Here is a 55,070-nt window from a genome sequence, read left to right as displayed (position 1 = left end):
TCGGCGGTGTCCGCGCGGCGCACGGAGACACGGCGGCCCTCGGGCAGCGTCAGCACGTCACGGCCGCGCGGCATCCGCGGACCGAGCCGGGCGTCCAGCTCCACCAGCGCCCGGGCGCGGGCGAACTCCGTGGGCGTGAACGGCAGATACGGCCGCTCCACCGTGATGACACCGCCCTCCGGGTCGGGCAGCCGGATGACGGTGTCGTCCAGCACGCCCGCCGGCGGCACGGCGTCCGCCCCGCCGCCGATCACCGCGGCGGGGTGGGAGCGGATCGTGCAGCGCCCCAGCAACTGGCGGAGCACCAGCGGTAGTTCGGCCGCGTCCGTCGCGGCGCGGGCGGCCAGCCCCAGCATCCGGGTCGGGCCGTCCACCAGATCGTGGGCGTCGGCCCGCTCGGCCCAGGTGTCCGTGCCCCCGCCGGCCGCCACCGCCGCGGCGAGGTCCGTACCCGCCGGCACGCGCAGCAGGAACTCGTCGACGGTGTGCGCGCCCAGCGGATGCGTCTGGAGGGTCAGGATGTCGACCCGCCGCTCGGCCAGCGCCGTGCACAGGGCGGCCAGCGCGCCCGGCTCGTCCCGCACCGTCGTCCGCATCCGCCACAGCACGCTCTCGGCCGCCGCCGGTGCGTGCGCCGCCGGCTCGGGCGGCGGCGGAGCGCCGCCGGTATCGTGCGCCGGCGGCGCGTGGCCGTGGCGGCGTGCCCGCCATGCGTGGAGCGCCTCCCCGCAGCGCGCGGCAGGGGCCAGTGGGTTCCAGCGGCGGGGCGTGCGCCCTGCGTCACGGTCGTTCGTCACGTCAGACATGTCTCGACTCATACAGTCACTGTGAAGGAATCGTGTTTCGTGATCACGAACGTACTGTGACTGACGAGTAAAGCCCGCTTCTGTCCTGATTTCTGTCCTGAATGCTGCGTCACTGACCGACAAGGCCCGGCCGGAGTGTCTTCGTGAACAGCACCGTGCCGTCCATCTCCCGCAGCCGCACGGTCAGTTCGCCGCTGCCGCCGTCGATGTCCACCTCGCCGAAGAACTGGTACCCGCCGGCGGGGGAGACGTTGGAGGCGGTGGGCGCCTTCACCCACACCCGCTCCGGACCGAACGTCGCGTCCAGCTCCGAGGCCGGGAAGGCGCCCGCGTTGAGCGGCCCGGAGACGAACTCCCAGAACGGCTCGAAATCGCCGAACGCGGCCCGCGAGGGCTGGTAGTGCTGCGCCGACGTGTGATGCACGTCGGCCGTCAGCCACACCGTCCCGGTGATCCTCCGGTGCTTGACGAACCGCAGCAGCTCGGCGATCTGAAGCTCGCGTCCCAGCGGAGCCCCCGGATCGCCCTGCGCCACCGCCTCGACGTGCGGCCGGCCTTCGGTGGTGTCCGGCACGATCAGCCCGATCGGCATGTCGGCGGCGATCACCTTCCACACCGCACGCGACCGCGCCAGCTCCCGCTTCAGCCAGTCCAGTTGCTCCCGTCCCAGAATGCCCTGCGGGTCGACGGCCTGGTCGCCGGGCGAGTTGGCGTTCCGGTACGTCCGCATGTCCAGCACGAACACGTCGAGCAGCGGGCCCTGCCGCACCACCCGGTGCACGCGCCCCTCCCGGGCGCCGGGCCGAAGCGTCGACACGGGGAAGTACTCACCGAACGCCCGCCGGGCGCGGGCCGCCAGCACGTCCACGCTCTTCTCGGTGTACCGGGTGTCGGTGTCCGCGATCCGCTGCCCCGGGTACCAGTTGTTGCGCACCTCGTGGTCGTCCCACTGGACGACGGACGGGACACGGGCGTTGAACCGGCGCAGGTGCTCGTCCAGCAGGTTGTAGCGGAAGGCGCCGCGGAACTCGGCGAGGGTCTCCGCGACCTTGGACTTCTCCTCGGTGGTGATGTTCCGCCAGAGGCTGCCGTCGGGCAGTTCGGCGGTCGCCGCGATCGGCCCGTCGGCGTAGATGGTGTCCCCGCTGAACAGGAAGAAGTCCGGGTCGAGCCGGGCCATCGCGTCGAAGATGCGGTAGCCGCCGAACGCCGGGTTGATGCCCCAGCCCTGCCCCGCCAGGTCGCCCGACCACACGAACCGCACCCCGTCCCGGCGCCGGTCCGGCACGGTACGGAAGGTGCCGGCGACCGGGGCGCTCGTACGGCGCGGGTCGTCGGGGTCGGTGAGCAGCACCCGGTAGTGGATCTGCTCGCCCGGCGGCAGCCCGCGCAGGCGGGCGGTGCCGGTGAAGTCGGTGCCGGGGCCGATCAACGGGCCGCGCAGCCGCCGGGTGTTGCGGAACGACTCGGTGGCCGAGGTCTCGACGATCATCCGCGCCGGCCGGTCCGACCGCACCCAGACCAGCGCGGAGTCACGGGTGACGTCGCCCGCCTGGACGCCCCACTCGGCCGAGGGCCGCCCCGACCGGGTGAACGCGGGCAGGGCCAGCCCCGCCGAGGCGGCGAGCGAGCCCTTCAGCAGGGCGCGACGGCCGGGCAGCGGACGGTGTGCCATGAGTGTGCCTCCGGGATCCATGGTCCTGTCGGTGTGCACACCACACCTACGCCCCCATCCCGAACACAGGGTGAACAACACGCCTTGACGGGGCGCGGGCAGCCGCGTCCGGACGACACCCTCAGGCGCACGGGCAGCCGCGTCCGGACAGCACCCTCAGGGGCGCGGGGAACTGCGCGACCAGCCCCCACCGGCCCGCACTCGCCCACACCGGCGGACCCGCCCCCCGGCAACGACCTCAGCGACTCCCGTCCAGCAACACCCGCGCCACCAACGCCGGATCGTCGTTCATCGGCACATGCCCGCACCCGGGCAACCGAACCAACCGCGCCCGCGGAATGATCTGCTTCGCCCGCACCCCCTGCCGAGGGATCAGCAGACGGTCCCGCGCCCCCCACGCCACCGTCACCGGAACACCCCGCACGTCCTCCGTGAACCGCACGGACCCGCCCGCCCGCAGCGTACGGGCGAAGCCGGTCGCCTCGGCCAGCGCCCGCGTCTCGGCGACCACCGCCTCCGGCGCACGGCGCCCCGGCCGGGCGTAGATCGTGCTGGTCAGGACGGACCGCCCGACCGCGGACCGGGCCAGGCCCTCGACCACCCGCGGCGGCATCCGCTCCGCGATCCCCCGCATGGCGGCCAGCACGGTGAAGGCGTACCGCCGCTCGGCCTGCGTCCAGAAGCCCGCGGGGGACAGCGCCGTCACCGACCGCACCAGCCGCGCCCGTCCCATCTCCAGGGCCAGCAGCCCGCCCAGGGAGTTGCCGGCGACGTGCGGCCGGTCCAGCTCCAGCGCCTCGCACAGACCGCCGAGCGCGGCGGTCATGGTGGGCAGGTCGTGGTCGAGGCCGTCGGGCAGGGCGGGCGAGGCGCCGAAGCCCGGCAGATCCACGGCGATCACCTCGCGTTCGGTGGCGAGGATGTCCACGACCGGGTCCCAGGCCTGCCGGTGGTGCCCGATGCCGTGCAGCAGAAGCAGTGGTTCACCGCGCCCCACGCGCGCGTAGGACATGGTCACGGTCCCCGGGCCGCGCGGAGTGGTGACCTGACAGGTGACGGTCGCGGACATGAGGTGCTCCTCGTTCCAACTCGCGGGCAAGGTCTTGCGGAAAGGGGGTGTCGCCGGACACCGGGGGCCAGCTTGGCAGCAATCCCTACCGACGGGTAGCCCGTCGCGCCGGCCGCCGTCTCCGACCGCACCCGACCGCCCGGACGCCGCCTGGACACACCCCGTCCCCGTGCGTTGGGATGACACCGTGACCGCCGACACCGCGACCGAGCTCTTCGAGGAACACCGGTCCGTCCTGATGGGCGTCGCCTACCGCATGCTGGGGCGGGTGGCCGACGCGGAGGACGTCGTGCAGGACGCGTGGCTGCGCTGGTCCGGCGGCGACCGGTCCGAGGTGCGCGAGCCGCGCGGTTTCCTGGTGCGGATCACCACCCGCCTCGCCATCGACCGGCTCCGGCAGATCAAGGCGCGCGGCGAGACCTATGTGGGCCCCTGGCTGCCCGAGCCCTACGTCACCGACTACGGCGACACCGTGGCGGACAGCGCCGAGCGGGCCGTGCTCGCCGACTCCGTGTCCCTCGCGGTGCTCGTCGTCATGGAGACGCTGTCCCCGCTGGAGCGCGCGGTGTTCGTGCTGCGCGAGGCGTTCGGCCACCCGTACGCCGAGATCGCCGCCATGCTCGACCGCGGCGAGCCGGCCGTACGCCAGCTCGCCGCCCGCGCCCGCCGCCACGTCGACGAGCGGCGACCCCGCTACGACGTCGACCCCGCCCGCCGCCGCGACCTCACCGAACGCTTCCTGGACGCGGCCGCCGGGGGGGACCTGGCCGGCCTGCTGGAGCTGCTCGCGCCGGACGTCCGGCTCGTCGGCGACAGCGGCGGCAAGGCGCGCGCCCCCCTGCGGGTCCTGGACGGCGCCGACCACGTGGGCCGCTTCTTCGTCGGCGTGGCGGACAAGGGGGTGCCGGACGTGTCCGTGCGCACGGTCGAACTCAACGGCGGGCCCGCCCTGCTCGTGCTGTCCGGCGGGAAGCCCGACACCGTCGTGCAGATCGACGCCGACGGGGACCGCATCCGCACGGTCTACGTGGTCCGCAACCCCGACAAGCTGGCCGCGCTCGCCGCGCTCCCGTAGGCGCGTTCGTTCAAACCCGTGAGCGTCCCCGCCGCACCGTGCGCCGGGGCGCTCTCGCATGGTGTCGATTGGTATTGACCAAGTCCGGTGGCCCCCCTATCGTCGCTGATAAGTGAAACAACCTTTAATAAACAAGGGCGCTAAAACGCCGCCGGACACGGCGATCGTGGAGGACAGGGTGGGGACCACGCAGCTGGAATCGGTGCCGGAACCGAAGTACTGGCATCTGAAGACCGTGCTCAGCGAGGCGCTGGACTCGGAGTTCTCCGTGGGCGAGATCCTGCCCAACGAGCGAGACCTGGCCGCCCGCTTCGGCGTCGCGCGCGCCACGCTCCGGCAGGCCCTGGAACAACTGGAGCTGGAAGGCCGGCTCCAGCGCCGCCGCGGAGTGGGCACCACCGTCGCCCCGCCGCGCATGGGCGTCTCCGTCGGCAGCGAGCAGCACACCTGGCCCGGCGGCCCGCACGACGCGTGGCACGCCGTGGACTGCCGGCTCGAGGTGCCGCCCGCCGCGCTCGCCGAGACCCTGGTGACCGGCAGCGACGAGGCCGTGCACATCGTGCGGCGCTCCCGCGTCTCCCGCGGCCAGCCCGTCGCGTCCGAGCTGCTGTACATCCCGGCCGCCTCGGTGCCCGACCTCTCCGGCATCGACGCCCCGTCCGGCGCGGCGCGCGCCCGCGCGGTGCTGCGCGAACTCCAGCGCCTGGAGCTGGAGCGCCAGGAGAACGCGGTGGAGCTCGGCTCGGCCGGCGCGGACGCGGCGAAGGAACTGGACCGCCTGCCCGGCGCCCCCGTCCTCGTCGTCACCACCCGTCACATCGCCCGCGGCCGTACCGCCGCGCTCTCGGTGGCGACCTACCGCGCGGACACCTGCCGGCTGACCTTCGGCGACTCCGGCGGTGTCGAGATACACCACGGGCCCGAGCGTCAGGCGTCCTGACCGGCAGGCCTCTCACATGGTTTCGACGCGCCGCGGGGTCCGCCCCGCGGCGCGTACCCGTCAGCGACGGGCCGTCACCGTGCCCTCCACGGCGAAGAGCTGCTCCTCGACATGGTCGAGCGCCAGCCGCACCGCGCCCGTCGCCACCGCCGCCTCGCCCAGCAGCGACAGGGCGACCTCCGGCGGGCGCAGGCAGTAACGGGCCAGCTCGCGGCGCAGCGGCTCCAGCACCCCGTCCAGACCGGCCGCCCAGCCCCCGATGACGACCAGCTCCGGGTCGAGCGCCAGCACCAGCGCCGCCACGTCGTGCACCAGCCGCTGGATGAACCTGTCCATCGCCGCCAGCGCCCGCTGGTCGCCCTGCCGCGCCTGCGCGAACACCTGGGCCACGGCCTGCTCGTCCAGCGGGTGCAGCGGCTCGTCCGTGGTCGACAGCAGCGTCTCCGGCGTCGCCTCACGCCCCAGCAGATGCAGCGCGCCGATCTCGCCGGCCGCGCCGCCGTACCCGCGGTGCAGCCGCCCGCCGATCAGCGAACCGGCCCCCGGGCTCAGCCCCGCCATCACGAACACCACGTCGTCGCGGTCCTTCGCCGAGCCCTTCCAGTGCTCCGCGACCACCGCCGCGTTGGCGTCGTTCTCCACCAGCACCGGGCACTTGAAGGAGCGGCCCAGCCGCTCGCCGAGACCCAGCCCCGTCCAGCCGGGCAGCGCCGTGCCCAGCCGCACCGTGCCGTCCGCGTCGACGATCCCGGGGGTGCCCACACCGACCGCCCGCAGCGAGCCGCGCGGCACCCCGGCCCGCCGCAGCAGCTCCGCGACCGCCGTCCGCAGCCGGTCGAGGCGTTCGTCGGCGTCGACCGTCTCGTCCACGTCCCGCACCTGCGCGCCGATCACCCGGCCGTCCAGATCGGCCAGCAGCGCGGCCACCCGGTGCACGCCGATCTCCAGGCCCAGCAGATGCCCCGCCTCCGCCCGGAAGCGGAACCGCCGGGCCGGGCGGCCCTGACGCCGCGCCGCGCCCTCGTCGGCCGCCGCCTCCACGACCAGGCCGGCCTCGATCAGCCCCTCCACGACGCCCTCGACGGTCGGCCGGGACAGCCCCGTCACCCGGGTCACCTCGGTCAGCGTCGCGCAGTCCGTGGCCCGCAACGCGTGCAGCACCACCGCGGAGTTGATCCTCCGCAGCAGCGAGGGATCCCCGCCGGTCAGCCGCCCCACCGTCCGTCCTCCCAGCTCGTACGCGTGTTGCGCGGATCGTACTCGTCAGGCCACCCCCCGGCGACCACCGGGCGGCCACCCCGCACCAGGCCCACCCCCTCAGCCCGGCGCCACGAACCCCGACTCGTACGCCGTGATCACCGCCTGCGTGCGGTCCCGTGCGCCCAGCTTCGCCAGGACCGCGCTCACGTGCGACTTCACTGTCTCCGTGCCGACCACCAGCCGCGCGGCGATCTCGGCGTTCGACAGGCCCCGCGCCATCAGCCGCAGCACCTCGCCCTCCCGTTCGGTCAGCCGGGCGCGGTCCAGCGCGGCGCGCGCCGCGCGGTTGCCGCCGCCGTCGCCGTACTCCGCCGCCAACTGCCGTACGGAGGCGGGGAACAGCAGGGACTCGCCCTCGGCGATCAGCCGCACCGCGTGCACGATCTCCGCGGGCCGGGCCCGCTTCAGCAGGAACCCGTCGGCCCCGGCGCGCAGCGCCTCGTACACGTACTCGTCGTTCTCGAAGGTCGTCACGACCAGGATCTTCGGCGGGTCGGGCACCGTCCGCAGCACCGCGCGCGTGGCCTCGATGCCGTCCAGCAGCGGCATCCGGACGTCCATGGCGACCACGTCCGGCCGCAGTTGCCGCACCAGCGGGATCACCGCCGCCCCGTCGGCCGCCTCCCCGGCGACCTCGATGTCCGGCTGCGCCTCCAGCACGGCCCGCAGTCCCGCGCGCACCAGGGGTTCGTCGTCGACGAGGAGCACTCTGACCGGCATGCGGCCAGCGTAGATCAGCACAGCGTGGATCAGCCCAGCGGCAGTTCGACCCGCACCTGCCAGTCGCCGTCGCCGTCCGGGCCGGTGTCCGCCCGTCCGCCGAGCAGCGCCGCCCGCTCGCGTATCCCGCGCAGGCCGCTGCCCCGGCCGGGGGCGGGCCGCTCGTCCGGCAGCGGATTGCGTACGTCGAGGGTCAGCAGGCCGTCGCCGGCGGTCACCCGGACCCGGGCGGGCACCGCGCCCGCGTGCCGCAGCACGTTGGTCAGGGCCTCCTGGAGGATGCGGTAGCCCTCGCGGGAGACGGGGCCGGGCAGGGCCGCCAGCGGCCCCGTGACCTCGGCGTCGACCGCCGCCCCGGAGGCCCGCGCGGACTCCAGCAGCCGGTCGGCGTCGGTGAGCGTCGGCCGGGCGCTCGCGGGCCGCTCCGACTCGCGCAGCACGCCCAGCACCCGCTCCAGGTCCTCCAGGGCGGCCCGGCCGGTCTCCTCGATGGCCGTGAGGGCGCGTGCGGTGAACTCCGGGCTGTTCGCCGCGCGGGCGGCCCCCGCCTGCACGACCGCCACGGTCAGCGCGTGACCGATGGAGTCGTGCAGCTCGCGCGCGATGCGGGTGCGCTCCAGCAGCTGCTCGGTGCGCTCCTCGACGGCCGCGAGACGCTCGGCGACCGACGGGCCGAGCAGCCGGCGCGCGACTGCGGTGAGGACAGCGCCGCCGCCGGCCACGAGCGCGTACAGCGCGACGAGCGGCAGCGGGGCCAGCAGGCCGAACACCCAGTTCGGAGGACCCGTGACCTGAGCCAGGTCCTCGGTCTCGTGCCCCACCGTCCGCGCGGCCAGCGCGTACGCGATGATGGGCAGCCAGACCGTGGCGTACGCGACGACCCCGCCGAGCAGCGTGCGGAACTCCAGCCACAGCACGGTCCGCCGGCGGTCCCGCCAGGCCGTGGCCGGACGCGTGGCGAAGTCCGGGTCCGCCTCGTCCGGAGTGAGCAGCAACCTCGCCTGCATCACCTCGGCCTCCCGCACCCGCGGCAGCAGCCCCAGCGGCACCAGCACCAGCAGCGGCACCCAGGGCAGCCCCGGCTCGATCCACAGCCACACGCTGACCCCGGCCACCGGCACCCACATGTGCAACAGCCGTGTGTACGTCCTCCCGCGGACCAGCGGGCGCAGCAGCCGAACCATCCCGTCATGGTGTCACCCGGCACCGACAGCGAACTCCCCCGCACGGGGGAGGAACAGCCCGCCCGCGGGGGAGGCCCCGCAGGGGCACGGTCCGCCACGCTGCTGCCATGACCAGCATCGACGTCCGCGACCTCACCAAGGAGTACGGCACAGGACGAGCCGTCGACCACCTCACCTTCACCGTGCCGCCCGGCCGTGTGACCGGCTTCCTCGGCCCCAACGGGGCGGGGAAGTCCACCACCATGCGCCTGGTGCTCGGCCTGGACCACCCCACCTCCGGCTCCGCCACCCTCGGCGGCCGGCCGTACGCGTCCCTGCGTGACCCCCTGCGCCGGATGGGCGCGTTGCTCGACGCCGGCGCCGCGCTCGGCTCCCGCACCGGCCGCGACCATCTGCGCGTCCTGGCGGCGACCCACCGCATCCCGGACCGCCGCGTGGACGAGGTGCTGGAGGAGACCGGGCTGGGCCCGGCGGCCCGCCGCCGGGTGCGGACGTACTCGCTCGGCATGCGGCAGCGTCTCGGCATCGCCGCCGCGCTGCTGGGCGACCCGGAGGCGGTGATGCTCGACGAGCCGTCCAACGGCCTCGACCCGGAGGGCATCGTGTGGATCCGAGGCCTGCTGCGCCGGCTCGCGGACGAGGGGCGGACCGTGCTGGTGTCCAGTCATCTGATGCACGAGACCGCCGCGTTCGCCGACCACCTCGTCGTCCTCGGCCGGGGCCGGCTGCTGGCCGACACCCCGATGCGGGAGTTCGTGGACGCGCGCGTACGGCCCGCCGTACGGGTCCGCACCTCCGACCCCGACGCGCTGGAGAACGCCCTGGCCCGCCACGGCCACCGGGCGGTGCGCCACCCCGACGGCCACTGGGCCGTGCCCGACGCGCGCGTGGACGACATCGGTCGCCTCGCCTCCGCCGAGGGGGTGCCGCTCCTCGAACTCACCGCCGACCAGGGCACCCTGGAGCAGGCCTACCTGGACCTGACCGCCGCCGAGACCGAGTTCGCCACCCAGCCCCAGGAGGCCTGACGTGCACTTCGCCCCCGTCTTCCGCTCCGAGTGGCTGAAGATCCGCACCGTCCGCTCGCTGCTCGCCACCCTGTTCGTGCTGTTCGCGGTGACCACCGCGTTCTCCGCGCTGGCCGGCCTGGACCCCGAGGACCCGGGCGCCGACCCGCTGTTCGCGGCCCTGTCCGGCACCACCCTCGGTCAGATCGCCGCCCTCACCTTCGGCTCCCTGGCCGTGTCCGCGGAGTACCGCGAGGGCGCCGCCGTACGGCTGTCGCTGACGGCGGTCCCGCGACGCGGGCTGTGGTTCGCCGCCAAGGCGGCCGCGATCGCCGCCGTCGTGCTGGCCGTGGCCCTGGTGACCTGCCTCGCGGCGCTGCTCACGGGCCTGGCCGGACTCGGCTCCGCGGCCGACGGCCTGACCACCGCCGACCAGGTCCGCGGAGTGCTCGGCGGCGCCGTCTACCTCACGCTCATGGCGCTGTTCGCGGCCGGACTGGCGACGCTGCTGCGCAGCGGGGTGGCCACCCTGTCGGTGCTGATCCCGTTCATCCTGATCGTGTCGTTCGTGATCGGCGACGCGCTCGGGACGGTCGCCGACTTCATGCCGGACCGCGCGGGACAGACGGTGCTGCACGGTCGGGTCGACGGAACGCTCGGCCCCTGGACGGGACTTGCCGTCACCGCGTGCTGGACGGCCGCGGCCCTGCTGGCCGGGGCGTGGCGGCTGCGCCGTCAGGACGCCTGAGGCCCGGCCGGCTGACACGCCGCCAACTGTCAGTGGCGACGGGTTTACTGGAGCCATGAACCTCGCCCGGCACATCGCGCTCATCGACGAACTGTGCTTCCGGCCCTTCCCGGCGGAGCACGGCCCGTCGGACGTCGGCTTCTCGGGTCCGGGCCACCATGTCGCCGTGCTGGAGTCCGGTGACCGCCCGGACGCCGATCCGGCGGGCTGGGCGGTGACGGTGGACCAGTTCGAGAAGGGCCGCGACGCGGTGTACGAACTGCTCGCCTCCCGCTGGGGCGACTCCGACCCGTACAACCTGCGGACGGTGGAACTGCGCACGGAGCGGGAGGAGATACCCGAGCCGTGGGCCTGGCTCAGTCACCTCGCGGACCTGGCCTGGCTGTGGGAGGTGCGGGGGACCGGCCGCTGGGTCGCGGTCGCGCTCGCCGACCGGGACGCGGCGGACATGGTGCAGCTGCTGGCCGTGGTCACGGAGACGGCGCCGCCCTAGGACCCGCGAGCCCCTCGGACTCCCGTCAGTCCCGCTCCGCCGCCTCCCGCAGCCGCGCGAACTCCTCCGCGAGCGCCGCCGGCGTCCAGTGCGCGTTCAGCCCGCTGGGATTGGGCAGCACCCACACCCGGGACTCGCCGATGGTCCGCACCTGTGGTCCCACCTTGGCCGTACGGTCGTCGAACGCCACGCGGTACGCGGTCACCCCGAGCACCGCCAGCCGGCGCGGACGCAGCCGGGCCACCTTCACGGCCAGCTCCCGCCCGCCCTGCCGGTACTCCTCGGCGGTCAGCTCGTCGGCCCGCGCGGTCGCCCGCGCCACCACGTTGGTGATGCCGAGCCCGTACGACAGCAGTTCGTGCTGCTCCGACGGCGGCAGCAGGCGCGGGGTGAAGCCGGAGCGGTGCAGCGCGGGCCAGAAGCGGTTGCCGGGGCGGGCGAAGTGGTGGCCCGTGGCGGCCGTCATCAGGCCCGGGTTGATGCCGCAGAACAGCACCCGCAGACCGTCCGCGACCACGTCCGGCACGAGGCGGTCGCGGGCGGCCTCCAACTCCTGCTGGGTGAAGCGCCTCAGAGGATCGCCCCGGGGGTGTAGCCGGCGGCCTCCGGGTGCTGCTTCACGATCGCGTCGATGCGGGCGACCACGGTGGCGACCTGGTCGCTCGCGGCGCCCGTGAAGGACAGCTTGTCCGCCATCAGCGCCTCCAGCTCGGCGCGGCCGAGCGGCAGCCGGTCGTCGGCGGCGAGCTTGTCGAGCAGGTCGTTGCGCTCGGCGCCCTGCTCCCGCATGGCGAGCGCGGTGGCGACGGCGTTCTCCTTGATCGCCTCGTGCGCGACCTCACGGCCGACGCCCGCGCGGACCGCGCCCATCAGCACCTTGGTGGTGGCGAGGAACGGCAGGTAACGGTCCAGCTCGCGGGCCACGACGGCCGGGAAGGCGCCGAACTCGTCGAGCACCGTCAGGAACGTCTCCAGCAGCCCGTCCAGCGCGAAGAACGCGTCCGGCAGCGCGACCCGGCGCACCACCGAGCAGGACACGTCGCCCTCGTTCCACTGGTCGCCCGCCAGCTCGCCCGTCATCGAGGCGTAGCCGCGCAGGACGACCATCAGGCCGTTGACCCGCTCGCAGGAGCGCGTGTTCATCTTGTGCGGCATCGCGGACGAGCCGACCTGGCCCGGCTTGAAGCCCTCGGTGACCAGCTCGTGCCCGGCCATCAGCCGGATCGTCTTCGCCAGCGACGACGGGGCGGCGGCCAGCTGCACCAGCGCGGTGACGACCTCGTAGTCCAGGGAGCGCGGGTAGACCTGGCCGACGGACGTGAACGCCTGGGAGAAGCCGAGGTGGCCGGCGATCCGGTTCTCCAGCTCGGCCAGCTTGGCGGCGTCCCCGCCGAGCAGGTCCAGCATGTCCTGCGCCGTGCCGACCGGGCCCTTGACGCCGCGCAGCGGGTAGCGGCCCAGCAGCTCCTCGAGCCGCCCGTACGCCACCAGCAGCTCGTCGGCGGCGGTCGCGAACCGCTTGCCGAGGGTGGTGGCCTGCGCCGCCACGTTGTGCGAGCGGCCGGCCATCACCAGCTCGCCGTACTCCCCGGCCAGCTTGCCGAGGCGGGCCAGCACGGCCACCGCGCGGTCGCGCATCAGCTCCAGCGAGAGCCGGATCTGCAGCTGCTCGACGTTCTCGGTGAGGTCGCGGGAGGTCATGCCCTTGTGCACGTGCTCGTGCCCGGCGAGGTCGTTGAACTCCTCGATCCGCGCCTTCACGTCGTGCCGGGTGACCTTCTCGCGCTCGGCGATGGAGGCCAGGTCCACGGTGTCGAGGACCCGCTCGTAGTCGGCGATCGCCGTGTCGGGCACCTCGATCCCGAGATCCTTCTGCGCCCGCAGCACGGCGAGCCAGAGCTGCCGCTCGAGCCTCACCTTCTGCTCGGGCGACCAGAGCGTGGCGAGCTCGGCGGAGGCGTAGCGTCCGGCGAGGACGTTCGGGATACGGGGCTTGGCGGGCGCAGCAGTCACGTACAGGGAGTCTACTGGCGATTCGTGCAGGCCCGCGCCACGGGGTGACCTGGAGGAACGTACGAACGGACGGTCACGCCGTCTCGAACGGCAGCAGCTCGGGACGCTTGGGCGGCAGGCCGTCGCCCGAGGAGCGGCCGGTGAGCCGGCGGCCGATCCACGGCAGCAGGTGCCGGCGCGCGAACCGGACGTCCTCGACGCGCCGCGCCGCCCAGTGCGGCGGCAGCGTGGCCTCCGGGGGCAGATGCCACTCCGGGTCCTCCGCCGGGTGGCCGAGCGTCTGCCACACCGCTTCCGCGACCCTGCGGTGTCCTTCCCCGGTCAGGTGCAGCCGGTCCACGTCCCACAGCCGGGGGTCGCCGAGCGCGGGCGCCCCGTACAGGTCGACCACCAGCGCGTCGTGCCGGGCGGCGAGCTCGTCGACGCAGGCGAACAGCGCCTCCATGCGGGGGCGGAAGCGCTCCAGCACCGGTCCCTGGCGGCCCGGGCTGCGCATCAGCACCAGCTGCTTGCAGTGCGGGGCCAGCCGCTCCACGGCCTCGGTGAGCAGGTCCCGCACCCGGTTCATGTCGCACTTCGGGCGCAGGGTGTCGTTCAGGCCGCCGACCAGGGTGATCACGTCGGCCCCCATGGCCGCCGCCCGGTCCACCTGCTCGTCGACGATCTGCTGGATCAGCTTGCCGCGCACCGCGAGATTGGCGTACCGGAAGCCGGGCGTGACGGCCGCCATCCGGGCGGCGAGCAGGTCGGCCCAGCCGCGGTAGGTGCCGTCGGGCAGCCGGTCCGACATGCCTTCGGTGAAGGAGTCGCCCAGAGCGACGAGGCTGGTGTACGCGGGGGCGCTGGAGGCGGGGTTCGTCTGCATGGCGACGTAAATGGTAGCCCCTGGCACATACCCGGCGGTCGGTCACCTTCCCTCCGGGCGTCCCCCGGCCTTCCCTCCGGGGGAATGAGCCGCTCAGGCCCGCTGCCCGAACAGCTCCCGCAGCACGTCCTCCATCGTCACCAGCCCCGCCAGCCGCCCGTCCGAGCCGAGCACGGCCGCCAGATGCGTACGGCTGCGCCGCATCGCGGTGAGCACGTCGTCCATCGGCGTGCTCTCCCGGATCCGTGCGATCGACCGCATGTCCCGCAGCCGGAACGGCGTGTCCCGCGGCGAGGCGTCCAGGGCGTCCTTGACGTGCAGGTAGCCCACGATCCGGCGCTGCTCGTCCACCACCGGGAACCGGGAGAAGCCGGACTGCGCCGACAGCCCCTCCAGCTCCTCCGGTGTGACGCCCACGCGCGCGTAGACCACCCGCTCCAGCGGCAGGACCACGTCCCGCACCGGACGCCGGCCCAGCTCCAGGGCGTCGTGCAGCCGCTCACGGGCCCGGTCGTCGATCAGGCCCGCCTCGCCGGAGTCCTTCACGATCTGCGCCAGCTCCGCGTCCGAGAAGGACGCGGCCACCTCGTCGCGCGTCTCCACCCGCAGCAGCCGCAGCAGCGTGTTCGCGAAGGCGTTCACCGTGAAGATCACCGGGCGCAGCGCCCGGGACAGCGCCACCAGCGGCGGGCCCAGCAGCAGGGCGCTGCGCACCGGCTCGGCGAGCGCGATGTTCTTCGGCACCATCTCGCCGAGCAGCATGTGCAGATACGTGGCGAGGGCCAACGCGATCACGAACGACACCGCGTGCCCGGCGCCCTCGGGAACGCCCACCGCGTGGAACACCGGTTCCAGCAGATGGGCGATGGCCGGCTCGGCGACGATGCCGAGGACCAGGGTGCACAGCGTGATGCCCAGCTGTGCCGCCGCCAGCAGGGCGGACACGTGCTCCAGCCCCCACAGCACCCGCTTGGCGCGCCGGTCGCCCTCCTCGGCGTACGGCTCGATCTGGCTGCGGCGCACGGAGATCAGGGCAAACTCCGCGCCGACGAAGAAGGCGTTGGCGACCAGGGTGGCCAGGCCGATCAGCAACTGCACGGCGGTCATCGGCGGGCCCCCGGGTCGGTGTCGGCGGACGCGGACCTGTCACCGTCCGGCCGCGTGGCCGGTCCGTCGTCCTCGCGCGGCGCCCGCAGCAGTACGCGCGCCGCGCGGCGGCCCGACGCGTCCGCGACCTCCAGCCGCCAGCCGGCCACCTCGACGGCGTCCCCGTTCTCCGGTATCCGGCCCAGCTCCGCGGCCACCAGCCCGGCCAGCGTCTCGTACGGCCCCTCCGGGGCGCGCAGTCCGACCCGGGCCAGCTGGTCCAGGCGCGCGGAGCCGTCGGCGGAGAACAGCGTGCGGCCCTCCTCGTCGGCGCCGGCCCGGGCCAGGTCGGGCGTCTCGTGCGGGTCGTGCTCGTCGCGGACCTCGCCCACGACCTCCTCCACGATGTCCTCCAGGGTGGCCACCCCGGCCGTGCCGCCGTACTCGTCGATGACCACGGCCATGGTGCGGCGGCCCGACAGCCGGTCCAGCAGCCGGTCGACGGTCAGCGACCCGGGCACCAGCAGCGGCTCGCGCATCAGCTCCGACACCGGCACCTCGGGACGGCGCCCGGCGGGCAGCGCAAGCACGTCCTTCACATGCGCGGTGCCGACCACCCGGTCCAGCGTCTCGCGGTAAACAGGGAACCGGGACAGCCCGGTCGCGCGCGTCACGGTGGCCACGTCCTCACAGGTCGCGCTCTCCTCCAGGGCGATGACCTGGACGCGGGGCGTCATCACGTTCTCCGCCGTCAGGTCGGCGAGGTTCAGCGTGCGGACGAACAGCTCCGCCGTGTCCGGCTCCAGCGCGCCCTTCTTGGCGGAGTGCCGGGCCAGCGCCGCCAGCTCCTGCGGGCTGCGCGCGGACTCCAGCTCCTCGGCCGGCTCCAGCCCGATCCGGCGCACCATCCGGTTGGCCGAGTTGTTCAGATGGGTGATGAACGGGCGGAAGGCGGCGCTGAAGAAGCGCTGGGCGTTGCCCACCCGACGGGCGACCGCCAGCGGTGCGGAGATCGCCCAGTTCTTCGGCACCAGCTCGCCGACCACCATCAGGAACACCGTCGACAGGCCCGTGCCGATCACCAGCGCCAGCGAGCGGGCCAGCGAGTCCGAGGCGCCCAGGTCTCGCAGCGGGCCTCTGATCAGCGCGGCGATCGACGGCTCCGCGAGCATGCCGACCACCAGGTTGGTGACGGTGATGCCGAGCTGGGCGCCTGAGAGCTGGAAGGTCAGGCTGCGGACGGCCTCGAGCGCGCCGGCGGCCCCCCGCTCGCCGCGCTCCACCGCCCGTTCCAGCTCGGCCCGCTCGACCGTGGTGAGGGAGAACTCGGCCGCCACGAACGCCCCGCACAGGAGCGACAGCGCGATCGCCGCCAGCAGGAGGAGCACTTCGGTCATCGGGTCACCTCCGTCCCATCGTCGGGCACGGCGGGGCCGTACGCGCGGTGTCGGCAACCGGAGGCGGGGCCACGGGCGGTGACACGACCTTTCACGGAGGGCCGGAGGGCCCTCACCGGGTGGAGGACGGACCAGGGGCGGCCGGCGGGCCGCGGATCACCCGGTCAGGGGCTTCACCCAGCGCCGCCAGCGCTCCTCCGGCGCATACCCCGCCGCGCCCCAGGCATGATGGGCGGTCTCGTTGCGCTGGAGCACCATCGCGTCCGCGCGGCGCCCGCCGAGCGCCACGAACCGCTCCTCTGCGGCGGCCAGCAGGGCCGTGGCGATGCCCTGCCGACGGTGGTCCGGGTGCACCGCCAGGCGGTACAGATGGCACCGCCAGCCGTCGAAGCCCGCGATCACCGTGCCGACCAGCTCACCGCCCCGCTCGGCGAGGATCAGCGCCTCGGGGTCGCGCGCGACCAGCCGCTCCACACCGTCCCGGTCGTCACTGATGCTGGTGCCCTCGGCGGACGTCTTCCAGAAGGCCAGCACGGCATCGAGGTCGCCGGACCCCGCGGCGCGGGTCCGCAGTTCGCTGTGGAGTTCACTCATGGTGCCGATCCCAGCACGGCGGCGGGGGCGTGAGCGCGGAATTCCAGGATGCGGACCAGGGGCCGTCCCGCACGCGGGCCGGCCGACCCACGGAAGTGCCGCCCGGCGGCGCCGCCCCACTCGCGGGCACGGCCCACTCCCGAAAGACGGCTCCCTGCCCGGCCGGCTCCGCCCCGGGACGGCTCCCTGCCGGGCGACTGACCACCGGGCCGCGTCACGCGCCGGCCGGCAGGCAGGCCCGCCGACGGGATGGCCCACTCGCGGAGGTGGCGGCGGCTGGAGGGCCGGCCCACTCGCGGGGCGGCGCACCGGCGGGATGGCCTACTGGCGGATCGGCCCGATCCGGGAGGGCTTGCCGGAGTGGGCCGGCCCGACTCGCGGAGCGGCGGCGTGCTTGCGGGACGGCCGGCTTGGGGGCCACTCACCGCGGCAACGGGACGTTTGCGGGGCGGCTTTCCGGCGGGTCGGGTCGCTGCCGGGTCGGCCCTCTCGGGGAGCCCCCGGAGGGCTCGCTGGTGGGCGGCGCATGGCGATGCTGTGCACTGCCGGGTCGGCCCACTCGCGGGGCAGCTCGACCGCTGGTCGGCACACTGTCGGGCCGGCTCACTGGGGGCGATCCACCCACGGAACGCTTCACCTGTGGGTGGTGCGTGGCGAGGCGGCGCACTGACCGGCCGGCCCGCTTGCGAGGCGGCGCAGTGGCGGGACGGAACGCTCGCGGGTTGGCGCACCGGCGGGAGGCCTTGGTGCCGGGCCGCCTCCCCGGGGACGGCCCGCCCCGGGACGCTTACCGACGGGCCGGCTCACCGGCGGGTCGGCCCGCCCGCGGGGGCCGCTCACCCGCGAGCCGGCTTGCCGGCGAGGCCGGCTCATTCGTGGGTGATCGCCTCCAGCACGTTCATCCGTGACGCCCGCAGCGCCGGCAGCAGGGCCGCCGCCACGCCCACCGCCGCCGATCCGACGACCACCGCCACGACCGTGCCCCACGGGACGGCGAACGCGGTCATGCCCTCCAGGGCCAGCACCTGCTGGATGCACACGCCCCACAGCAGCCCCAGCCCGAGCCCCAGCACCGCGCCGAACACCGCGATCACCACCGACTCCAGCCGGATCATGCGCCGCAGCTGCCGCCGGCCGAGCCCGATCGCCCGCAGCAGGCCGATCTCCCTTGTGCGCTCCACCACCGACAGCGCCAGGGTGTTGACCACGCCCAGCACCGCGATCACGATCGCAAGACCCAGAAGGGCGTACACCAGGTACAGCAGCACGGCGATCTGGTCGTGCACCAGCTCCTTGTAGTCGGCCTGGTCCCGCGCCCGCACCTGCGGGTACGGGTCGAGCGCCGCCTCCAGCCGGTCGCGCAGCTCGTCCGGGGAGGTCCCGGCCGCCGCGTTGACGTACAGCGTGGAGTCCTGGCCGCCCGGCACGTACTCCTCCACGGCCGCGATGCCGAGGAACAGCCCGCCGCGCATCCCGAACCCCTCGCCGCCCTCCATGTCGGTCAGGGCGGCCACCGTGAACTCGGCGCGGCGCCCGCCGGGGAACTCGAGCGGCACCCGGTCGCCCCGGCGTACGCCGTGCTCGGCGGCGAACCCCGCGTCCATGGCGAGACCGCCGTCGGCCAGCGCGGCCGCCGTGCCGCCCTCGGCGTACGTCACCCGGGCGACGTCGTCGACGCCGTCGTCGTACCCCGCGGCGGTGGTCTCGATCCGTTCGCCGTCCGGCAGCCGCACCGCCACCGGCGCGAACCGCTGCCGTACGACCAGGCCCACGCCCTCGGTGTCCCGCACCCGGTCGGTGATCTCCGCCGGGAACGGCATGAAGTTGGCGTTCTGGACGACGAAGTCCGCGCCCAGCGTCTTGTCGATCTGCTCGTCGAAGGACCGGGACATCGACGCGCTGGCCACGGACAGACCGCCCACCAGGGCCAGCCCCACCATCAGCGCGGCGGCCGTCGCCCCGGTACGGCGCGGGTTGCGCAGGGCGTTGCGCTGGCTCATCCGGCCCACCGCGCCGAACACCGCGGGGAAGGCCGCGCCCAGCACCCGGATCACCGGCCGCACCAGCAGCGGGCCCGCGACGACGGTCGCGACCAGGGTGAGCACCACCCCGAGCCCCAGCAGGGACGCCGCCGTCGCCGTGTCCCCGGACAGGACGCAGCCCAGCAGCGCCGCCGCGCCGAGCGCGCCGACGACGCCTCCGGCCACCGCGCGGGCCCGCAGCGGCCGGCCCACGCCGGTCACCTCAGCGTCGGCCAGCGCGGCCATCGGGGACACGGACGCGGCGCGACGGGCCGGGAGGTACGCGGCGACGAAGGTGACGCCCACGCCCACGACGTACGCGGAGACGGGCGTGGCCCAGCCGACGACCATCTCGGTCGTCTTCAGATTCATGCCGAACGCGCTCATCAGCCCGATCAGCCCGAACGCCAGCCCCACCCCGGCCGCCAGACCCACCGTCGAGCCGGCCAGACCCAGCAGCACCGCCTCGGTGAGCACCGACCGCCGCACCTGCCGCCGGTCCGCGCCGAGCGCCCGCAGCAGCCCCAGCTCGCGGGTGCGCTGCGCGATCAGCATCGAGAAGGTGTTGACGATCAGGAACACGCCGACGAGCACGGCGATCCCCGCGAATCCCAGCATCGCGTACTTGATGACGTCGAGGAACGAGCCCAGTTCCTCGGAGGCCGTCTCGGCCACCTCGTCCGCCGTCCGGATCTCGTAGCCGCCGGCGCCGAGTTCCGCCGTGATCCGGCGCTTCAGCTCCGCGTCGGGCACGCCCGGCGCCGCCTCGACGGAGACGCTGGTGGCCCGGTCCGCCGTGCCCAGCAGCCGGGTGGCGGCCACCTCGGGCTCCAGGAACACCAGGGCCGCGCCCGGGTTGGTGGTGGTGAAGGTGGCGATCCCGACCACCTCGACGGCGAACGAACCGGGCTGCGCCTGCACCGTCAGCGTGTCGCCGATCTCCACGCCCTTGGCGTCCGCGGTGTCCGCGTCCAGCACGGCCTCGCCGTCCCCGCGCGGGGTGCGGCCGGAGGTCAGCTCGACCACGCTGCGCTCGGTGACGTGCCAGTCCACGGCGAGGGTCGGGGCGCCGGTCGTCGGGCCCACCGACTCGTTGCGGTCGTCGACGACGGTGACGTTCTCCACCTCGACGTCCGGGTGGGCCGACGCCACGCCCTCGACGCCGCCGAGCCGCCGGGCGAGCCCGGCGGGCACCGTGGCCACGGCGCCGGTCGGCACCGCGGCCTCCAGGTCCTCCCGCGGCTGCACCGTCACATCGGCGGAACTGGAGGCGAACAGCCGGTCGAAGGTACGGCTGACGGTGTCGGAGAAGATCAGACTGCCCGCGACGAACGCGACGGACAGCACGACGGCGAGGGCGGACAGCAACAGCCGCCCCTTGTGCGCGAGAAAGCTCCGCAGGGTCGCCTTCAACACGACGTCAGCCCTCCCCGCCGCCGACCCCGCCGCCCGGCGTACCGCCCGCCTCCCCGTCCCGCGGCGCCGGGGGACGGGGTGTCGCGCGAGCGACGTCGAACCGTTTCATGCGCTCCAGGACCGACTCCGCCGTAGGGCGGTGCGTCTCGTCCACGATGCGGCCGTCCGCCAGGAACAGGACCAGGTCGGAGTGGGCGGCGGCACCGGGGTCGTGGGTGACCATGACCACCGTCTGGCCCAGCCGGTCCACGGCTTCCCGCAGGAAGCCCAGAACCTCGAGGCCGGCCCGGGAGTCGAGGTTGCCGGTCGGTTCGTCGGCGAAGATCAGTTCCGGCCGGGAGGCCAGGGCCCGCGCGCAGGCCACCCGCTGCTGCTGGCCGCCCGACAGCTGCGCGGGCCGGTGCTTGAGCCGGTCCCGCAGGCCCAGCGTGTCGATGACCTGGTCCAGCCACGCCTCGTCGGGTTTCCGCCCGGCGATGTCCATGGGCAGGGTGATGTTCTCGCGGGCGTTCAGCGTGGGGATGAGGTTGAACGACTGGAACATGAAACCGACGCGGTCCCGCCGCAGGCGGGTCAGCTCACGGTCCTTCAGCCCGGTGATCTCCGTGTCGCCGAGCCACACCTGACCGGCGGAGACCGTGTCGAGCCCGGCCAGACAGTGCATCAGCGTGGACTTGCCGGACCCCGAAGGACCCATCACCGCGGTGAAACGACCGCGCGTGATGTCCACGTCCACCGCGTCCAGGGCGATCACCGCCGTCTCGCCCGAGCCGTACGCCTTGGTCAGCCCGCGGGCGCGGGCCGCGGTTCCGTCGGCCGACGCGAGGCCGGGGGCGTGCTCCGCAGCGGGTGTGGACAAGGCCGCCTCCTCCGGTGAACAGCCGGGTCGAGCATGTCGCGCCGAGGGTAAGGCGTACCGGTCCGTCCGGAACATCCCCCGTGAGTGCCGGGTCCCGGAGGCCGATGTAAGGGGCACATAAGCCCGCGGAGCCGTGCGCTTGCCGCTGCTAGCGTCCCGGCGCTAGCTTCGGGGTATGGCGAAGACTCAGCTGAACGTGCGCGTGGACGAGGGCACCGCCCGCGCGGCCCGGGAGCGTGCCCTGGCGCGAGGCATCAGCGTCAACCGCTACATCGAGGAACTCGTCCGGCAGGACACCGGCGAGGCCGGGCGCGCCTTCGTCGAGGCCGCCGCCGACTTCATGAAGCAGTACGAGAGCGTCTTCGCCGAGGAGTTCGGCAGGGACACCGAGGGCACCCGGGAAGGCCGCCGCTGACCCTTGGACCACGTACGCATCGACCTCGCCTGGCTGCTCATGCTCGCCGAGCAGCAGACCCCCGGCGACCCCCAGGTCACCGACTGGGGCGCCCTGATCGCCGCCGTCGCCCGGCACGACGCCGAGATATTCGACGTCCCCGTCTACGACACCCCGCACAGCCGTGCCGCCGCGCTGCTCCAGCTGCTGATCCACGTCCCCGCGCTGGAGCGCTCCAACGCGCTGTTCGCCTCCGCCGTCGCGTACGCCTACCTGGTCGCCAGCGGCCTGAAGGTCGTGATCTCGCCCGAGCAGGTGCGCGACCTGGCCCGCCTGGTCAAGACGGGCGACGCGGACGTCGACACCATCGCGGCCGAACTGCGCCGCTGGTGCGCCTGATACGCCCGAAATGACTGGTGCTCCCGATGCGCCTGATCACCCGCCGCCGGCGCCCGCGTCCCCGACGGGCCGCCACGCGGTGCCGATGACGCAGAACGACTGCGGCAGCGCGGGCCCGTTCTCGGGAATCGTCATGCGCCGGTAGGGGCCCAGCTCGAAGCCCGCCTCCCGCAGCGCCGCGACCGGGTCCCGGGACAGATGGCAGCCGCCCGCCAGCGGCGGCCACAGCGTCCGGTCCAGGGCCCGCTGGGTGGCGTGCATGACGCGTCCGCCGCCCAGGCCGTGCTCGAAGAACCGCAGCTCGCCGCCGGGCCGCAGCACCCGCCGCGCCTCCGCGAGCGCCCGCGGCACGTCCCGCACGCTGCACAGCACCAGCGACAGCACCGCCGCGTCGAACGCCTCGCTCTTCACCGGCAGCGCCTCCGCCACCCCCGGCGCCACGTCCACCGGCACGTCCGCCCGCAGCGCCGCCTCCACGGCCAGCGCGCGCAGCGCCCGCTCCGGCTCCATGGCGACGACCTCCGAGACCGTGCCCGGGTAGTGGGCGAAGTTCAGGCCGTTGCCCGCACCGATCTCGATCACCCGCCCGGACAGGCCGCCGAGCAGTCTGCGCCGTACGTCCGCCATCCCCGCGCGGCTCTCGGCGGCGACGCTGAAGCGGGCGTACCAGCGGGCGAAGACCGGGTGGTGGACGGGATCCCGCACCGCCTGCGCGGAGCGGGTGGACCGCAACTGCATGGGGACCTCCCCGGGTCGGGCCTACGGCGATTCTCCCCGTCGGCCCGCCCGGCGAATCACCGCGCGCGGGCCGGCGCCTCGCGCGTGCGGAAGGCCTCCGCGTCCCAGACGCCCTCCAGCCGGGGCGCCAGCCAGTGCGGGGCGGCGGCCCGGAAGGCGGGCGGGTCCAGGCGTCCCGCGCCCTCGGGAACCGCGCCCAGCAGCGGCACCCCGGTGACGTCCGGCAGGTCCAGCAGGTTGCAGCGGTCCGCGAGCCCCGGGCACTCCGGCCAGCTGCCGATCACCACCCCCGCCGGGTCGAGACCCCGCCCGCGCAGCTCCCGTACCGTCAGCTCCGTGGCGTTGAGGGTGCCGAGCCCCGCGGACGCCACCACCAGGACCGGAGCGCGCAGCAGGTCCGCCGCGTCCGCCAGCGTCCCGCCCGCGGCGTCGAACCGGACCAGCAGGCCGCCCGCGCCCTCCACCAGCACCAGGTCGTGCTCGGTGGCCAGCTTGGCGGCCCGCTCGGCGATCTCGTGCGGATGCACGGGCGCCCGCCCGGCCCGGCGGGCCGCCGTCGCGGGGGCCAGCGGCTCGGGATAGCGGGCCAGTTCGTCCGCCGTGACCGCCCCGGCGAGCCGCGCGACCTCCGCCGCGTCCCCCGGCTCGTCCGGACCGACACCCGTCTGCGCGGCCTTGAGCACCGCCACCGACCGGCCGCCCGCCAGCGCCGTCGCGGCGACCGCGGCCGTCACGACCGTCTTGCCGACCTCGGTGTTCGTGCCCGTCACCACCAGCACCGGCATGTCATCCCTCCTTCGCCGCCGCGCACACCGCGCGGGCGATCCGCGCGACGTCCGCGTCGCCCGTGACGTACGGCGGCATCGTGTACACCAGGTCGCGGAACGGCCGCAGCCAGACGCCCTCCCGCACCGCCGCCCGGGTGGCCGCGGCCAGGTCGACGTCGTGGTCGAGCTGGACGACGCCGATCGCGCCCAGCACCCGTACGTCCCGCACGCCGGGCAGGGCGGCGGCCTCGGCCAGCCCCTCCCGCAGCCCGGACTCGACGCGCTTGACCTCCGCGCGCCAGTCCTGGCCGAGCAGCAGCTCCACGGAGGCGCAGGCCACGGCCGCCGCCAAGGGGTTGCCCATGAAGGTCGGCCCGTGCGCCAGCACCGGCACCTCGCCGCGCGAGATGCCCTCGGCCACGCGCGAGGAGCACAGCGTCGCCGCCATCGTGAGATAACCGCCGGTCAGGGCCTTGCCCACGCACATCACGTCCGGCGAGACGGCCGCGTGCTCCGCCGCGAACAGCGCGCCCGTGCGCCCGAACCCGGTCGCGATCTCGTCGAACACCAGCAGCACGTCGTGCGCGTCGCACGCCTCACGCAGCACCCGCAGATACGCGGGGGAGTGGAACCGCATCCCGCCCGCGCCCTGCACCACCGGCTCCACGATCACCGCGGCCAGCTCATGCGCGTGCCGCCCGATCAGCTCCCGCAGACGGTCCGCGTACGCCTCCTCGTACGGGCCGGGCGGGGCGTCGGCGAAGACCTGGCGCGGCAGCACCCCGGACCACAGGTCGTGCATCCCGCCCTCCGGGTCGCACACCGACATCGGGTGCCAGGTGTCGCCGTGGTAGCCGCCCCGCCAGGTCAGCAGCCTCCGCTTCTCCGGACGGCCCAGCGAACGCCAGTACTGGAGGCACATCTTGACCGCGACCTCGACCGACACCGACCCGGAGTCGGCCAGGAACACATGCTCCAGACCATCAGGAGACATGTCGACAAGGAGCTTCGCCAGCCGTACGGCGGGCTCGTGCGTGAGCCCGCCGAACATCACGTGACTCATCCGGTCCAGCTGGTCGCGGGCGGCCTCGTTCAGCACCGGGTGGTTGTAGCCGTGGATCGCCGACCACCAGGACGACATGCCGTCGACCAGCTCGCCCGAGCCGTCGGCGAGGGTCAGCCGCACCCCGCTCGCCGACGCGACGACGAGCGGTTCCTGACGCCCCGGCATGGGCCCGTACGGATGCCACACATGGCGCCGGTCGAGCTCCAGCAGCGCGGCGACGGACGTGTCGGGCTCAGGCATTGGGCGCGAGGTCCGTTCCGGCGCCCCGGCGGCGCACGGCCACCAGGTCGGGACGCGGCTCGTCGGCGGGGGCGGGCGCGGAGGCGGGGGCCGTCCCGCAGACACCGCCGCCCGCGTGCGCGCCGCAGCCGTCGGCGCCGTCGTGGGACCCGCAGCCGCCGCCGTCGTGCGAGCCGCACGCCCCGCCGCCCGCGTGCGCGCCGCAGCCGCCGGCCGCCCGGTGCTCGGGCAGGGTGACCTCCCCGGCGCCCTCCACCTCGAAGCCGGCGTCCGCGATCATCTCCAGGTCCGCCTTGCCGGCCTGGCCCTCGCTGGTGAGGTAGTCGCCCAGGAAGATCGAGTTGGCCAGGTGCAGCGCGAGCGGCTGCATCGTGCGCAGATGCACCTCACGGCCGCCGGCGATCCGCACCTCGACGTCCGGGCAGACGAACCGCACCATCGCCAGGATGCGCAGGCAGCGCTGCGGCGTCAGGTTCCACTCCTTGGCGAGCGGGGTGCCCTCGAACGGGATCAGGAAGTTGACCGGCACCGAGTCCGGGTCCAGCTCACGCAGCGAGAACACCACGTCGACCAGGTCCTCGTCGGTCTCGCCCATGCCCGCGATCAGCCCGGAGCAGGCGGACAGCCCGGCCGCGTGCGCCTTGCGCACCGTGTCGACCCGGTCGGCGTAGGTGTGCGTGGTCGTGATCTCGCCGTACGTCGACTCGGACGTGTTGAGGTTGTGGTTGTAGGCGTCCGCGCCCGCCTCGCGCAGCCGCTCCGCCTGCCCGTCGGAGAGCAGGCCCAGACAGGCGCACACCTCGACGTCCTCGTTCTGCTCCTTGATCGCCTTGATGGTGTCGGACACCCGGTCCACGTCCCGGTCCGTGGGTCCGCGGCCGCTCGCCACCAGGCACACCCGCTTCGCCCCGCCGGCCAGCCCCGCGGCGGCCGCCCGGGACGCCTCGTCCGGCTTCAGCCACGTGTACTTGAGGATGTCCGCCTTGGAGCCGAGCCGCTGGGAGCAGTAGGAGCAGTCCTCGGGGCACAGCCCGGACTTGAGGTTGACCAGATAGTTGAGTTTCACCCGGCGGCCGAACCAGTGCCGGCGCACCTTCCCGGCCGCCGCCACCACCTCGAGCAGCTCGTCGTCGGTCGTCGCGAGGACGGCCAGCGCCTCGGCCCGTGTCGGCGTCTCGCGCCGAAGCCCCTTGTCCACCAGCGTGTTCAGCAGGTCCATGAGAGCCGATCCTGTCCTACCGGGCCCGTCCTGGCCAAGGAGAGTTCGTACAACAGAGCCGTACGGCGGTGTGGGTATCACCACACCGTGGCGCGGGCGCCCTGCCGCTAATGTCTGTGCACTGCCTACAAATTCCGCGGAGGACCCATGGCGTTCGGCTGGATCGACGAGCAGGCGGAACTGCGCCGCCGCGCCGGGCTCGTCCGCACCCTGCGCCCCCGGCCGGCCGACACGCCGCTCCTCGACCTGGCGAGCAACGACTACCTGGGTCTCGCCCGCCATCCCGAGGTCACCGAGGGGGCCGTGCGGGCGGCCCGCACCTGGGGCGGCGGCGCGACGGGCTCCCGGCTGGTCACCGGCACCACCGAGCTGCACGCCGAACTCGAACGCGAACTCGCCGACTTCTGCGGCTTCGAGGCCGCCCTGGTCCTCTCCTCCGGCTACGCGGCCAACCTCGCGGCCGTCACCGCCCTCGCCCCGCACGGCTCGCTGATCGTCTCCGACGCGGGCAACCACGCCTCGCTGATCGACGGCTGCCGGCTGGCCCGGGGCGCCACGCAGGTGGTGGCGCACCGCGACCCGGACGCCGTGCGCAAGGCGCTGGACGGGCACGAGGGTCCCGCGGTGGCGGTGTCGGACACCGTGTTCTCGGTGGACGGCGACGCGGCGCCGCTCGCCGCGCTGGCCGAGGCGTGCCGGGAGCACGGCGCGGGCCTGGTGCTCGACGACGCGCACGGGCTCGGCGTGCTCGGCGACGGCGGCCGGGGCGCCCCGCACGCGGCGGGGATCGCGGGCGCGGAGGACGTCGTCGTGACGGTGACGCTGTCCAAGTCGCTCGGCAGCCAGGGCGGTGCGGTGCTGGGTCCGGGCCGGGTGATCGCCCATCTGGTCAACGCGGCGCGGACGTTCATCTTCGACACCGGTCTGGCCCCCGCGTCCGCGGGCGCGGCCCTGGCGGCGCTGCGGCTGCTGCGGCGCGAACCCGGGCGTGCGGCGCGGGCCTCCGAGGTCGCGCGCGAGCTGCACGCCCGGCTGACGGCCGCGGGTCTGGAAGCGGTGCGTCCGGACGCCGCGGTCGTCTCCGTGCGCGCTCCCTCCCCGGAGCAGGCGGTGCGTTGGGCGGCCGACTGCCGGGCGGCCGGTCTGTCCGTGGGCTGCTTCCGTCCTCCTTCCGTGCCCGACGGCATCTCACGGCTCAGACTGACCGCCCGGGCGGACCTGTCCGGGGCGGAGATCGAACGCGCTGTACGGGTGATCGGCGACACGCGGCCATGAGTCGGCGGGGCACGGCCGTGCGTCGCGCGAGGTACCGGTGCTCGGTCGGACCGGCCGCACAGGCCGGACGGTCCGGATCAGGGGCAAGGACGGGGCCGGGTCAGCGGACCGTCGTCACGAAGCGCGCCCAGGCGTCGGGGGAGAAGAGCAGTGCGGGCCCGTCGGGGGCCTTGCTGTCGCGCACGGCGAGCAGTCCGGCCGACGGGCCGGCGGCCGGCCGGGCCGTCTCCACGCAGTTGTTCGCCCCCGTGCTGTAGCTGCTGCGCAGCCACCGCACATCGCTGAGGACGAGGCTGGAAGGGATGGTCCGAGGCGGTGCGGGCATCGTGCCTCCTTATACGCCGGCCGCTGCGCCGGCGATGAATTCCGACGATTCCTCGGGTGAAAGGGCGTGGCTCGCCAGGGCCTCGAAGGCCTCCGAGTACGCCCGGAGGTCTTCTTTCCGTTCCAGGTAGTGACTAGTCGTCAGGTGGTCGAGAACCACCACATCCAGGTCAGAAGTGCGCGGAAATGAAAAGATGACGAAAGGACCCGTAACACCGATGTGCGCCCCCGCGCTGAACGGCAGCACCTGCAACCGGACTTGGGGCAGCCGGGATGCCTCGGCCAGCCGCCCCAGCTGACGCGCCATCACCTCGGGACCGCCCACCTCCCGGCGCAGCACGGCCTCGTCCAGGACCGCCCACAGCTCCAGCGGCGGCTCGGCGCGCAGCACGTCCTGCCGTGCCAGCCGCACCTCCACGAGGGCGTCGAGCCGCTCCTCCGACGCGCCCTCCGTGGCCGCCTCCGTCACCGCCCGCGCGTACTCGGGCGTCTGGAGCAGTCCCGGGACCACGGTGGTCTCCAGGGTGCGCATCGCGCTCGCCTGGGACTCCAGGCTGATGAAGTCCCGGTAGGTCGGCGGCAGCACCCCGCGGTACGCGTGCCACCAGTGGTGCCGACCGTCGCCGTCGCCGGTGCCCGACAGCACCAGCAGCAACTCCCGCAACTGCGGATCGTGCACACCGTAGACGTCGAGGAGTAACCGTACGTCGGCCGGTTTCGCCCCGCTCGTGCCCGTCTCGATCCGGCTCACCTTCGACTGGTGCCAGCCCGCCAGCCGGGCCGCGTCGCCGCTCGTGAGTCCGGCCGCCGTGCGCAGCGCGCGCAGTTCGGCGCCCAGTTTCCTGCGGCGCACCGCGGGACCGTGCTGCATGGGCCTCTCCTTACTCCGTCCGGGCCGCCCGGATACGGTCTCCCGTCGCACAGTTCACCGCTTTGAGCGACAGATATATGCATATCTTGGTGGATCGCCGCGCGGCACCCTGCGGTGATGGCACTCTGGCGGCGAAGCACCAGTGCGGGACCGTACTCGAAGCAACCGCTCCGTGTCGGACTGCGGTCCCGTGGGAAAGGGACGACGTCGCCATGGCAGACCATCTGGAAGCATCCGTCACTCTGCCGAGCGATCCCGCCTCGGTCTCCGCCGCGCGGGCCCATGTGGCCGGTGCGCTGGCGGAATGGGGGCTGCCACCGGACGCCGAGCTCTGCGACACCGTGCGCCTGATCGTCTCCGAGCTGGCGACCAACGCGGTGCAGCACACCTTCGGCCAGTCGCCCACGTTCACGGTGGACGTCGTCCTGGTCCGCGACGAGCGGGTGCACATCGGGGTGACGGACAGTCACCCCCGTTTTCCCAAGCGGCTGCCCGCGGCGGTCCAGCAGGACAACGGGCGCGGCCTGGTCATCATCCGCTGGCTGACCGCGGAGTGCGGCGGCCGGCTGAGAATCCGCCCCACGCGTGAGGGCGGCAAGACGGTCGCCGTCGAGCTGCCGTGGCCCGGCGCCGCGACCGGCCGGCCGGCGGAGACGGTCATCGCGGCGGCGCGGCAGGAGCCGTGACACCACCTCATACATGGGCGCGCGGCTCCGGAGGCTCGTGAGGGCCCGGGGCGCCTCGTCCTGAGGACACGGCCGCCGGGCCCCTGCGGGAGGCCGTGCGGGCGCTGGGCCCGCACGGCCGGAAGCGGCCCGGCGGCGGCGCTCCCGCGGGCGCCGCCGCCACCGCCCGTCACTTCACGCGGCCGTACCAGACGCTCTTGGTCCAGATCTTCTGGAGCCGCACCACGTCCCCGGTCTTCGGGGCATGCCAGATCCTGTTCTGACCCGCGTAGATCCCGACGTGGTACACGTAGCTGCCCGAGTGGAAGAACACCAGGTCCCCGGCCTTACGGCTGCTCTTGGAGATGTGGCGTGTCTTGTTGTACTGCTGCGCGGCCGTACGGGGGAGCTTCTTCCCCGCCTTCTTGAACGAGTACAGCGTCAGACCCGAGCAGTCGAACCGGTTCGGTCCGGTCGCCCCCCACTGGTACGGCGATCCCTTCTTGGACGCCGCGACCTTCAGGGCCTTGGTGCCCACGGTCGCCGCGGCGGCCTCCCCGGCCGCTCCCGGTACCACGATCGAGCCGCCCACGGCGGCGAGGGTGAGGGCCGAGGCCGTGCCGGCCCGGGCCATGAGAGACGGGACACGATTGAGCGCACTCATGCGCAACCCTTCGTCAGCCGCCTGTGAAGGATGACCTGTCGGATTCGGGCTGGCGAAGTAGCCCGGCCGCTGACGCGGCTTCACCCCAAGGGCTGCTCGGAACGCACATCGCGTACGTGCCGGCGACCCGTCGTGCTTGGGTCCTCCACTCCTGCCGATCCACTCCTGTCGACCGGTCATCCGGGCGGCGGCAGGACTCGGCGTCCGCCCGGATCGCCCCGCCGCGGCGGCGGGGTCTTGTCGTCAGTCAGGGATCTTGACCCATGGCGCGATCGATTTCCCAACGGAACGGGGGGTTTGTGTTGTTACTCACCACTCACCCGTTCGGGTGGACAGTCGTCCGTTCGAGTCGCCGTCAAGAGGGCCTGGGAGGCCAGGACCAGGGGTGGAATGGTCACGTCCGCCCCTCGGCGGGGCGGGGTGCGCAAGTGCGACGGCTCCAAAAAAGGAGGTTCGTCTACGCCGGACGGGGGTAAGCCGTTCGGTCCGTTTCAACTCGTCGCAGGGTGTGTCGTCGAGCGGGCCCGCCGCTGCGGGCCCGCTCGGCTCAACGTCCCGTCCTCGGCGGCAGCGTGACCCTGGCCGTACGCCGCTCGCCGTCCAGCACCCGCAGGGCGCGCGCCAGGGTCTCGGCGTGCAGCTCGGTCTCGCCGCGACGGTGCATCAGGGCCAGCGCGTCGCGCAGCGCGACCGCCTTGGCGACCAGTGCCTGGGCCGCGCGCAGGCTCCGGTAGGTGTCGCCGCCCTGGGCAGGGTTGACCCGGCCGAGCAGGTCCACGGCCTCCAGGTAGCGGTCGATCAGCTCGGCCTCGGCCCGGGTCAGCGCGGGCAGCGGCGGCAGTTCCGGCAGCATGCGCGGCTCACCTCGCGCCGGTCGCGGTGCGGGCGTCCCGGTGGTGCGGCACGATCCGGTCGGCGAGGCCGTACTCCACGGCGGCCCGCGCGTCGAGGACCAGCTCCCGCTCCAGGTCCGCACGCACCCGGTCCACGGTCCTGCCGGTGTGCCGGGCCAGCATCTCCTCCGTACGGGCCCTGATCCGGGCCAGCTCGTCGGCCTGGATGGCCAGGTCGCTCGCGCTGCCCTCCACCGGCTCGGGCAGAGCGGGCTGACGGAGCACCAGCCGGGAGCCCGGCAGGACGTACCGCTTGCCAGGGGTGCCGGCGGCCAGCAGCAGCGCGGCCGTCCCCTCCGCGCGGCCCAGGCAGACCGTCTCCACGTCGCAGGAGATGTACGTGAGCGTGTCGTGCAGCGCGGACAGGGCGTGGAAGGGGCCGCCGGGGGAGTTGACGTACAGCGAGACGTCGCGGTCCGGGGCGTGGTGCTCCAGGTGCATGAGCTGGGCCGTCACGTCGTTGGCCGCGGTCTCGTCGAGCGGCGTGCCCAGGACGACGATCCGCTCCTCGAGCAGCCGCGCGTACGGATCGGACGTCCGGTGCCCGGCTGCCATGTGTTGGGTGAACTCGGGCAGGACGTGGCGGGCGGGCGGTCGCGTCATGATGCCCTCCTGTCTCGTTGTCTGTAAAAAATGTACAGGACGTACGTGCCGTTATGATGGCCGTATGGCTTACGAGATTCCGGTGACCCAGGCCAGGGCCGAGCTCGCCGACCTGATCAACCGCGTGGTGTACGGCGGTGAGCGGGTCGTCGTGACCCGGCACGGGAAGCCGCTCGTCGCCCTCGTTTCCGCCGATGACCTGCGACGACTCGACGAGATGAAGGACGTGCCGGAACCGGCGGAGGAGCCGGTGATCAGCACGGTGGCGGGGGTGCGTGAGGTGGCGTCCGCCCCTCGCGAACACCGCCGGTTCGGCATCGCGGCGGAACACCGGGGCCCGGCGCCCTCGTGACGCCGGCCGCGTCGGTCGCGCGGCCCCGCCGCCCGGTCACGCCCCTCGGCAGCACGGAACCGCGCACCCCCGTCCGCTACGGCGGGGGTGCGCGGTCGTTCCGTGTGGGGCCGGGTCAGCCGGCCATCGCCGGCTCGCGCTCGGGCGTCGTCGGCGCCGGCGCCTTGCGCCCGCGCACCGCGTGGCCCACCAGCACCGCGCCCAGGCCCAGGACCGCCCACCACGTCAGGGTGAGCGCGGGGCCGGTCGCCGCCGCTCCGTCGAAGTAGGAGACCGAGCGCAGCAGCGACACCCCCGCGCCCGGCGGCAGCCACTGGCCGATCGCCCCGGCCGGCTCGGGCAGCATCTCGGGGGCGGACGCGGCGCCCGAGAACGGGTTGCCGATCAGCATCATCAGCAGCGCGCCGAGCCCCAGGCCGGGCCGCCCGAACAGGGCCGCGAGGCCGGCGACCGCCCCACTCACGGCCAGTGTGGCCAGGGCGAACGTGCCCGCGACCGTCCACGGGTCGCCCGGCAGGGCGTCCAGCCAGCTGTGCGCGAGGGCGGCGGCGACCACGCCGACCAGCGTCGCCGAGCCGGCCAGGGCCAGCGCCGCGGTGAGGCCCCGCAGTCCGAGCAACGTCACCGCGACACCCGCGCCGATCCCGGCCAGCGCCAGCGGCAGCACGCTCGTGTTCAGCACCGCACCGCGCGGATCGCTCGCCGGGGCCGGCACCACGTCCTCGGCGGTGAACTCCTGACCGGAGGCCTCCGCCTGCTGCGTGACCGCCTGCTGGAGCAGCTGCGCCACCGCCGGGCTCGCCGCGGACGCGGTCAGCAGTTTCGGACCCTGCGGGGTGACCACCACGGCCCCGTACACCTCACGGTCCTCGATCGCGTCCCGCGCCTCGGCCTCGTCGGCGTACCGGTGGAGGTCGAACGCGCCCTCGCGCCGCTCCAGCTGCTGCGCGACCGGCGCCGTGGCGGCGGGCGGTCCCGCCACGCCGAGCGGCAGGTCGCGCGGCGCCGTGCGCGCCGCGGGCCAGGCGAAGGCCCACAGGGCCAGCGCCACCATGACCGGGATCAGCACCAGGACGGCCGCGACCCGACGGTGCGTCGGCAGGGACGTGGGGGGCATGAGGGGCTCCTCTAAAAAGAAGGATCGTTCGTTTTGGCCTCGCCCACACCGTCCCGCCATCCCGCTCCCTTGTCAAGAAGGAATGTTCGTTTTAGGTTGGCGACATGGCTCGCGTATCCCAGGAACACCTCGACGCCCGCCGTCGGCAGATCCTTGACGGCGCCGCGGTCTGCTTCGCGCGCAACGGTTTCCACGCCACGTCGATGCAGGACGTGCTCAAGGCGGCGGACCTCTCCGCCGGCGCCGTCTACCGCTACTTCAGCGGCAAGGAGGAGCTGATCGCGGCCATCGCCGCCGAGGTGCTCGAGACGGTGCGCGACACCCTGGAGAAGTCCGCCCGGGAGAACCCGCCGCCCACCCCCGACGTGCTGGTCCCGCGCGCCCTGGCGCAGATGCGGGAACTGCGGCCGGCGACCCTGGAGACGGGGGAGTGGCTGTTCCCGCGGCTGATGATCCAGGTGTGGACCGAGAGCACCCGCAGCCCGGCGCTGACGGCCGTGCTGGCCGAGGGGTACGCCATGATCCGCGAGGCGTGGGGCGGCATGGCGCGGAGCTACCAGGACGCCGGACTGCTGCCCGAGGACGCCGACGTGGACGCGATGGCCCGCGCGATGATCGCGCTCGTGCAGGGATTCGCCGCCCAGATGGCCCTGTTCGGCGACATCCCGCCGCAGGCGCTCGCCGACGGCACGCGGGCCCTGATGGCGACACGCCGCGCGGCCGACGGCGCCTGAGCGGGCCGCCGCACGGTTAACGTCCTCGAAACGCCGCCCGGCTAGCCTCCGGGTCCACGCCACCGGGGATCCCTCCCGGGGCCGCGGCCACCGGGCCCCGCACGGCCCGGAGCGAGGACGGTGAGGTGGATGCCGTGCAACTGACCCCGCACGAGCAGGAGAGGCTGCTGATCCATGTGGCGGCCGACGTGGCCGCCAAGCGCCGGGAACGCGGTCTGAGGCTCAACCACCCCGAGGCCGTCGCGCTCATCACCTCGCACATCCTCGAGGGCGCCCGCGACGGCCGCACCGTCGCCGAACTGATGGCGTCCGGACGGAAGGTGCTGACCAGGGACGACGTCATGGACGGGGTCCCCGCGATGATCCCCGACGTCCAGGTGGAGGCCACCTTCCCGGACGGCACCAAGCTCGTCACCGTCCACGACCCCATCGTCTGACGGGAGGAGCGCCGTGACACCCGGAGAGATCCTGTTCGCCGAGACTCCGATCGTCTACAACGAGGGCCGCGAAACCACCCGGCTGACCGTCCTCAACGCGGCCGACCGGCCCGTCCAGGTCGGCTCGCACTACCACTTCGCCGAGGCCAACCCGGGCCTGGAGTTCGACCGGGCCGCGGCCCGCGGCAAGCGCCTCGACGTCCCCGCCGGCACCGCCGTGCGGTTCGAGCCCGGCATCCCCGTCGAGGTGGGCCTGGTGCCGCTGGCCGGGGCGCGGATCGTGCCCGGACTGCGCGGGGAGACGAAAGGCGCGCTCGATGCCTGAGATCTCCCGCGAGGCGTACGCCGACCTGTACGGACCGACCACCGGCGACCGGATCCGGCTCGCCGACACCGATCTGCTCGTCGAGATCGAGGAGGACCGCTGCGGCGGCCCCGGACGCGCCGGTGACGAGGCGGTGTTCGGCGGCGGCAAGGTCATCCGCGAGTCGATGGGCCAGGCCACCGTCACCCGCGCCGACGGCGCCCCCGACACGGTGATCACCGGCGCGGTCGTCGTCGACCACTGGGGCGTGGTCAAGGCCGACGTCGGCATCCGCGACGGCCGGATCACCGGCATCGGGAAGGCCGGCAACCCCGACACCATGGACGGCGTCCACCCGGAGCTGGTGATCGGCCCCGAGACCGAGGTCGTCGCGGGCAACGGGCGGATCCTGACCGCCGGGGCGATCGACGCGCACGTGCACTTCGTCTGCCCGCAGATCGCCGACGAGGCGCTGGCCTCCGGCGTCACCACGCTGGTCGGCGGCGGCACCGGACCCGCCGAGGGCTCCAAGGCGACCACCGTCACGCCCGGCCCCTGGCACCTGGCGCGGATGCTGGAGGCGATGGAGGCGTACCCGCTGAACATCGGGCTGCTCGGCAAGGGCAACACGGTGTCGCAGGACGCCCTGTTGTCGCAGATCCGGGGCGGCGCGGTCGGGCTGAAGCTGCACGAGGACTGGGGATCGACCCCGGCCGTCGTCGACGCCGCGCTGACCGCGGCCGACCGCACCGGCGTCCAGGTCGCCATCCACACCGACACCCTCAACGAGGCCGGGTTCGTGAGCGACACGCTCGCCGCGATCGCCGGGCGCGGCATCCACGCCTACCACACCGAGGGCGCGGGCGGCGGGCACGCGCCGGACATCATGACGGTCGTCTCCCAGCCGCACGTCCTGCCCAGCTCCACCAACCCGACCCGGCCGTTCACCGTCAACACCGTCGAGGAGCACCTCGACATGCTGATGGTGTGCCACCACCTCAATCCCGCCGTGCCCGAGGACCTCGCGTTCGCGGAGTCGCGGATCCGGCCGTCCACCATCGGCGCGGAGGACGTGCTGCACGACCTCGGGGCCATCTCGGTCATCTCCTCCGACTCCCAGGCGATGGGCCGGGCCGGCGAGGTGATCATGCGGACCTGGCAGACGGCCCACGTGATGAAGCGCAGGCGCGGCCCGCTGCCCGGCGACGGACGGGCCGACAACCACCGGGTGCGTCGCTATGTCGCCAAGTACACCGTCAACCCGGCGGTGGCGCAGGGCGTGGCGGGCGAGATCGGCTCCGTGGAGAGCGGCAAGCTGGCCGATCTCGTGCTGTGGGAGCCGAAGTTCTTCGGCGTGAAGCCCTTCCTCGTCCTCAAGGGCGGGCAGATCGCCTACGCGCAGATGGGGGACGCCAACGCGTCCATCCCGACCCCGCAGCCGGTGCTGCCCCGGCCCATGTTCGGCGCGACCGGGCGGGCGCCGGCGGCCAACTCGGTCAACTTCGTCGCGCAGGCGGCCCTCGACGCGGGCCTGCCCGACCGGCTGAGCCTCGGCAAACGGTGGGCGGTCATCGACTCGACGCGCGCGGTGACCAAGGCGGACATGCGGGAGAACGACGCCCTGCCGGACGTACGGATCGACCCCGACAGCTTCGCCGTACGCATCGACGGGGAACTGGTCGAGGCGACACCGGCCGCGGAACTCCCCCTCGCCCAGCGCTACTTCCTCTTCTGATGTCCAGGGCGGCGCTGCTCGTCCTGGCCGACGGCCGCTTCCCCGCCGGCGGGCACGCCCACTCCGGCGGGGCGGAGGCCGCCGTCCACGCCGGGCGGATCACCGGGACGGAGACCCTGGAGGACTTCTGCCGGGGGCGGCTGCACACCACGGGGCTGGTGTCGGCCGCGCTGGCCGCCTCCGCCGCGCTGGGCGTGGACCCGGCCGCCCTGGACGCGGCGGCCGACGCCCGCACGCCCTCACCCGCACTGCGCGCGGCGGCGCGCAAGCTGGGCCGCCAGCTGCTGCGCGCCGCCCGCGCCACCTGGCCCGACGCCGAACTCGACGCCCTGGCACGGCGGTTCCCGAAGGGCGCGCACCAGCCGGTGGTGCTGGGGGTGGCCGCCCGGGCGGCGGGCCTCGGCCCGGAGGACGCGGCGCACTGCGCGCTGTACGAGAGCGTGGGCGGTCCCGCGACCGCGACGGTACGGCTGCTGAGCCTCGACCCGTTCGACGCGACGGCGGTCCTCGCCCGCCTGGCCCGGGAGGCCGACCGCGTGGCGAAAGCGGCCGTACGCGCGGCCCACCGGGCCACGACCGAAGGCACCGACACGCTCCCCGCGGCGTCGGCGCCCCTGCTGGAGCTCCACGCCGAGGCGCATGCGGCCCGCGCGGGACGCCTGTTCGCGTCGTGACCGCCACCTGGGTCCCGGCCCGGCTCCCGCTCCGCCGGCATCACCGGCGCCCGTCGGCCCGCCGGGCCCGCGGGCTCGGTCCGCCGCCGGGTGCGGGGCCGCGAGGGCCGTTCGCGCTGTTCCCCGCGCCCCTGAGGGAGTCGCCCGCCCCGGCGACCGCCCGCCCGGTGGCCCCGTCCCCGTCCGACAACTCCCGCCCCCTTTCGACCGCCCCGCGCCCCCGGAGGTGCCCCATGCATCGTGACCACATCGACCCCCACCCCGGGCCCGCCGTCATGGGCGCCGATGCCCGGCGGCCGGACGGAACGCGCCGTGCCCTGCGGATCGGGCTCGGCGGGCCCGTCGGGTCCGGGAAGACCGCGACCGTCGCCGCGCTCTGCCGGGCGCTGCGCGACGAGGTGTCCCTGGCCGTCGTGACCAACGACATCTACACCCGTGAGGACGCCGAGTATTTGCTCCGTGAGGCGGTGCTGCCCCCCGAGCGCATCACCGCGGTCGAGACGGGCGCCTGCCCGCACACCGCGATCCGGGACGACATCTCCGCGAACCTCGAGGCGGTGGAGGACCTGGAGGACTCCGTCGGCCCGCTGGACCTCGTCCTCGTCGAGTCCGGCGGGGACAACCTCACCGCGACCTTCTCCAGGGGGCTCGTCGACGCGCAGGTCTTCGTGATCGACGTGGCCGGCGGGGACGACGTCCCGCGCAAGGGCGGCCCCGGCGTGACCACCGCCGACCTGCTGGTCGTGAACAAGACCGACCTCGCCCCGTACGTCGGTTCGGACCTCGGCCGGATGGCGGTCGACGCCAAGGCGCAACGGGGCGACCGGCCCGTGGTGTTCCAGTCGCTGCGCGAGGACGCGGGGGTCGCGGCGGTGGCGTCGTGGGTGCGGGGGCGGCTCGCCGCCTGGGCGTCGTGAACACCGCGGGCGTCCGGGCGGAGGCGCAGATCCGCGCCCGCGCGGACGGCCGGGGCGGCACCGCTCTGCCCGTGCTGGAGGGCCAAGCCCCGCTCGCCGTGCGGCGGACGCGGGGGAGCGGCACGACGGCGCATGTCACGCTCGTCGGCGCGATGAGCGGCCCGCACGGCGGGGACCACTTCACGCTCCGCGCCGACGTCGGCGCGGGCGCCCGGCTGCGGGTCGGGTCGGCCGCCGCCACGCTCGCCCTGCCGGGCCAGCACGGGGGACAGGCGCGCCAGGACGTGCGGATCACCGTCGCCGCCGGGGGCGAACTGCACTGGCTGCCCGAGCCGTTGATCTCCGTGACGGGCAGCGAGCTGGCCGTGCGCACCCGCGTCGATCTGGAGCCCGGCGCCCGGCTGGTCCTCCGCGAGGAACTGGTGCTGGGGCGGACCGGGGAGGGGCCCGGACGGCTCACCTCCCGGCTGACCGTGCGTGTCGACGGGCGCCCCGTCCTCGACCAGGAACTCGACTGCGGCCCCGGCGCCCCCGGCGGCTGGGACGGCCCCGCGGTGCTGGGCGGGCACCGTGCCGTCGGACAACTCGTCGTCTGCGAACCGGAGTTCGCGGAGAAGCCGGTCACGCCCGACGCGTCGGCCGAGGGCGTCGCCGTCCTCCCTCTGGCCGGACCGGCCGTCCTGGTCAGCGCCCTGGCGCCGGACGCCCTGCGGCTGCGCCGGCTCCTGGACCGCGCGCCCGCCTCCTTCACCCCGGCGCCCGTCTCCTTCGGCACCGCGTCCGCATGACGTAACCCCCACGTCCGCTTATCGGATTGGCAAAGAAGGGGCGTCCCCTCTGTCGCCCGTGACCTCCGGGGGGCGAGGATCCTCCCCCGTACGCATCGAAACCATGTACGGGGAGGCCCCCTTGAGGGACAGCAGACCGAAGAGGCGGGTGGCGGCGCTCGGTTCGGCCGGCGCGCTCGTCACGGCCGCACTCATAGCCGGCGCCGTCGCGGCGCCCACCGCGAGCGCGACGGCGGAGACACGCCACGGCAAGGACCGTGAGGCCAAGGGCGTGGCCGTCGCCGCCGCCCGGGCCGCCAAGGCGGGCATCGACTGGCAGGACTGCCCCGCCGACTGGAACCTGCCGGGGCCCATCCAGTGCGGCTGGGTCTCCGTGCCGCTGGACTACGCCCGGCCGAACGGCAAGCAGATCAAGCTCGCCGTCGACCGCGTCGCGAGCACCGGCACGCGGGCCGAACGGCAGGGCGCGCTGCTGTACAACCCGGGCGGCCCCGGCGGCTCCGGCCTGCGCTTCCCGGCCCGGGTCACCTCGAAGAGCCCCGTGTGGGCCAACACCGCCAAGGCGTACGACTTCGTCGGCTTCGACCCGCGCGGCGTGGGGAAGTCCGCGCCCATCTCCTGCGCCGACCCGCAGGAGTTCGTCAAGGCGCCCAAGGCGGACCCGGTGCCGCGCACCGAGGCCGACAAGCGGGCACAGCGCAAGCTCGCCCGTGAGTACGCCGAGGGCTGCCTGGAGCGCAGCGGCACGATGCTGCCCCACATGACCACCCCGAACACCGCGCGCGACCTCGACGTCATCCGCGCCGCGCTCGGCGAGAAGAAGCTCAACTACCTGGGCGTCTCCTACGGCACGTACCTCGGCGCCGTCTACGCCACCCTCTTCCCGGACCACGTCCGCCGCATGGTCGTGGACAGCGTGGTCAACCCGTCCCGCCTGAAGATCTGGTACCAGGCCAACCTGGACCAGGACGTGGCCTTCGAGACCCGCTGGCAGGACTGGCAGGACTGGGTCGCGCGCAACGACGCCGCCTACCACCTCGGCACCACCCGCGCCGCCGTCCAGGAGCAGTGGCTGAAGCTGCGCGCCGCCGCCGCGAACGAGCCGTTCGGCGGTGTCGTCGGCCCCGCCGAGCTGATCGGCTTCTTCCAGAGCGCCCCGTACTACGACTCCGCGTGGGCCCCGGTCGCCGAGGTGTTCAGCGAGGCCGCCGCCGGTAACACCCAGGCGCTGGTCGACGCCGCCGCCCCGGACCTGTCCGACACGGCGGGCAACGCGGCCTCGGAGAACGGCAACGCCGTCTACACCGCGGTGGAGTGCACCGACGCCAAGTGGCCCACCGACTGGCGCACCTGGGACCGCGACACCACCCGGCTGCACCGCGACCACCCGTTCCTGACCTGGGCCAACACCTGGATGAACCTGCCCTGCGCCACTTGGCCGACGGCCCAGCGCACGCCCGTCGACGTGAAGACGGGCAAGGGCCTGCCGCCGGTGCTGATCGTCCAGTCCGAACGCGACGCGGCCACCCCGTACGGCGGCGCCGTCGAGCTGCACAAGCGGCTCAAGGGCTCCCGTCTGGTCACCGAGCGGGACGCCGGCTCCCACGGCGTCACCGGTCTGGTCAACCCGTGCGTCAACGACCGGGTCGACACCTACCTGCTCACCGGGAAGCTGGACCGCTCCGACGTGACCTGCGCCCCGCACGCCACGCCGAAGCCGTAACCGCACGACACGGAAGAGGGGCGGCCGGAACGCACCGGCCGCCCCTCGCCCGTGTCCGCGCCTCAGCGCAGCGGCATGCGCGGCGCCCGCCGCTTCTCCTCCGCCTTGCGCTCGGCCTCCGCGGCCTTCACGTCGGCCGCGTACCGGTCGACGTACTCCTGCTCGGAGAGCGAGAGGATGGCGTACATGATCTCGTCCGTGACGGCGCGCAGGACCGCCTTCTCGTTCTCCATGCCCGCGTAGCGCGAGAAGTCCAGGGGCTCGCCGAAGCGGATCACCACCGGGTGGATGCGGGGGATCTTCCGGCCGGGCGGCTGCGCCTCGAACGTGCCGATCATCGCGCAGGGGACCACCGGGACGCCCGCCTTGAGGGCCATCACCGCCACACCGACCTTGCCCTTGTAGAGGCGGCCGTCGTGCGAGCGCGTGCCCTCCGGGTAGATGCCGAGCAGTTCGTCCTTGCTCAGCACCCCGAGCCCCTCACGGATCGCCGCCTGCCCGGCCTCCTTGCCGGAGCGGTCGACGGGAATCTGGCCGGCGCTGTGGAAGAAGAACGCCGTCAGCCGTCCCTTGAGGCCGGGACCGGTGAAGTACTCGGCCTTGGCGAGGAAGGTGATGCGCCGCTTCAGCACGGCCGGCATCAGGAAGTGGTCCGAGAACGACAGATGGTTCCCCGCCACGATCGCGGCGCCGGAGGACGGGACGTTCGCCAGGCCCTCGATCCGGGGCCGGAAGACCAGTCTGAGCAGCGGGCCCAACAGCACGTATTTGAGCAGGTAGTAGAACAAAAGCACGCTCCTCGACTCTGGGAAACGACGGGATCGCCGCGTTCCAGCAGGTCATCCGGCACGTCGTGAACTGCCAGTCTAGGACCGGGTGACGGGCCGGGCACCAGGTTCGACGGGAACCGGAACCCACCGCACCGGACAGCCGGCCGCACGCCACGCGACCGTCGCCCGCACCCCGACCCGTACCCTCGACGGTATGCGGATCTCCGTCTCCTCCGACATGGACGAACCCGTCGCCCGAGCCCTGGTCGACGCACTGCGCGAGCGCGGCCACGAGGTGCGTGCCCACGGCGCCCTGAGCCCCGGGGACGACCCGCAGTGGGCCGCCTGCTCCGAGGCCGCCGCCCGTGACGTCGCCGACGGAAGGGCCGACCAGGCGGTGGTGTGCTGCTGGACCGGGACCGGCGCCTCGATCGCCGCCAACAAGGTGCCCGGCGTACGGGCCGCCCTGTGCGCCGACGCGTACACCGCCGACGGCGCCCGCCGCTGGAACGACGCCAACGTGCTGGCGCTGAGCCTGCGGCTCACCTCCGTCCCGCTGCTCCAGGAGATCCTCGACGCCTGGTTCGCCGCCCGCCCCAGCGACGACCCCGAGGACCGGGCCAGCGTGGAGCGCACGGCACACCTGGACCGGGAGCGCACCGGCGCCTGACGGCCGGTGCCCCTCACAGCCGCACGACGACCAGCGCCGTGTCGTCCGTGGCGCCGCCCGGCGGCAGCAGTTCCCGCAGCACGGTGTCCGCCAGCGGCTCGGGGTCCAGTTCACGGTGGTGGCTCAGGGACTCCGCGAGCCGCCGCAGCCCGACGTCGATGTCCTCCCGCCGCCGCTCGATCAGCCCGTCCGTGTAGAGCACGAGGGTGGCTCCCGGCGAGAAGGCGACCGACGCCTCCGGCCGCGGCCTCGGTTCGGGACGGGCGTCCAGCGGCGGGTCCGTCGCCCGGTCGAGGAACTCCACCCGGCCGTCGTGGTGCAGCAGCACCGGCGGCGGATGGCCGGCGCTGCTGTAGGTGATGACGTGCCGGTCGAAGTCGATGAACGTGGTCACCACCGTCGCCGACTCCGCGCCGTCCACCACGTTCGCGTACCGGCCCAGCACGTTCAGCGCCTGACCGGGACCGTCCGCCACCCGGGACGTGGCGCTCAGCGCGCTGCGCAACTGGCCCATCACCCCGGCCGCCTCCAGGCCGTGCCCCACCACGTCGCCCACCGACACGCCGATGCGGTGCCCGCCCACCAGGTCGACCAGGTCGTACCAGTCCCCGCACACGTTCAGCGCGCCCACCGCCGGGCGGTAGCGCACCGCGGTCCGGCTGTAACCCACCTGCTGTTTCGCCGGCAGCATCGCCTTCTGCAGCACCAGGGCCACCTCACGCTCCCGGGCGTGCGCCTCACGCAGCCGGGTGTTGAGCTCCTGGAGCTCCCGGGCGCGCGTGTACAGCTCGGCCTCCAGCACCCGACCCGCGGTGTCGCCGCCGAGACTCCGGGCCCGCACGAACTCGGTCACCTCCTCGACCCGGTGCACGATCAGGCGGACCCGCCCGTCCGGTCCAAGGACGGGGCAGTTCACCGGGGACCAGTAGTGCTCCTGCCAGTCGCCCGAGTGCTCGGGGCTCTCGATGTCGTAGCGCTGCAGGGGCATCGCGTCCCGCTCGCCGGTGGCCAGCACCCGCAGCAGCGAGGCCCGCAGATGGTGCGAGTTCTTCGCGTCGGGCGCGTTCACCGACTCCGGGAACACGTCGAACACGTAGCGGCCGATCAGCGACTGGCGCGGACGTCCGGTACCTCGCACGTACGCCTCGTTGACGGCGGCGAACACCAGGTCAGGGGTCAGCAGCGCCACCATCCCCGGCAGCGCCTGGTACACATCCTCGTAGTCGATCGACGTCCGTGCCATGGTCCCCGCCTCACTCCCGGGGTGTCGTCAGCGGCTGCTCCGCCCAGATGATCTTCCCGTCGGGCACGAACCGGGTGCCCCAGCGCTCGGCGAGCTGCGACACCAGAAGCAGTCCGCGGCCGCCCTCGTCCATCGCGCGCGGATGCCGCAGATGAGGGGCGCTCGCGCCGCCGTCGAGCACCTCGCACACCAGCGTGCGCTCCCGGATCAGCCGCAGCCGCACCCGCCCGGAGGCATGCCGGATCGCGTTCGTCACCAGCTCGCTCACCAGCAGCTCCGTGGTGAACATCTGCTCCTCGTCGAAGCCCCAGCGCGACAGCTGGTCCTGGGCCGTCCGGCGGGCGTCGGCCACCACCGCCGGGTCCGGCGGCAGTTCCCACGCCGCGATCTGCTCCGGCGCGAGCCGCCTGGTCCGCGCCATCAGCAGCGCCACGTCGTCCTCCGGGCGGGCCGGGACCAGCGCGTCGACCACCGCCTGGCAGCTGGGCCGCAACGCGCGCTCCGTTCCCTGAAGCGCCTGCCGCAGCCGCTCCCGGCCGGCCTCGTCCGTGCCGTCGTCGCCGTGCGCCAGCAGTCCGTCCGTGTGCAGGACCAGCGTGCTGCCCTCTGCCAGGGACAGCTCCACCGCCTCGAACGGCGGACCGCCCACCCCGAGCGGCGGCCCCTGCGGCAGGTCCACGAAGCCGACCGCGCCGTCCGGCGCTACCACCGCCGGCGCGGGATGACCCGCGGCGGCCATCGTGCACCGCCCGTCCGCCGGGTCGTACACCACGTACACGCAGCCCGAGCCGACCGAGTTGCCCCGCGCACCCCCGCCGTCCCCGTCGTCCCCGCCGCCGTCCTCACCCGCCGAGCGGGAGGCCAGGTCGTCGAGGTGCGCCAGCACCTCCTCGGGCGGCAGGTCGATCGCGGCCAGCGTGCGCACCGCCGTGCGCAGCCGCCCCATCGCCGCGGCGGCGTCGATGCCGTGCCCGGGCACCTCGCCCACCACCAGCGCGACCCGGGCGCCGGACAGCGGGATCACGTCGTACCAGTCGCCGCCCAGGCCGGTCAGCTCGTCGGCGGGCCGGTAACAGGCGGCCACCTCGACGGCGTCCTGGTCGGGCAGCCGGCGCGGCAGCAGGCTGCGCTGGAGCACCAGCGCGGCGTCCCGCTCGCGGGTGTAGCGGCGGGCGTTGTCCACGCAGACGGCGGCGCGCGAGACCAGGTCCTCGGCCAGGTGCAGGTCGTCCGCGTCGAAGGAGCTCTGCCGACGGCGGAAGAACGTGGTGAGCCCCAGGGTGATGCCGCGGGCCCGGATCGGGACGATCATCACGCTCTGCAGGCCCAGCTCCAGGAACGTGGACTCCCGGCCGCCCGGCGCGCCCACGGCCCACTCCAGGGCCAGCGGGTCGAGCTGCTCCTGCCGCCAGGATTGGCCCGTGGCCAGGCACCGCACGGGCGGGGAGTCCGCCAGGTAGGCGACGACCGCGCCGCTGTCCACGACCGTCCGCGGCAGGTCCTCGTACAGGGAACGGTGGCCCGCGCGGCGCAGCGGCACCCGCTCGGATCCGGCGAGCGGCTGCGGCACCGGCTCGGCGCCCTTCAGCACCGTCTCCAGCAGGTCCACGGTGACGAAGTCGGCCAGCCCGGGGACGGCGACGTCCGCCAGCTCCTGCGCGGTGGTCATCACGTCGAGGGTGCGGCCGATGTGCTCGCCGGCCCGGTCGAGCAGGGCGAGGCGCTGCCGCGCGCGGTGCCCGTCGGTGACGTCCACCACGGTGTAGTACACGCCCGTCGGCTCGCCCCGGTCGTTCTCGAGGCGGGTGAACGACACCATGTGCGCGGTCTCCCGCAGGGGCGCCGACCGCACCCGGCCGACGGACTCGTAGCCGACCACCTGCTCGCCGGTCTCCAGCACGTGCCGCATCCGCTGCTCGGCGGACGCGCTGTCCAAGCCCGGCTGGACCTCCGCGACCCGCAGGCCCAGTCGGCTCCGGGCCGGACCGCCGCCGAACTGCTCCAGGGCCGCGTTGGACCACACGTAGCGCAGGTCCGTGTCGACGATGGCGATACCGATGGGATTCCCCGCGACGATCTGCTCCAGCACGTCGCGGCTCATGTCCCACCCCTGCGCGGTGTCCCCCAGCTCCGACAGGAGCACCAGCACCGCCGGGCGGCCCTGCGGTGCCGTGGTCGGGGCGACACGCACCGCCACCGGCACCGGACGCCCGTCCCGGTGGCGGGCGGTCATCAGTCCCGACCAGTCGCTCCCGGTGCGGCACCGGGCGAGCACGTCGTCCATCCGCTCGGCGTCGCCGGTCTCCAGCAGGTCGGCGAGCTTCCGGCCCACCGCCTCCGCCGCGCCGTGGCCGAGCAGCCGCTCCGCGTGCACCGTCCAGCCCGTCACCAGGCCGTGCGGGTCGAGCAGCAGGGGCGCGGCGTCGGCCACGTCGAACCCCTGCCGGGCTCCTCCCTGCTCCTTGTGTCCGCCCACGGACGGCCTCTCTGTCGCCGAGAGTGTTCTGACACCTTATGTCCCCATTAGTCCCCATCTTCACCCCGGGGACCGGCCGGGGGCTCCCCGGAGGTGGGCCACCGGTGCACCACGACCGGCCCCTCACACGCCGCCGCCCCCGCCGGGGAGGAACGGCGGGGGCGGCGGGCACGCGGTCAGACCTGGCGGCTGAGCACCTTCTCCAGCGTGCGCAGCGCCTCCCGCAGCTCGTCCGCGGTGACGGTCAGCGGCGGGGCCAGCCGGACGGTCGAGCCGTGCGTGTCCTTGACCAGGATGCCCTCGCGCATCAGGCGCTCGCTGACCTCCCGGCCGGTGCCGAGGGCCGGGTCGACGTCCACGCCCGCCCACAGGCCCCGGCTGCGGAAGGCGGTGACGCCCTTGCCGACCAGCGCCTGAAGGCCCTCCCGCAGCACCACGCCCAGCTCGGCCGCGCGCCGCTGGAACTCGCCCGTCTCCAGCAGCTCCACCACGGCCGTGCCCACGGCCGCCGCCAGCGGGTTCCCGCCGAAGGTCGACCCGTGTTCCCCCGGACGGAGGACCTGGAGCACCTCACGCCGGGCCACCACCGCCGACACCGGGACGATGCCGCCGCCCAGCGCCTTGCCCAGCAGCACCACGTCCGGCACGACCGACTCGTGCTCCACGGCCAGCGTGCGGCCGGTGCGCCCGAGCCCCGACTGGATCTCGTCGGCGACGAACAGGCACCCGGCGCGCCGGGTCAGCTCCCGCACCCCGGCCAGATAGCCGTCGTCCGGGATCACCACGCCCGCCTCGCCCTGGATCGGCTCGATCAGCACCGCCGCCGTCGTCTCGTCGACGGCCGCCTCCATCGCCGCGAGGTCGTTGTACGGCACCACCCGGAACCCCGGGGTGAAGGGGCCGAACCCGGCGCGGGCCGTCCCGTCCGTGGAGAAGCTGACGATCGTCGTGGTCCGGCCGTGGAAGTTGTCCGCCGCCACCACGATGGTCGCCCGGTCGGCGGGGACGCCCTTCACGTCGTAGGCCCACTTGCGGGCCACCTTGATGCCGCTCTCCACCGCCTCGGCGCCGGTGTTCATCGGCAGCACCATGTCCAGGCCGGTCAGCGCGGCCAGCCGCTCCGCGAACCCCGCGAGCCGGTCGTTGTGGAAGGCGCGCGAGGTCAGCGTGAGCCGGTCCAGCTGGCGGTGCGCCGCCTCGATCAGCGCCGGGTGCCGGTGGCCGAAGTTCAGCGCCGAGTAGCCGGCCAGCATGTCCAGGTAGCGGCGGCCCTCGACGTCCTCCACCCAGGCGCCCTCCGCGCGGGCGACGACCACGGGCAGCGGGTGGTAGTTGTGCGCGAGGACCGGCTCCTCCGCCGCGATCAGCTCGGCGGACGCACGCGTACGGGGGGCAGAGGTCATGAGCGGATCTCCTGAGTGCAGCACTTGATGCCTCCGCCGGCCTTGTGGAACTCGGACAGGTCGACGGGGACGGGGACGTAACCGCGGTCGGCGAGCAGGTCGGCGAGGTGCGTCGCTCCCGGGGAGACGAACACGTGCCGGCCGTCCGAGACGGAGTTCAGGCCGAACGCCAGGGCGTCCTCCCGGGTGGCGGTCACCGCGTCCGGGTACAGCCGCTCCAGCACCTCACGGCTGCCCGGCGAGAACGCCTCCGGGTAGTACGCGACGTTCTCCTCGTCCAGCACGAACAGCGCCGTGTCCAGGTGGTAGAAGTACGGGTCCACCAGGGTCAGGCCGATCACCGGCACCCCGAAGAACTCCTGAGCCTCCCGGTGCGCCTCGGGCGTGGTGCGGAAGCCGGTCCCGGCGAGGATCCAGCGCCCGGCGGGCACCAGGTCGCCCTCGCCCTCGCACACCGACTCCGGATGCTGGACGTCGAACCCGTGCGCCTTGAACCAGGCCGCGTACGGCACCGACTCCGGACGCCGCTCCGGCGCGTGGAACCGGGAGCCGAACACACGGCCGTCCACGACGACCGCAGCGTTCGCGGCGAACACCATGTCGGGCAGACCGGGCAGCGGTTCCACGGTCTCCACGGTATGGCCGTGGCGGCGGTAGGCGTCGACCAGCGACAGCCACTGCCGCCGCGCGAGTGAGACGTCGACGGGACGGTCCGGACGCATCCAGGGATTGATCGCGTACCGCACGGCGAAGAATCTGGGTTCGCAGACGAGAAAACGCCGTGGGCGCGCCACACGTGATTCGGGCACGAAGGGGTTCCTCCGCTTCACACGGTGTCGACAGGGGGTGACTCCACGGTAGGAACCCGGCCGCACGGCCGACAAGCGACGGATCGTGCGCGTTCACGCAGGATCGCTGCGTCTTTCCGGCCTTCAGCGCACGTCCGGTGCGCCGTCCGGGGCGGGCTGTGTCACTCCCGCCTCAGGACTGTCGGGCAGCAGGTGCGACAGCACCATCACGCTGATCGTCTTCCGGATGAACGGCTCCTGGCGGATCCGCTCCAGCACCTCCTCGAAGTGCTCCACGTCCCGCGCCCGCACGTGCAGCAGGGCGTCCGCGCCCCCGGTCACCGTCATCGCCGCCGCGATCTCCGGATGGTTGCGCACCACTTCCGCCAGCCGCCGCGGCGGCGCCGCCCCCTCGCAGTACACCTCCACGTACGCCTCGGTGCGCCAGCCCAGCGCGGACGGCCGCACCGTCGCGGTGAACCCGGTGATCACCCCGGTCTCCCGCAGCCGGTCCACCCGGCGCTTGACCGCCGTCGCCGACAGCCCGACCGAGGCGCCGATCTCCGCGAAGGACGTCCTGGCGTTCGCCATCAGGGCGGTGACGATCTTCCGGTCGAGCTCGTCGAACGCTGTGGGCCTGCTGTTCATGCGGGCACTGTATCCACGGCCGCCCCACGGTCACCCCGGGGTGCGCCCACGGGGGAGGACCGGCGCGGACCGGCGCGGAACGCCCTTGTCCGGCACATGGTCCCGGCCCGGAGATCCCCCTACACTCCCCATTCATGCTGCGCGCCCTCGCCGTCGACGACGAACGCCCCTCCCTGGAGGAACTGCTGTACCTGCTGCACGCCGACCCGCGCATCGGGAGCGCGGAGGGCGCCGGCGACGCCACCGAGGCCCTGCGCCGCATCAACCGCGCCCTGGAGTCGGGACCCGACGGGCCGGACGCCATCGACGTCGTCTTCCTCGACATCCAGATGCCCGGCCTCGACGGACTCGACCTCGCCCGGCTGCTCACCGGCTTCGCCCGGCCGCCGCTCGTCGTGTTCGTCACCGCCCACGAGGACTTCGCCGTGCAGGCCTTCGACCTCAAGGCCGTCGACTACGTGCTCAAACCCGTCCGCAAGGAGCGCCTTGCCGAGGCCGTGCGGCGGGCCGCCGCCCAGCGCGACGCCGCCCCCCGCGACACCGGCCCCCGCATCCCCGTGCACGAGCCCGACCCCGACCACATAGCCGTCGAACTGGGCGGCGTCACCCGTTTCGTCGCCGTCGACGACATCACGCACGTCGAGGCCCAGGGCGACTACGCCCGCCTGCACACCGACCGCGGCAGCCACCTGGTGCGCATCCCGCTGTCCACGCTGGAGGAGCGCTGGCGCTCCCGCGGCTTCGTCCGCATCCACCGCCGCCATCTGGTCGCCCTGCGCCACATCGGCGAGCTGCGGCTCGACGCGGGCACCGTCAGCGTCCTGATCGGCTCCGAGGAACTCCAGGTCAGCAGGCGCCACGCCCGCGAGCTGCGGGATCTGCTGATGCGCCGGACCACCGGCTAGGCGGGGGAGAGCCGCACATGCCCCAGGACCCCACCGACCGCCGCGTCGTCGTCACCGGACCGCCCCGCCGCGCCCGACGCTCCTCCGGCTACTACCGCCCGCGCACCGAGATCGACGAGCAGACCACCCTCGGCCACACCTACGTCCGCTCCCTGATGCGCATCCAGCTGCGCACCGGACTCACCGTGTTCGCCGTTCTCGCCCTGCTCATCGGCCCGCTGCCGCTGGTCTTCGCCGCAGCCCCGGACGCCCGCCGGCTGGAGTGGGCGGTCCTCGGCTTCGGGCTCTACCCCCCGCTGGTCCTGCTCGCCCGCTGGTACGTCCGTCGCGCCGAACGCAACGAACGCGACTTCGTGCGGCTCGTCGAGGACCGCTGAGACCAGGGGACCGGCACCACCGTGAACACCGCCTACGCCGTCACCGCCGTCGCGCTCGTCGCCGTCGCGACCGTCCTCGTCGGCGCCTTCGGCCTGCGCATATCCCGCACCACCTCCGACTTCTACGTCGCCTCCCGCACCGTCGGCCCCCGCCTCAACGCGGCCGCCGTCAGCGGCGAGTACCTCTCCGCCGCCTCCTTCCTCGGCATCGCCGGACTCGTCCTCGTCCAGGGCCCCGACATGCTCTGGTACCCGGTCGGCTACACCGCCGGCTACCTGGTGCTGCTGCTGTTCGTCGCCGCGCCCCTGCGCCGCTCCGGCGCCTACACGCTGCCCGACTTCGCCGAGGCCCGGCTCTCCTCGCACGCCGTACGGCGGCTCGCCGGCGCCCTCGTCGTCGGCGTGGGCTGGCTCTACCTGCTGCCCCAGCTCCAGGGCGCCGGACTCACCCTCACCGTGCTCACCGGCGCGCCCGACTGGCTCGGCGCGGTGATCGTCGCCGTCGTCGTCACGGTGATCGTGGCCGCCGGCGGCATGCGCAGCATCACCTTCGTCCAGGCCTTCCAGTACTGGCTGAAGCTGACCGCCCTGCTGGTGCCCGCGCTGTTCCTGGTGCTCGCCTGGCAGAGCGACGGCGCCCCCAGCCACGCCTTCGACGAGCCCGCCGAGTTCCGCGAGCAGCGCGTGGTCCGCGTCGACGACACCGTCGACCTGCGCCTGGCCGCCCCGCTCACCGTCACCGTGGACGGCACCGTCGACGGCCGGGAACACACCGGGACCGAGGTCGGCCTGTCCGCCGGAACGCACCGCATCGACGGCGGCACCCGCCTCACCTTCGCCCAGGGCGCCGAGGTGCCCGCCGCCGCGCACGGCGCCGACGACGCCCTGTCGCCCTCCCGCGCCGAGAGCCGCGCGGAACGCCCCCTGTACGCCACGTACGGGCTGATCCTCGCCACCTTCTTCGGCACCATGGGCCTGCCGCACGTCGTGGTGCGCTTCTACACCAGCCCGCACGGCGTCGCCGCGCGCCGCACCACCGTCGCCGTCCTCGGCCTGATCGGCGCCTTCTACCTGCTGCCCCCCGTCTACGGCGCCCTCGGCCGGCTCTACGCCCCCGACCTCACCCTCACCGGGGACGCGGACGCCGCCGTCCTGCTGCTGCCCGGACGCATGATCGGCGGCACCGGCGGCGACCTGCTGGGCGCGCTGGTCGCCGGGGGAGCGTTCGCCGCGTTCCTGTCCACCGCCTCCGGACTCACCATGGCCGTGGCCGGGGTGCTCACCCAGGACGTGCTGCCCTCCCGGGGCGTGCGCCACTTCCGGCTCGGCACCGTGCTCGCGATGGCCGTCCCGATGGCCGCGAGCCTCCTGGTCGGCGGGCTGCCGGTGGCCGACGCCGTGGGCCTCGCCTTCGCCGTGTCCGCCTCGTCGTTCTGCCCGCTGCTGGTCCTCGGCATCTGGTGGCGGAGGCTCACCCCGCCGGGCGCGGCCGCCGGGATGCTGATCGGCGGCGGCTCCGCGTTCCTCGCCGTGGCCGCCACCATGGCCGGCTACCCCGGCGCCGGGCCGTGGCACGCGCTGCTCGCCTGGCCCGCCCTCTGGTCGGTGCCGCTCGGCTTCCTCACCATGGTGCTGGTCTCGCTCGCCACGCCCGGCCGGGTGCCGCCCGGCACGGCCGGCGTCCTGGCCCGCTTCCACCTGCCGGAAGAGCTGCGTACGGAGGTGTCCGCATGAGCGGTTTCCTCGCCGGTCTGCTCGTCGCCGTGCTGCCCCTCCTGGCCGCCGGCTTCTGGCTGGGGCGGCGCACGGCACGGCCCGCCAGCCTCGCCGGACTCGGCACCCCCGTCGAGCACGCCACCTTCGAGACCCTGCACACCGCCTCGCTGGCCACACCGCCGCTGCGGGCCGGCCTCACCGAGGAGACCGCCCGCAAGTCCGCCCGCAAACTGCGCTCCCTGCTCGGCACCGACGCCCTCTGCCTCACCGACCGCGAGCAGGTCCTCGTCTGGGACGGCGTCGGCGCCCACCACCGCACCGAGATCATGGAGCGCCTCACCGGCCCCCTGGACACCGGCCGCGGCGAGGCGTTCCCGCTGACCTGCGACACCCCCGACTGCACCGTCCGCTGGGCGGTGGTCGCCCCGCTCACCGTCGACGACCGGGTGCACGGCGCGCTCGTCGCCTGCGCGCCCCGCGAGTCCGCGGTGCTGGTCAGGGCCGCCGGGGAGGTCGCCCGCTGGGTCTCCGTCCAGCTGGAGCTCGCCGACCTGGACCAGTCCCGCACCCGGCTGATCGAGGCCGAGATCCGCGCCCTGCGGGCACAGATCTCCCCGCACTTCATCTTCAACTCGCTCGCGGTGATCGCGTCCTTCGTGCGCACCGACCCCGAGCGCGCCCGCGAGCTGCTGCTGGAGTTCGCCGACTTCACCCGCTACTCGTTCCGCCGGCACGGCGACTTCACCACCCTCGCCGACGAGCTGCACGCCATCGACCACTATCTGGCGCTGGTGCGGGCGCGCTTCGGCGACCGGCTCTCCGTCACCCTCCAGATCGCCCCCGAGGTGCTGCCGGTCGCGCTGCCCTTCCTGTGCCTCCAGCCGCTGGTGGAGAACGCCGTCAAGCACGGCCTGGAGGGCAAGGCCGACAAGTGCCACATCCAGATCACCGCGCAGGACGCGGGCGCCGAGGCGCTCGTGGTCATCGAGGACGACGGGGCCGGCATGGACCCCGACCTGCTGCGCCGCATCCTCGCCCGCGAGGTCAGCCCCACCGGCGGCATCGGCCTGTCCAACGTCGACGACCGGCTCCGCCAGGTCTACGGCGACGACCACGGACTGGTCATCGAGACGGCCGCCGGCGCGGGCATGAAGATCACCGTCCGGCTGCCCAAGTACCAGCCGGGCGTCCATCTGGCCGGGCGGCTCACCCCGCGGTGAGCCGCCCCTCCGGGTGCGTGCCGGTCAGCTGCTGCTGGTGGCCACCATCCCCAGGGTGAGCAGGCCCAGGACGACCCAGATGAACCACAGCCAGCCGTTGCTGCCGAGCGCCACCGTGTACGCCGTGACGGCGACCAGGCCGCCGACGGTGAGCACACCCATGGTCTTCGTCGAGGTGGAACCGTTCGTGGTACCGGGCATCGCGACACCCTCCTCCAGGTCCGTTCCCTCCATGGTGCCCCGGTTCCGGGAAAGCAGAGCGGTGCGGGACGGTACCCGGGGTGACGCCGGAATGATCCGGACGAAGGCCCTAGCTGCCGCGCGCGTTCAGGGACGCCAGGTAGGCGTTGTACGCCTCCAGCTCCTTGTCGCCGTCCCGGTCGGCCGCGCGGTCCTTGCGGCGGGCCTGCCGCTGGTCCGAGGCGTACCACTGGAACAGCAGCGCGATCAGCACCAGCACCGACGGGACCTCGCTGAACGCCCAGGCGATGCCGCCCGCCGCGTTCTGGTCGGACAGGGCGTCGACGCCCAGCGACGCGGGCGGGTCCTGGAAGGTGGTGACCATGGGGGTCGAGGCCATCATCAGCGCGATCCCGAAGAACGCGTGGAACGGCATGCCCGCGAACAGCTCCAGCATCCGCATCAGGTGCCCCGGCCGGTGCGGGCCCGGGTCCACGCCCATGATCGGCCAGAAGAACACCAGGCCCACGGCGAGGAAGTGCACCATCATCGCCGCGTGCCCGACCGCCGACCCCATCAGGAAGTCGAACAGCGGGGTGAAGTACAGGGCGTACAGGCTCGCGATGAACATCGGGATGGTGAACAGCGGATGCGTGACGACCCGCATGTAGCGGCTGTGCAGCAGCATCAGCAGCAGCTCGCGCGGTCCCTTGCTGCCGCGCACGGCCGCCGGGGGCAGCGCCCGCAGCGCCAGGGTGACCGGCGCGCCGAGCAGCAGCAGGATCGGCGACACCATGCTGATGATCATGTGCTGCACCATGTGCACGCTGAACATCACCATGCCGTAGTCGTTCAGCGCGGTGCACATCACCAGCCCGATGCTCAGCACGCCGGTGACGAACGCGACCGTCCGTCCCACCGGCCACGCGTCACCGCGCCGGGCCAGCCGGACCACGCCCCAGCCGTACAGCGCGAGCGCCAGCAGGCAGGCGACGAGGAAGAAGGGGTCCGCCGACCAGGCGAGCCCTCGGCCCAGCGTGAACGGCGGCAGATCCATGGTCATGCCGTGCCCGCTGTGATCCATCCGCCGGCTCCATTTTCGTCCAGGTTGTACGCAATCGGTCCGCACCAGACTAGAACCGCCCCCGGCGACGTCCGTCACCGGGGGCGGTCCGTGAAGCCCGTCTCATGCCCTGGGCGGCGGTGGAACGGTCAGAGCACGCACTCCGCCTCGGCGTACCGCTCCTCGGGCACCGTCTTCAGCGTCTCGACGGCCTCCGCCAGCGACACCATCACGATGTCGGTGCCGCGCAGCGCCGTCATCTGCCCGAAGTCGCCGCGGTGCACGGCCTCCACCGCGTGCCAGCCGAACCGGGTGGCCAGCACCCGGTCGTACGCGGTGGGCGTGCCGCCGCGCTGGACGTGGCCGAGGATGACCGGCCGGGCCTCCTTGCCGAGCCGCTCCTCCAGTTCCAGGGAGAGCTGACGGGCGATGCCGGCGAAGCGCTCGTGGCCGTAGACGTCCTTGCCGCCCTCGTCGAAGTCCATGGTCCCGGGCTTCGGCTTGGCGCCCTCCGCGGCGACGACGATGGCGAACCGCTTCCCGGCCGAGAACCGCTCGCCGACCTTCGCGGTCAGCTCGTCGATGTCGAAGGGCCGCTCGGGCACCACGATGGCGTGCGCGCCGGCCGCCATGCCGGAGTGCAGCGCGATCCAGCCGGTGTGCCGGCCCATGACCTCCACGATCAGCACCCGCTGATGCGACTCGGCGGTGGTCTTCAGCCGGTCCAGCGCCTCGGTGGCCACGCCGACGGCCGTGTCGAACCCGAAGGTGACGTCGGTGACGGCGATGTCGTTGTCGATGGTCTTCGGCACGCCGACTATCGGCAGACCGCTGTCGGACAGCAGCCGGGCCGCCTTGAGGGTGCCCTCACCGCCGATGGGGATGATCGCGTCGAGACCCAGCTCCTCGACATGGCCCCGGGCCCGCTCCACACCGTCCCGCAGATGCTCGGGACGCACCCGGGAGGAGCCGAGGACGGTGCCGCCGCGGGCGAGGATGCCGCTCACCGCGTCGAGGTCGAGCTTGAGGTAGTCGCACTCCAGGAGGCCCTTCCACCCGTCGCGGAAGCCGATGACCTCGTCGCCGTGGTCGACGACGGCACGGTGCACGACGGACCGGATGACGGCGTTCAGGCCGGGGCAGTCGCCGCCGGACGTGAGGACACCAATGCGCATAGCCCGAAACAACCTTCTCGATGTGGGCCGGGACCGGACCGCGCTGTCCGGCTCGATCCCCGCCACCCTAGCCGCTCCCGGGGGCGGTGCCGCATCCCGCGTCCGCCTGCTGGACGAGACCGCTCACCTGTGCGGAGGAGGCGTCAGACGGGCCCTGCCGGGCCCCTCCGACGCCTCCTCGGCAATGCCTGTTCCGGCGCTCTACGCGGGCTGCTGGGCGGCGGCGATGCGTTCGTTGCGCAGGGCCTCGTACCAGCGGTCGTCGGTCGGCGGCAGCGCGTTGACGTCGAGCGCCAGCTTCAGCAGCAG

57 protein-coding genes and 1 riboswitch (2 of these 58 cut by a window edge) are annotated in these 55,070 nt (G+C 73.9%); of the genes, 23 read left to right on the top strand and 34 right to left on the bottom strand.

Going from position 1 to position 55,070, the window contains the following annotated elements:
* The 3 genes from ACFOSY_RS22610 to ACFOSY_RS22600 form a co-directional block, all read right to left on the bottom strand.
* A protein-coding gene (locus ACFOSY_RS22610) for a GNAT family N-acetyltransferase (RefSeq protein ID WP_394309711.1) crosses the window boundary here: on the bottom strand, positions 1-806 show its 5' portion. Its footprint begins 469 nt before the window's first position; the window shows 806 of its 1,275 coding nt (coding positions 1-806); its start codon is at positions 804-806; the stop codon falls past the left edge of the window.
* A gap of 109 nt (positions 807-915) precedes the next feature.
* A complete protein-coding gene (locus tag ACFOSY_RS22605) occupies positions 916-2,481 on the bottom strand; it encodes an alkaline phosphatase D family protein (RefSeq protein WP_394309709.1) in 1,566 nt (521 codons plus the stop codon).
* Between the two features lie 238 nt (positions 2,482-2,719).
* Positions 2,720-3,550: an alpha/beta fold hydrolase gene (locus ACFOSY_RS22600; RefSeq protein WP_394309707.1), complete on the bottom strand. Its 831-nt coding sequence runs from the start codon at positions 3,548-3,550 to the stop codon at positions 2,720-2,722.
* 187 nt (positions 3,551-3,737) lie between these two features.
* Between ACFOSY_RS22600 and ACFOSY_RS22595 the strand changes: the two genes are divergently transcribed.
* Positions 3,738-4,625: an RNA polymerase sigma-70 factor gene (locus ACFOSY_RS22595; protein ID WP_394309705.1), complete on the top strand. Its 888-nt coding sequence runs from the start codon at positions 3,738-3,740 to the stop codon at positions 4,623-4,625.
* Positions 4,626-4,803: 178 nt separating this feature from the next.
* On the top strand, positions 4,804-5,565 hold the full coding sequence (locus ACFOSY_RS22590; RefSeq protein ID WP_394309703.1) for a GntR family transcriptional regulator: 762 nt from the start codon (positions 4,804-4,806) through the stop codon (positions 5,563-5,565).
* A 60-nt stretch (positions 5,566-5,625) separates the two neighbouring features.
* Here the strand turns inward: ACFOSY_RS22590 and ACFOSY_RS22585 are convergent, their stop codons facing one another.
* From ACFOSY_RS22585 to ACFOSY_RS22575, 3 genes are all read right to left on the bottom strand, one after another.
* Positions 5,626-6,783 (bottom strand): ROK family transcriptional regulator, encoded by a 1,158-nt coding sequence (locus tag ACFOSY_RS22585; protein ID WP_394309701.1) that lies wholly within the window; start codon positions 6,781-6,783, stop codon positions 5,626-5,628.
* A gap of 99 nt (positions 6,784-6,882) precedes the next feature.
* Positions 6,883-7,545, bottom strand: coding sequence for a response regulator transcription factor (locus ACFOSY_RS22580; RefSeq protein WP_394309699.1), 663 nt, complete (start codon positions 7,543-7,545; stop codon positions 6,883-6,885).
* 29 nt (positions 7,546-7,574) lie between these two features.
* On the bottom strand, positions 7,575-8,729 hold the full coding sequence (locus ACFOSY_RS22575; protein ID WP_394309697.1) for a sensor histidine kinase: 1,155 nt from the start codon (positions 8,727-8,729) through the stop codon (positions 7,575-7,577).
* A gap of 107 nt (positions 8,730-8,836) precedes the next feature.
* On the opposite strand from ACFOSY_RS22575, the gene ACFOSY_RS22570 reads away from it, so the two are divergent.
* Genes ACFOSY_RS22570 through ACFOSY_RS22560 form a run of 3 tightly spaced genes read left to right on the top strand, consistent with a single transcriptional unit; the run spans position 8,837 to position 10,977 of the window.
* Complete coding sequence (locus ACFOSY_RS22570) at positions 8,837-9,757, top strand: ABC transporter ATP-binding protein (protein WP_394309695.1); 921 nt, start codon at positions 8,837-8,839, stop codon at positions 9,755-9,757.
* A gap of 1 nt (position 9,758) precedes the next feature.
* A complete protein-coding gene (locus tag ACFOSY_RS22565; RefSeq protein ID WP_394309694.1) occupies positions 9,759-10,484 on the top strand; it encodes an ABC transporter permease in 726 nt (241 codons plus the stop codon).
* 55 nt (positions 10,485-10,539) lie between these two features.
* Positions 10,540-10,977: a hypothetical protein gene (locus ACFOSY_RS22560; protein WP_394309692.1), complete on the top strand. Its 438-nt coding sequence runs from the start codon at positions 10,540-10,542 to the stop codon at positions 10,975-10,977.
* A gap of 25 nt (positions 10,978-11,002) precedes the next feature.
* Here the strand turns inward: ACFOSY_RS22560 and mug are convergent, their stop codons facing one another.
* The 8 genes from mug to ACFOSY_RS22520 form a co-directional block, all read right to left on the bottom strand.
* Entirely contained in the window at positions 11,003-11,503 is a 501-nt protein-coding gene (mug, locus tag ACFOSY_RS22555) for a G/U mismatch-specific DNA glycosylase (RefSeq protein ID WP_394309894.1), read from the bottom strand.
* 44 nt (positions 11,504-11,547) lie between these two features.
* Complete coding sequence (gene purB, locus ACFOSY_RS22550; protein ID WP_394309690.1) at positions 11,548-12,990, bottom strand: adenylosuccinate lyase; 1,443 nt, start codon at positions 12,988-12,990, stop codon at positions 11,548-11,550.
* A gap of 73 nt (positions 12,991-13,063) precedes the next feature.
* A complete protein-coding gene (locus ACFOSY_RS22545; RefSeq protein WP_394309688.1) occupies positions 13,064-13,855 on the bottom strand; it encodes an SGNH/GDSL hydrolase family protein in 792 nt (263 codons plus the stop codon).
* Between the two features lie 93 nt (positions 13,856-13,948).
* Positions 13,949-14,962: a hemolysin family protein gene (locus tag ACFOSY_RS22540; RefSeq protein WP_394309686.1), complete on the bottom strand. Its 1,014-nt coding sequence runs from the start codon at positions 14,960-14,962 to the stop codon at positions 13,949-13,951.
* Positions 14,959-16,338, bottom strand: coding sequence for a hemolysin family protein (locus ACFOSY_RS22535; protein WP_394309684.1), 1,380 nt, complete (start codon positions 16,336-16,338; stop codon positions 14,959-14,961). The genes ACFOSY_RS22540 and ACFOSY_RS22535 overlap by 4 nt, the downstream gene beginning before the upstream one ends.
* Positions 16,339-16,494: 156 nt before the next feature.
* A complete protein-coding gene (locus ACFOSY_RS22530; RefSeq protein ID WP_394309682.1) occupies positions 16,495-16,932 on the bottom strand; it encodes a GNAT family N-acetyltransferase in 438 nt (145 codons plus the stop codon).
* Between the two features lie 869 nt (positions 16,933-17,801).
* Positions 17,802-20,369, bottom strand: a complete 2,568-nt coding sequence (locus ACFOSY_RS22525) for an ABC transporter permease (protein ID WP_394309681.1) — start codon at positions 20,367-20,369, stop codon at positions 17,802-17,804.
* Between the two features lie 4 nt (positions 20,370-20,373).
* On the bottom strand, positions 20,374-21,228 hold the full coding sequence (locus tag ACFOSY_RS22520; RefSeq protein ID WP_394309679.1) for an ABC transporter ATP-binding protein: 855 nt from the start codon (positions 21,226-21,228) through the stop codon (positions 20,374-20,376).
* 175 nt (positions 21,229-21,403) lie between these two features.
* Between ACFOSY_RS22520 and ACFOSY_RS22515 the strand changes: the two genes are divergently transcribed.
* Positions 21,404-21,643, top strand: a complete 240-nt coding sequence (locus ACFOSY_RS22515) for a hypothetical protein (protein WP_006135242.1) — start codon at positions 21,404-21,406, stop codon at positions 21,641-21,643.
* A gap of 3 nt (positions 21,644-21,646) precedes the next feature.
* The gene (locus tag ACFOSY_RS22510; protein WP_006135241.1) at positions 21,647-22,021 is read left to right on the top strand and encodes a hypothetical protein; all 375 of its coding nucleotides are present in this window, start codon (positions 21,647-21,649) and stop codon (positions 22,019-22,021) included.
* A gap of 36 nt (positions 22,022-22,057) precedes the next feature.
* Here the strand turns inward: ACFOSY_RS22510 and ACFOSY_RS22505 are convergent, their stop codons facing one another.
* From ACFOSY_RS22505 to bioB, 4 genes are read right to left on the bottom strand one after another with little or no spacing between them, the layout of a single operon-like run.
* Entirely contained in the window at positions 22,058-22,759 is a 702-nt protein-coding gene (locus ACFOSY_RS22505) for a class I SAM-dependent methyltransferase (protein WP_394309677.1), read from the bottom strand.
* Between the two features lie 56 nt (positions 22,760-22,815).
* Entirely contained in the window at positions 22,816-23,544 is a 729-nt protein-coding gene (gene bioD / locus ACFOSY_RS22500) for a dethiobiotin synthase (protein WP_394309676.1), read from the bottom strand.
* A 1-nt stretch (position 23,545) separates the two neighbouring features.
* Positions 23,546-24,832, bottom strand: coding sequence for an adenosylmethionine--8-amino-7-oxononanoate transaminase (locus tag ACFOSY_RS22495; RefSeq protein WP_394309674.1), 1,287 nt, complete (start codon positions 24,830-24,832; stop codon positions 23,546-23,548).
* The gene (gene bioB, locus ACFOSY_RS22490) at positions 24,825-26,051 is read right to left on the bottom strand and encodes a biotin synthase BioB (RefSeq protein ID WP_394309673.1); all 1,227 of its coding nucleotides are present in this window, start codon (positions 26,049-26,051) and stop codon (positions 24,825-24,827) included. The genes ACFOSY_RS22495 and bioB overlap by 8 nt, the downstream gene beginning before the upstream one ends.
* Before the next feature lie 147 nt (positions 26,052-26,198).
* Here bioB and ACFOSY_RS22485 point away from each other — a divergent pair, with 147 nt between their 5' ends.
* The gene (locus ACFOSY_RS22485; RefSeq protein ID WP_394309672.1) at positions 26,199-27,326 is read left to right on the top strand and encodes an 8-amino-7-oxononanoate synthase; all 1,128 of its coding nucleotides are present in this window, start codon (positions 26,199-26,201) and stop codon (positions 27,324-27,326) included.
* Between the two features lie 100 nt (positions 27,327-27,426).
* Here ACFOSY_RS22485 and ACFOSY_RS22480 read toward each other — a convergent pair whose 3' ends face one another.
* A complete protein-coding gene (locus tag ACFOSY_RS22480; RefSeq protein ID WP_394309671.1) occupies positions 27,427-27,651 on the bottom strand; it encodes a DUF397 domain-containing protein in 225 nt (74 codons plus the stop codon).
* 9 nt (positions 27,652-27,660) lie between these two features.
* Positions 27,661-28,521 carry a helix-turn-helix domain-containing protein gene (locus ACFOSY_RS22475; protein WP_394309670.1) on the bottom strand — a complete coding sequence of 287 codons (861 nt, stop codon included), beginning with the start codon at positions 28,519-28,521 and terminating at the stop codon, positions 27,661-27,663.
* Positions 28,522-28,733: 212 nt separating this feature from the next.
* Here ACFOSY_RS22475 and ACFOSY_RS22470 point away from each other — a divergent pair, with 212 nt between their 5' ends.
* Entirely contained in the window at positions 28,734-29,207 is a 474-nt protein-coding gene (locus ACFOSY_RS22470; RefSeq protein WP_394309669.1) for an ATP-binding protein, read from the top strand.
* A 169-nt stretch (positions 29,208-29,376) separates the two neighbouring features.
* Here the strand turns inward: ACFOSY_RS22470 and ACFOSY_RS22465 are convergent, their stop codons facing one another.
* From ACFOSY_RS22465 to ACFOSY_RS22455, 3 genes are all read right to left on the bottom strand, one after another.
* Positions 29,377-29,850, bottom strand: coding sequence for a C40 family peptidase (locus ACFOSY_RS22465; RefSeq protein ID WP_394309668.1), 474 nt, complete (start codon positions 29,848-29,850; stop codon positions 29,377-29,379).
* Between the two features lie 3 nt (positions 29,851-29,853).
* Positions 29,854-30,050: riboswitch (cyclic di-AMP (ydaO/yuaA leader) on the bottom strand.
* 347 nt (positions 30,051-30,397) lie between these two features.
* Entirely contained in the window at positions 30,398-30,703 is a 306-nt protein-coding gene (locus ACFOSY_RS22460; RefSeq protein ID WP_394309667.1) for a hypothetical protein, read from the bottom strand.
* A gap of 7 nt (positions 30,704-30,710) precedes the next feature.
* Positions 30,711-31,346: an ATP-dependent Clp protease proteolytic subunit gene (locus ACFOSY_RS22455; RefSeq protein ID WP_394309666.1), complete on the bottom strand. Its 636-nt coding sequence runs from the start codon at positions 31,344-31,346 to the stop codon at positions 30,711-30,713.
* A gap of 64 nt (positions 31,347-31,410) precedes the next feature.
* Here ACFOSY_RS22455 and ACFOSY_RS22450 point away from each other — a divergent pair, with 64 nt between their 5' ends.
* Positions 31,411-31,698, top strand: coding sequence for a type II toxin-antitoxin system Phd/YefM family antitoxin (locus ACFOSY_RS22450; RefSeq protein WP_394309664.1), 288 nt, complete (start codon positions 31,411-31,413; stop codon positions 31,696-31,698).
* A 115-nt stretch (positions 31,699-31,813) separates the two neighbouring features.
* Here ACFOSY_RS22450 and ACFOSY_RS22445 read toward each other — a convergent pair whose 3' ends face one another.
* Complete coding sequence (locus ACFOSY_RS22445; RefSeq protein ID WP_394309662.1) at positions 31,814-32,815, bottom strand: ABC transporter permease; 1,002 nt, start codon at positions 32,813-32,815, stop codon at positions 31,814-31,816.
* Positions 32,816-32,919: 104 nt separating this feature from the next.
* On the opposite strand from ACFOSY_RS22445, the gene ACFOSY_RS22440 reads away from it, so the two are divergent.
* From ACFOSY_RS22440 to ACFOSY_RS22405, 8 genes are all read left to right on the top strand, one after another.
* On the top strand, positions 32,920-33,549 hold the full coding sequence (locus ACFOSY_RS22440) for a TetR/AcrR family transcriptional regulator (protein WP_394309660.1): 630 nt from the start codon (positions 32,920-32,922) through the stop codon (positions 33,547-33,549).
* Between the two features lie 134 nt (positions 33,550-33,683).
* A complete protein-coding gene (locus ACFOSY_RS22435) occupies positions 33,684-33,986 on the top strand; it encodes an urease subunit gamma (protein WP_394309892.1) in 303 nt (100 codons plus the stop codon).
* 13 nt (positions 33,987-33,999) lie between these two features.
* Complete coding sequence (locus ACFOSY_RS22430) at positions 34,000-34,311, top strand: urease subunit beta (RefSeq protein WP_394309658.1); 312 nt, start codon at positions 34,000-34,002, stop codon at positions 34,309-34,311.
* Positions 34,304-36,025 carry an urease subunit alpha gene (locus ACFOSY_RS22425; RefSeq protein ID WP_394309656.1) on the top strand — a complete coding sequence of 574 codons (1,722 nt, stop codon included), beginning with the start codon at positions 34,304-34,306 and terminating at the stop codon, positions 36,023-36,025. Before ACFOSY_RS22430 ends, ACFOSY_RS22425 begins: the two co-directional genes overlap by 8 nt.
* Complete coding sequence (locus ACFOSY_RS22420; protein ID WP_394309653.1) at positions 36,025-36,699, top strand: urease accessory protein UreF; 675 nt, start codon at positions 36,025-36,027, stop codon at positions 36,697-36,699. The genes ACFOSY_RS22425 and ACFOSY_RS22420 overlap by 1 nt, the downstream gene beginning before the upstream one ends.
* A gap of 233 nt (positions 36,700-36,932) precedes the next feature.
* Positions 36,933-37,616 (top strand): urease accessory protein UreG, encoded by a 684-nt coding sequence (gene ureG, locus ACFOSY_RS22415; protein ID WP_394309651.1) that lies wholly within the window; start codon positions 36,933-36,935, stop codon positions 37,614-37,616.
* Positions 37,604-38,404, top strand: coding sequence for an urease accessory protein UreD (locus tag ACFOSY_RS22410; RefSeq protein ID WP_394309890.1), 801 nt, complete (start codon positions 37,604-37,606; stop codon positions 38,402-38,404). The genes ureG and ACFOSY_RS22410 overlap by 13 nt, the downstream gene beginning before the upstream one ends.
* A gap of 103 nt (positions 38,405-38,507) precedes the next feature.
* On the top strand, positions 38,508-40,127 hold the full coding sequence (locus tag ACFOSY_RS22405) for an alpha/beta hydrolase (RefSeq protein WP_394309649.1): 1,620 nt from the start codon (positions 38,508-38,510) through the stop codon (positions 40,125-40,127).
* A gap of 62 nt (positions 40,128-40,189) precedes the next feature.
* Here the strand turns inward: ACFOSY_RS22405 and ACFOSY_RS22400 are convergent, their stop codons facing one another.
* Positions 40,190-40,915 carry a lysophospholipid acyltransferase family protein gene (locus ACFOSY_RS22400; RefSeq protein WP_394309888.1) on the bottom strand — a complete coding sequence of 242 codons (726 nt, stop codon included), beginning with the start codon at positions 40,913-40,915 and terminating at the stop codon, positions 40,190-40,192.
* A 196-nt stretch (positions 40,916-41,111) separates the two neighbouring features.
* Between ACFOSY_RS22400 and ACFOSY_RS22395 the strand changes: the two genes are divergently transcribed.
* Entirely contained in the window at positions 41,112-41,567 is a 456-nt protein-coding gene (locus tag ACFOSY_RS22395) for an RpiB/LacA/LacB family sugar-phosphate isomerase (RefSeq protein WP_394309647.1), read from the top strand.
* Positions 41,568-41,580: 13 nt separating this feature from the next.
* Here the strand turns inward: ACFOSY_RS22395 and ACFOSY_RS22390 are convergent, their stop codons facing one another.
* The 5 genes from ACFOSY_RS22390 to ACFOSY_RS22370 form a co-directional block, all read right to left on the bottom strand.
* Entirely contained in the window at positions 41,581-42,810 is a 1,230-nt protein-coding gene (locus ACFOSY_RS22390) for a PP2C family protein-serine/threonine phosphatase (protein ID WP_394309645.1), read from the bottom strand.
* Between the two features lie 10 nt (positions 42,811-42,820).
* Positions 42,821-45,286 (bottom strand): SpoIIE family protein phosphatase, encoded by a 2,466-nt coding sequence (locus ACFOSY_RS22385; RefSeq protein WP_394309644.1) that lies wholly within the window; start codon positions 45,284-45,286, stop codon positions 42,821-42,823.
* A gap of 176 nt (positions 45,287-45,462) precedes the next feature.
* Positions 45,463-46,689, bottom strand: coding sequence for an ornithine--oxo-acid transaminase (rocD, locus tag ACFOSY_RS22380; RefSeq protein WP_394309642.1), 1,227 nt, complete (start codon positions 46,687-46,689; stop codon positions 45,463-45,465).
* Entirely contained in the window at positions 46,686-47,498 is an 813-nt protein-coding gene (gene ddaH, locus ACFOSY_RS22375) for a dimethylargininase (protein ID WP_394309640.1), read from the bottom strand. Before ddaH ends, rocD begins: the two co-directional genes overlap by 4 nt.
* A 123-nt stretch (positions 47,499-47,621) precedes the next feature.
* Positions 47,622-48,125: an Lrp/AsnC family transcriptional regulator gene (locus ACFOSY_RS22370; RefSeq protein WP_394309637.1), complete on the bottom strand. Its 504-nt coding sequence runs from the start codon at positions 48,123-48,125 to the stop codon at positions 47,622-47,624.
* Positions 48,126-48,259: 134 nt separating this feature from the next.
* On the opposite strand from ACFOSY_RS22370, the gene ACFOSY_RS22365 reads away from it, so the two are divergent.
* Genes ACFOSY_RS22365 through ACFOSY_RS22350 form a run of 4 tightly spaced genes read left to right on the top strand, consistent with a single transcriptional unit; the run spans position 48,260 to position 52,343 of the window.
* Positions 48,260-49,030, top strand: coding sequence for a LytR/AlgR family response regulator transcription factor (locus ACFOSY_RS22365; protein WP_394309635.1), 771 nt, complete (start codon positions 48,260-48,262; stop codon positions 49,028-49,030).
* A 17-nt stretch (positions 49,031-49,047) separates the two neighbouring features.
* Positions 49,048-49,407 (top strand): hypothetical protein, encoded by a 360-nt coding sequence (locus tag ACFOSY_RS22360; RefSeq protein WP_006135207.1) that lies wholly within the window; start codon positions 49,048-49,050, stop codon positions 49,405-49,407.
* A 21-nt stretch (positions 49,408-49,428) separates the two neighbouring features.
* Entirely contained in the window at positions 49,429-51,141 is a 1,713-nt protein-coding gene (locus ACFOSY_RS22355; RefSeq protein ID WP_394309633.1) for a sodium/solute symporter, read from the top strand.
* Positions 51,138-52,343: a sensor histidine kinase gene (locus tag ACFOSY_RS22350; RefSeq protein ID WP_006135205.1), complete on the top strand. Its 1,206-nt coding sequence runs from the start codon at positions 51,138-51,140 to the stop codon at positions 52,341-52,343. Before ACFOSY_RS22355 ends, ACFOSY_RS22350 begins: the two co-directional genes overlap by 4 nt.
* A gap of 24 nt (positions 52,344-52,367) precedes the next feature.
* On the opposite strand, the gene ACFOSY_RS22345 is transcribed toward ACFOSY_RS22350, so the two are convergent.
* From ACFOSY_RS22345 to ACFOSY_RS22330, 4 genes are all read right to left on the bottom strand, one after another.
* Positions 52,368-52,544 (bottom strand): hypothetical protein, encoded by a 177-nt coding sequence (locus ACFOSY_RS22345; protein ID WP_394309631.1) that lies wholly within the window; start codon positions 52,542-52,544, stop codon positions 52,368-52,370.
* Positions 52,545-52,653: 109 nt separating this feature from the next.
* Positions 52,654-53,607 (bottom strand): cytochrome c oxidase assembly protein, encoded by a 954-nt coding sequence (locus ACFOSY_RS22340; RefSeq protein WP_394309629.1) that lies wholly within the window; start codon positions 53,605-53,607, stop codon positions 52,654-52,656.
* A 128-nt stretch (positions 53,608-53,735) separates the two neighbouring features.
* A complete protein-coding gene (locus ACFOSY_RS22335; RefSeq protein WP_006135202.1) occupies positions 53,736-54,761 on the bottom strand; it encodes a 6-phosphofructokinase in 1,026 nt (341 codons plus the stop codon).
* Positions 54,762-54,962: 201 nt separating this feature from the next.
* On the bottom strand, positions 54,963-55,070 hold the 3' portion of the coding sequence (locus ACFOSY_RS22330; protein WP_006135201.1) for a type 1 glutamine amidotransferase. It continues 621 nt past the right edge of the window; 108 of the gene's 729 nt are visible here — the last part of the coding sequence; the start codon falls outside the window, past its right edge — the gene reads right to left on this strand; it ends in the stop codon at positions 54,963-54,965.

It is taken from the genome of Streptomyces lusitanus, from assembly GCF_042647945.1.
Taxonomy (GTDB): Bacteria; Actinomycetota; Actinomycetes; order Streptomycetales; family Streptomycetaceae; genus Streptomyces; species Streptomyces pseudogriseolus.
The sequence above is the reverse complement of the archived record's forward strand: the minus strand, read 5'-3'. Positions and strand labels throughout refer to the sequence as shown.

Bases quoted from the DNA above. Each gene is read 5' to 3' on its own strand.
- ACFOSY_RS22605 (WP_394309709.1), bottom strand. From the start codon at position 2,481: ATGGCACACCGTCCGCTGCCCGGCCGTCGCGCCCTGCTGAAGGGCTCG.
- ACFOSY_RS22600 (WP_394309707.1), bottom strand. From the start codon at position 3,550: ATGTCCGCGACCGTCACCTGTCAGGTCACCACTCCGCGCGGCCCGGGG.
- ACFOSY_RS22580 (WP_394309699.1), bottom strand. From the start codon at position 7,545: ATGCCGGTCAGAGTGCTCCTCGTCGACGACGAACCCCTGGTGCGCGCG.
- ACFOSY_RS22575 (WP_394309697.1), bottom strand. From the start codon at position 8,729: ATGGTTCGGCTGCTGCGCCCGCTGGTCCGCGGGAGGACGTACACACGG.
- ACFOSY_RS22570 (WP_394309695.1), top strand. From the start codon at position 8,837: ATGACCAGCATCGACGTCCGCGACCTCACCAAGGAGTACGGCACAGGA.
- ACFOSY_RS22560 (WP_394309692.1), top strand. From the start codon at position 10,540: ATGAACCTCGCCCGGCACATCGCGCTCATCGACGAACTGTGCTTCCGG.
- ACFOSY_RS22545 (WP_394309688.1), bottom strand. From the start codon at position 13,855: ATGCAGACGAACCCCGCCTCCAGCGCCCCCGCGTACACCAGCCTCGTC.
- ACFOSY_RS22540 (WP_394309686.1), bottom strand. From the start codon at position 14,962: ATGACCGCCGTGCAGTTGCTGATCGGCCTGGCCACCCTGGTCGCCAAC.
- ACFOSY_RS22535 (WP_394309684.1), bottom strand. From the start codon at position 16,338: ATGACCGAAGTGCTCCTCCTGCTGGCGGCGATCGCGCTGTCGCTCCTG.
- ACFOSY_RS22530 (WP_394309682.1), bottom strand. From the start codon at position 16,932: ATGAGTGAACTCCACAGCGAACTGCGGACCCGCGCCGCGGGGTCCGGC.
- ACFOSY_RS22515 (WP_006135242.1), top strand. From the start codon at position 21,404: ATGGCGAAGACTCAGCTGAACGTGCGCGTGGACGAGGGCACCGCCCGC.
- ACFOSY_RS22505 (WP_394309677.1), bottom strand. From the start codon at position 22,759: ATGCAGTTGCGGTCCACCCGCTCCGCGCAGGCGGTGCGGGATCCCGTC.
- bioD (WP_394309676.1), bottom strand. From the start codon at position 23,544: ATGCCGGTGCTGGTGGTGACGGGCACGAACACCGAGGTCGGCAAGACG.
- ACFOSY_RS22495 (WP_394309674.1), bottom strand. From the start codon at position 24,832: ATGCCTGAGCCCGACACGTCCGTCGCCGCGCTGCTGGAGCTCGACCGG.
- bioB (WP_394309673.1), bottom strand. From the start codon at position 26,051: ATGGACCTGCTGAACACGCTGGTGGACAAGGGGCTTCGGCGCGAGACG.
- ACFOSY_RS22485 (WP_394309672.1), top strand. From the start codon at position 26,199: ATGGCGTTCGGCTGGATCGACGAGCAGGCGGAACTGCGCCGCCGCGCC.
- ACFOSY_RS22480 (WP_394309671.1), bottom strand. From the start codon at position 27,651: ATGCCCGCACCGCCTCGGACCATCCCTTCCAGCCTCGTCCTCAGCGAT.
- ACFOSY_RS22475 (WP_394309670.1), bottom strand. From the start codon at position 28,521: ATGCAGCACGGTCCCGCGGTGCGCCGCAGGAAACTGGGCGCCGAACTG.
- ACFOSY_RS22470 (WP_394309669.1), top strand. From the start codon at position 28,734: ATGGCAGACCATCTGGAAGCATCCGTCACTCTGCCGAGCGATCCCGCC.
- ACFOSY_RS22465 (WP_394309668.1), bottom strand. From the start codon at position 29,850: ATGAGTGCGCTCAATCGTGTCCCGTCTCTCATGGCCCGGGCCGGCACG.
- ACFOSY_RS22460 (WP_394309667.1), bottom strand. From the start codon at position 30,703: ATGCTGCCGGAACTGCCGCCGCTGCCCGCGCTGACCCGGGCCGAGGCC.
- ACFOSY_RS22455 (WP_394309666.1), bottom strand. From the start codon at position 31,346: ATGACGCGACCGCCCGCCCGCCACGTCCTGCCCGAGTTCACCCAACAC.
- ACFOSY_RS22450 (WP_394309664.1), top strand. From the start codon at position 31,411: ATGGCTTACGAGATTCCGGTGACCCAGGCCAGGGCCGAGCTCGCCGAC.
- ACFOSY_RS22445 (WP_394309662.1), bottom strand. From the start codon at position 32,815: ATGCCCCCCACGTCCCTGCCGACGCACCGTCGGGTCGCGGCCGTCCTG.
- ACFOSY_RS22440 (WP_394309660.1), top strand. From the start codon at position 32,920: ATGGCTCGCGTATCCCAGGAACACCTCGACGCCCGCCGTCGGCAGATC.
- ACFOSY_RS22425 (WP_394309656.1), top strand. From the start codon at position 34,304: ATGCCTGAGATCTCCCGCGAGGCGTACGCCGACCTGTACGGACCGACC.
- ACFOSY_RS22420 (WP_394309653.1), top strand. From the start codon at position 36,025: ATGTCCAGGGCGGCGCTGCTCGTCCTGGCCGACGGCCGCTTCCCCGCC.
- ureG (WP_394309651.1), top strand. From the start codon at position 36,933: ATGCATCGTGACCACATCGACCCCCACCCCGGGCCCGCCGTCATGGGC.
- ACFOSY_RS22405 (WP_394309649.1), top strand. From the start codon at position 38,508: ATGTACGGGGAGGCCCCCTTGAGGGACAGCAGACCGAAGAGGCGGGTG.
- ACFOSY_RS22395 (WP_394309647.1), top strand. From the start codon at position 41,112: ATGCGGATCTCCGTCTCCTCCGACATGGACGAACCCGTCGCCCGAGCC.
- ACFOSY_RS22390 (WP_394309645.1), bottom strand. From the start codon at position 42,810: ATGGCACGGACGTCGATCGACTACGAGGATGTGTACCAGGCGCTGCCG.
- rocD (WP_394309642.1), bottom strand. From the start codon at position 46,689: ATGACCTCTGCCCCCCGTACGCGTGCGTCCGCCGAGCTGATCGCGGCG.
- ACFOSY_RS22370 (WP_394309637.1), bottom strand. From the start codon at position 48,125: ATGAACAGCAGGCCCACAGCGTTCGACGAGCTCGACCGGAAGATCGTC.
- ACFOSY_RS22365 (WP_394309635.1), top strand. From the start codon at position 48,260: ATGCTGCGCGCCCTCGCCGTCGACGACGAACGCCCCTCCCTGGAGGAA.
- ACFOSY_RS22360 (WP_006135207.1), top strand. From the start codon at position 49,048: ATGCCCCAGGACCCCACCGACCGCCGCGTCGTCGTCACCGGACCGCCC.
- ACFOSY_RS22350 (WP_006135205.1), top strand. From the start codon at position 51,138: ATGAGCGGTTTCCTCGCCGGTCTGCTCGTCGCCGTGCTGCCCCTCCTG.
- ACFOSY_RS22345 (WP_394309631.1), bottom strand. From the start codon at position 52,544: ATGCCCGGTACCACGAACGGTTCCACCTCGACGAAGACCATGGGTGTG.
- ACFOSY_RS22340 (WP_394309629.1), bottom strand. From the start codon at position 53,607: ATGGATCACAGCGGGCACGGCATGACCATGGATCTGCCGCCGTTCACG.
- ACFOSY_RS22335 (WP_006135202.1), bottom strand. From the start codon at position 54,761: ATGCGCATTGGTGTCCTCACGTCCGGCGGCGACTGCCCCGGCCTGAAC.